The organism is Cesiribacter andamanensis AMV16 (assembly GCF_000348925.1).
In the GTDB taxonomy this organism is placed as follows: Bacteria; Bacteroidota; Bacteroidia; order Cytophagales; family Cyclobacteriaceae; genus Cesiribacter; species Cesiribacter andamanensis.
The window spans coordinates 1-57,671 of the sequence record NZ_AODQ01000008.1; the positions used below are offsets into that span (position 1 = coordinate 1).

Below are 57,671 nucleotides of genomic sequence, written 5' to 3' on the forward strand. Positions count from 1 at the left end.
TTGCCGTTAAAGCTCAGCGCCGACAGCCTGCCCCAGTTGCCCGTATGGGTACCTTTGTAGTACGAGCCCAGGGATTCGGCCGCATCTTCGATCAGCACCAGACCCATGCGCTCGCAGAGGGCCACGGCTGCCTCCAGATTGACCGGGTGGCCAAAGGTGTGCATGGGGACAAAGGCCGCAATGCGCCGTCCGCTGTATTTGTTGTACAGGCCATCCCTTTTTCGCTGACCGATCTCCTGCAGGTAGGCTTCCAGCGCAGCCATATCCACCCCCAGCGAGGCCCGCTCACTGTCCACAAAATGGGGAAGGGCCCCACAGTAGGCCACGGCATTGGCAGTAGCGATAAAGGAAAGGGCCGGCATCAGCACCTCATCGCCCGCCTGTACCCCGGCCAGCAGCAGGCAGATGTGCAGGGCAGCCGTACCATTGACCGTTACCACCGCCCGCTTCACCCCCGTATAGGCCGCCAGGTCCCCCTCCAGCCGGTCAACAAACCTGCCCACCGAGGAGACCCAGCCCGTATCGATGCACTCATTCAGGTATTCCTTTTCCCGCCCCCGGAACATGGGCTCATGCAGCGGCAAAAATTGCGCTTCCGTAGCCGTTACCTGGCGGATGGTCTGGATGATCTGGCTGGGGAGGGTCATGGGGGGGGGTGAGGTATGGGATATGAGGTATGGGGTAGTGGCCTCTACCAAGGCCTATCTATACATCTATGCAGCCGGCGTTTCCAAATTTGAGCGAAGCTACGGTAAAGGTACGATTGCCCCCCTCTGCGAGGGGGCGTAGGGGGAGGCAAGGTACCCACAAAGTACGGCAGCGGCCTTAGCTTATTATTAGCTTAAGATACGTATGCCTTAATATCTGCTCCCGCAATTTTTTTAGGACTGCTGGTCTCCTCCCCTAGCCGGGCGCCCCCTACACTCCTCCAAAGGGGGATAATCGTACCTTGCCGCATACGTTCGAACAACACAAACCATCTCTGGCAACAATTACTTTAACAGCATCACTTTAAATCCCCACCAACTTAGCCCCTCTCTGGAGGAGAGGGGTTGGGGTGAGGTGTTCCTCTAAATAATCATCCCCGCCCCTACCGTTTCATTGGTAAACTGATCGATGAGGATAAGCGAACCGGTGCTGCGGTTGCGGGTGTAGGGATCGAAAAAGAGCGGCTCGGTAGTGCGCAGGCTGATGCGGCCAATCTCGTTCAGGCCCAGCGTAAGATCATCTTCGATCTTGTGCAGGGTGTTGATGTTCACCTTGTAGCGCACTTCCTTCACTATGCACTTGCAGGTTTTGGTGGTGTGCATCAGGATGTACTTGCCCTTGGGCTGCAGCGGCTTCTGGTTCAGCCAGCAGATCATCAGCTCCAGGTCCTGCCCGGACTGAGGCTGGTTGTTGGGCTTCACCAGCATATCGCCCCGGCTGATGTCAATGTCATCTTCCAGGGTAATGGTGACCGACATGGGCGCAAAAGCCTCGTCGATGGGCCCCTCATGGGTATCGATGCGCTGAATTTTGGAGCTGAAGCCGGAGGGCAGGGCCACCACCTCATCGCCTGGCTTGAAAACCCCACCGGCAATGCGGCCGGCATAGCCCCGGTAGTCGTGCCATTTGTCGGACTGCGGCCGGATCACATACTGCACCGGAAAGCGGCTGTCCACATGGTTGTGGTCGTTGCCAATATTCACCGTCTCCAGCGTATAGAGCAGGGTAGCCCCCTTGAACCAGGGCATGTTTTGGGAGGGCTCCACCACATTATCTCCCTTCAGGGCACTGATGGGGATAAAGCGGATATCGGCGATGTTGAGGCGGGAGCTGAACTCGGCAAACTCCTTGCGGATGGCTTCAAAACGCTCTTCGCTCCAGTCCACCAGGTCCATTTTGTTGACGGCCAGCACCAGGTGCTTGATCTGCAGCAGGGAGGCGATGAAGGCATGGCGGCGCGTTTGCTCCACCACCCCATGGCGGGCATCTACCAGCACTATGGCCAGGTTGGCCGTAGAAGCACCCGTTACCATGTTGCGGGTATACTGGATATGGCCGGGGGTATCGGCAATGATGAACTTGCGGCGGGGGGTGGCAAAGTAGCGGTAGGCCACATCAATGGTGATGCCCTGCTCCCGCTCGGCCCGCAGGCCATCGGTGAGCAGCGACAGATCCACATATTCGGTGCCCCGCTGCTTGCTGCTGCGCTCGATGGCTTCGATCTGGTCTTCAAATATGGCCTTGCTGTCGTACAGCAGCCGGCCAATGAGGGTACTTTTGCCATCATCCACACTACCTGCCGTGGTAAAGCGCAGCAGGTCCATGGTCAGGTAGCGGTTGGTATCTATGGGTGAGTCCATGGTAGTTTGAGAAGTTAGTAGATAGAAGTAAGAAGTAAGAGATTAGAAGTTAGAGGTATGAAGTAAGAGAACTTGGGGTATGTCTTACTTCTTACTTCTGACTTCTTGCTTCCTACTCCTAAAAATACCCCTGCCGCTTTCGATCCTCCATGGCGGCTTCGGAGCGGCGGTCGTCGGCGCGGCCGCCACGCTCGGTTATCCGGGCGGAGGCTACCTCCTGGATGATCTTGTCCAGGGTATCAGCCTCGGACTCTACGGCGCCGGTGCAGGAGGCATCGCCCACGGTGCGGAAGCGGATGGTACGCAGCTCGTACTGCTCGCCGTTGACCAGGGTGATATAGGGGTTTTCGGCCAGCAGCACGCCGCCGCGGTTTACCACCCGGCGCTGGTGCGAAAAGTAGATGGAGGGCAGTTCCAGGCCTTCCTGGGCTATGTACTGCCACACGTCCATCTCCGTCCAGTTGCTGATGGGAAACACCCGGAAGTGCTCGCCAGTATGCTTGCGGCCGTTGAAGAGGTTCCAGAGCTCGGGCCGCTGGTTCTTGGGGTCCCACTGGCCAAACTCGTCCCGGTGTGAGAAGAAGCGTTCCTTGGCGCGGGCCTTTTCTTCGTCGCGCCGGGCGCCGCCAAAGGCCGCATCGAAGCCCCGCTCCTCGATCATATCCAGCAGGGTGATGGTCTGCAGGGCGTTGCGGCTGGGGTTGGGTCCTTTTTCTTCCTGGGCCTTGCCCTGGCGAATGCTTTCTTCCACACTGCCCACGATCAGTTCCACGCCCAGGCGGTCGACCAGTTTATCGCGGAATTCAAGCGTTTCGGGGAAATTGTGCCCCGTATCGATGTGCATGAGCGGAAAGGGCATTTTGGCCGGCCAGAAGGCTTTTTCGGCCAGGCGGGTGAGCACAATAGAGTCTTTTCCACCCGAAAACAGCAGCACGGGACGCTCAAACTGGGCGGCAACTTCGCGCATGATGAAGATCGCTTCTGCCTCCAGCTGCTTCAGGTGACTTAAATTATAGGATGCCATGCGTATTAGCTTGGATTTTGGGGGTGTATGCGGTGAATAAGGTGTTGGTAGAGCTGCTCCACGCACTGGGCTTCGGAGGCCGCTTCGGTATCGAGCAGCAGCCAGGGCGCTTCGGGTTCTTCAAAGGGGGCGTCCAGGCCGGTAAAGTTTTTGATCTCGCCCCGGAGGGCTTTGACATAGAGGCCTTTCACATCCCGGCGGGCACACTCGGCAAAAGAGCATTTTACATACACCTCCAGCAGATCGGCCTCCCCTATGATCTCCCGCGTTTTCTGGCGGGCCTCCCGGGTAGGACTGATAAAGGAACAAAGGGTGATGATGCCGCAGTGCAGGAACAGGCGGGCAATTTCGGCGGTGCGGCGCAGGTTTTCCTGCCGGTCGGCCTCACTGAAGCCCAGATCGCCGTTGATGCCGGAGCGCAGGTTGTCGCCATCCAGCAGCTGGGTCAGGTAGCCCTCGGCATGCAGGCGTTTTTCCAGTGCCTGGGCAATGGTGCTTTTGCCGGAGCCCGACAGGCCCACCAGCCAGACCACCACGGCCCGCTGCTGCAGCAGGCGCTCTTTCTGGCTACGGTCCAGGATACGGTCAAAGATAGGATGAATGTGCTCCACCGGATACATTAGTAAGAACCAGCTGCAAAACTACGGCATTTTGGGGAAAATAAACAGGGGATGGGAGTACTGGTTTGTGTTGGCTGAACAAACCACCGCCTCCGGGCCAGGTACCAACCACCCCGCCCTCCGGGCGGGGTGGTCCAGTTCTGCCTCCAGCAGATACCTTCCCCACTTCTAGCAATTATCCCCTATATTTGCCCCTACCGTCATTCGACCCCTACTACATGACCCCAACTCCTACCCTACTCTCCCAGGAAGACATAATCTACCTGCTTGAAACAGCCCGCCTGGCCGGCGCCGAGATCCTGGCCGTCTACCACAATGCTTCCCTCTTCAATGCCGTAGACTACAAAGCCGACGACTCCCCCCTGACCATAGCCGACCAGCGGGCGCACCTGCTCATTGAGAAGCGGCTGCAGCAGCGCTTTCCCCACATCCCTATTCTCTCCGAGGAGGGAAGCCACATCCCCTATGCAGAACGGCAGCACTGGAGCCGCTGCTGGCTGGTGGACCCCCTGGACGGCACCAAGGAATTCATTAAGCGTAATGGGGAATTTACGGTAAACATTGCGCTGATTGAGCAGGGCAAGACCCAATGGGGTGTGATCTATGTGCCCGATGGAGAAGTGCTATACTGGGGGGGCGCTGCGTATGGAGCCTTTAAGCAAGCCGGGGGGGTCGAGGTGCAAAAGCTCCAGGTCAGCAACAAAGAACAAGACCTGATCGCCGTGGGCAGTCGCTCCCATTCCGGGGAGGAAGACGAAGCCATACTAAAGCAGTACCCCATTAAAGACTTTGTCTCCTCGGGCAGCTCCATCAAGTTCTGCCTGGTGGCCGAAGGCGCCGCCGACCTTTACTACCGCGGCAAGCCCACCATGGAATGGGACACCGCCGCCGGCCAGGCCATTGTGGAAGGCGCCGGGGGCCAGGTGCTGATGGGGGATAAACCCATGCGCTATAACCGGGAAAACCTGCGGAACGGGAGTTTTATGTGTAAGGGGTTCTAAAGAAGGCTTTCAGTACTATGTACACTATCATCCAGTCTAAAAAACTATCCAGCGGCCGAAAGTCCCTCTCCCTGGGGAGAGGGATTTAGGGTGAGGTTTCTCCAACCCATGAACATCCTCTTCATCGTCCCCTATCCGGAAGGAGAAGCCCCCTCGCAGCGCTTTCGCTTCGAGCAGTACTTTCCTGCGCTGAAAGAAGCCGGCCATACCTATGCCGTAGCCCCATTTCTGGACAAGCCAACCTGGCAGATCCTGTACCAACCCGGGAGAGGGGTACACAAAGCACTAGGGATCCTCAAAGGACTCCTGCGCCGCCTGGCCCTGCTCCCCTCCCTGCCGGCATACGACTGGGTGTTCATCCACCGCGAAGCCGCTCCCCTGGGCCCTCCCCTCTTTGAGTGGCTGATCACTAAAGTGTTTCGCAAGCGGGTAGTCTATGATTTTGACGATGCCATCTGGCTGCCCAACACCTCGGAGCAGAACCGGATGGCCGCCCGCCTGAAATGGCACCAGAAAGTGGCTGCCATCTGCCGCTGGAGCTACCGGGTAAGCTGCGGCAATGAGTACCTGCGCCAATGGGCCAGCCAGTACAACGCTAATGCCGTGTACATGCCCACCACCCTGGATACCGAGCGGGTACACAACCGCCTAAAAGAGCACAACGAAAAGGAGGAAGTAGTGATTGGCTGGACCGGCACCCACAGTACGCTGAAGTACCTGAAGCCCCTGGAGGGGGTGTTACAGACACTGGCGGCCCGCTATCCCAGGCTGCGCTTCTTGATCATCTCCAACCAGCCCCCTACACTGGACCTGCCCCGCCTGGAGTACCGGCCCTGGAACAAGGAAACCGAAATCGAAGACCTGCTCCGGATGGACATTGGCATCATGCCCCTGACGGAAGACCCCTGGTCGGAAGGGAAATGCGGCTTTAAAGCGCTGCAGTACATGGCGCTGGGCATCCCGGCGGTAGTTTCGCCGGTGGGGGTAAATCGGGAGATGATCCAGGAACATGGAGGGGGTCTCAGTGCCCAACATGAGCAGGAATGGGGGCTGCTGCTGGAAAGGCTTATTCCGGATGGGAAGGCACGCAGCAGAATGGGTGCCAGGGGGCGGAAAACAGTCGAAACCAGCTATTCAGTTTCTGCCTGGGGCTCGCATTTCCTGAGGCTCTTTGAGCTGGAGTGCTAAAAGCAGGCAGTTTACTTCCATTCCAGCCTGTTGTTGGGAAGTACAAAGGATTCCACCTCCTTCGGTTTGCGGATGATGCGCACCCTTTTTCTGACAACTCGCTTAGGTTTGGGATAAAGAATCAGCACCAGGCCGATCACATAAAACGGAAGCATCGGAATTTTATACCGAACCAAGGAGCCAAAGTTGTAGGTTGAAATGCCAATTGCAAAGGCAAAGATCAGTGAATATACCAAAAAAGAGAGAATTGTAGGTTCGCTAATCATCTGGGCAAAAGATCTGGCAATCCCCCTTTTATAAAAGACATAGATTGTAAAGCATAATAAGGCAAAACTCTCAAGCGCTGCCATAAGCATTGTTATATTCTTAACCTCCCACAAGTAAGGCCGAAAAAGTGTTACGTTAACTGCTGGCAGTGCCTTTCTAAGCATGCCTGTTGTGCTGTAGTCGAAATCGCCAAGTGAATAGCCAGACCCTCCATCTACCGCACTCATATAGGATAGCCATCGGGCAGTTGTTTCTGCGGTATAGGCAAGACTTTCCAGGTTGTAGCGCTGACTTTGCTGGCCAAAATAGCTAATGGCATAAAAGCCCCCTCCAAAGGCCATTGCAAAAACAAAAGGACCAATTACAAAGCGTACAAAAGCGTTCTTAAACTTATCCTTGTAAATGAGCAAGACCCAAAGAATCAGGGCAGGAGCAATCGAAAGCAGAATATAGATCTTTACCAGCTGGATTACCAGTACTGCCAGTGCCAGTACGATCCAGGAGAGCACAAACTTTCTGCGGAAAATAGTAATGTTCAGGAAAGCCCAAATCATAAATCCCAGCGCTGCAAACGTAAGGGTATCTTTGAAAATACCGCTCCCCCAGACCACGACAGAGGGTACACAGAATACCCCTAAAAAAAGATATCGCTTAATGTGGGGAAACATTCTGGCCAGCCCCAGCAGCATGCACCAGCTCCCTAAAAAAGAAATGAAAGAGAATAGAAAAGCATTGCCCATGTAGGACCCGAAAGTGATCAGGTTAGTTATGCCTAATACTCTGCACACAAAATACGTAGGTTCGTCGCCCCAGAAATAGATCTTTCGGGCATGGTTAATGTACACATTGGGATCTATATTATCCTTCCCGACAAACACAAGCTCGAACCAGGCAAAAAAAGAATCGCCAAGGGACTCATAGATCGTTTTACCCCCCAGGTGATACATAGTAGTATCCCCTCCTCTGTAATAGTATTCATAGATCAGGGAGATAAAAAGAGCCCCGATCAGCTTTAATCCTATTCCCCACCACCAGTAGCGCTCAGGGAGAATTGATTTTTTAGGTTTTAGAAGGGAGGCAAAAATAAGAATGAGAACTATTATGAATAGCCCCATAAAGAGATCAATTTGCCCTAAAAAGATCGCCAGGAACATTGTATTCATAATAGCTTACCTTTAGACGGCTGCAGCCACTTTATAGCCAGAGGGCACAACAGTAATAACATAAGCACATCGGCCTGCAAAATATAGCGCATTTCCAACTGGCGAATTCCTATGCAAATGAACAGATACATAAAAAGCGGAAAAGCAGCCACCGTCCATGTTTTGTATGTTCTGAAATAAAACAGGCTCCCAAAGGCAAGTATTAAAAGGACTGAACGATAGCCGAATAGAATACGAACCATAGCCGACCCCTCCCCCTTTGTTTCTGATTTAAGAAAAAGCTTCTTAATATTTTTACCCGGAACATACAAGGCTGCCTGCAGAGGCTTCCTGTTTCGGTAGAGCATAGCCAGGGAATCAAACAGTACGGTAGCCTGAGCTGTACACTCCTCTGTGTACACAGGCTCATGGGCTGCAAAAGCTTCTCTGGCCTGATACTGAAAGCCTTTGCTACAGGAAAGGGTCAGTATCAGAGCCCTTCGGGCTATGTTTCTCTCCTCTTCCGTAGCCAGTACCTGCTCGGGAAAAACAGCTATTGTAGAATCCTGAAACACCCTTTCGGTATAATAATCCACATCCGTTTCCCATAGTTGCACCCAGTTACGAAAAGCATTATAATCGGAGGAGTACTCGGGATAGCCCGCAGTAGCTGGTTTGAGTAGGATAACTTCATTAGCCTGCAGATAATTCCGAATGGGCCAGGCTACGTATACCACCAGAAACCCTGCCATACACAGGCTGCCCTGAAGCACCATCGTACGGATTCGAAAACGGGATTCCCACAAAATACCCAAAAAAGGCACAAGCAGTAAGGCTCCAAGATACATTCTGGTGAGAAGACAGGCAGCTGCCAACACCCCTATAGCTACATATCCCCAGCGTTTGGTTCTCCAATACACAAAGGCATAAAAGAAGAGCACTGTTAGAAATGTGGCAAAGAGCTCGGTACCGATAACCGGTATCCATACCACCGTAAAGGGATAGAGCGCATAAACCAAGGCAAGTACAGGAGCCGCAAGAGGATGAAAAAAGCGTTGACTTATTCGATATAACAGAAAAATGGCCACAACATCCAGCAACAGTTGCGATATCACTACCGCCTGCAGACCCAGGCCAGGACCAAAGAGAAAAAAGTGGAGCAGCAGAAAAAACGGATACCCTGGCTCTCTACCAAAGTAGGCCTCGGGATTCTGTGTATCGAAGGTATATTCACCAAGCACAAGCAAGTTTTGGGCAGAGAAAATATACGAATTACTATCCCCATTGTAGGCCGCAAGTCCCTCCAGGTTGGGGTAAAAGGCTTTGCTGGCTACAAATACGAATAAACAGCGAAACAACATTCCCAGCGCCATGATCCAAAAGATCAGTCCTGGCAGGCGCAAAAATTTTCTTAGTAAATACACAGGTGCAGCACTCATTCTGTAGGCAATGGCATGAAGAGGCCAAAGCAAGAAGGAAAGGTATAAAAAAAACTGCTTCCATTCACTACCTGTAAGACAGGAGTTGCCTGAGAACTGGGCGTTTATTCAGCAAACTCCTCTACTCGATCCTAGTGAAGGAACCGAACCTTTTTTACCATAGAAAACTCGTACATAAATTGGTTTTGAAAGTGTCGGAAAGCAAATTTACTCTATGGTAGAAAGCACGGCTCCCCGCTCAGATGTCTATGATTCGCACCCCCGATCCATTCGTTCGTATAACTCGACTATACCTGCAAAAGCATGGTATTGGGGTTTTGGACTATGGCTATTCGTGCTGATCTATTGCTATGGACATGCTTTTAAATCAAGTGCTGTAAATGAAGACGCCGGCTATTACTTAAGCGTAGCCCGCGATCTATATGAAGGGGAAATGTTGTTCCGAGATGTTGCCACGCATTATACACCGCTCGCCTATGCGCTACTTGCTCCTTCCTTTCTGGTAGATAAATATGGCGCACAGCTAGTTGTGTTCTACCTGATTCTCCTGCTATCGGCCTACCTGATTTATAAATTTCTGCAGTTGGTGGCAGGCTCTGGTAAGGCGTCTTACTTTGGCTCTTTCTTTTATCTGTTTGCTGCATTTGCGCTTGGAGGCTATCAAAGCCTTCTAGAGCCTCTGGTGAATGTATGGGCCATATCAGGCCTATATCTGATTTTTCATATGCGCAAACGGTTTAGCATCTGGTTTCTAGTGGGCGCAGGTGTATGCACGGCCTTGTCTTTTTTAAGCAAGCAATTCGGCCTAATGATCATTATTCCAGTGGCACTGGCGATACTACTCCCTGGTGAAAACTATCAAAAAAGTGTTAAGCAGCGGGTGAAAATGTTAATAGTATATGGCCTGGCAGCCTTTTTACCCATTGCTGCTGGTTTACTTGTAGTGCGGAGTATGGAAGTTGATCTTGTAATAATTCTTACTCAATGGAGTGGTGGTGGTTATGGCGACCATAGCCTGTTCCAGTACCTGAAAGCAGAACTATGGTTTCTGCTTAAGACAGCGCCCTTTTTACTACTGATGATAGTAGGCAAAACAGCTTTTCGCACCCATACGAGCAGTATTCTGGTCCTGCTTCTAGCACTCCTTGCCTTTAGCTTGCCACTTTATTTTAAAACCTATCCCCATTATTTTCTGCTGCAGCTTCCATATATATCCATGCTTGCCGGGCTTTTGCTTTTAGTCGGCATAGAAAGCAGGACCAAAAGGGGGCTACCAAAGCTTGTTTATCTACTGATGTTTATACTCCCTTTGGGCTATTACACGTATCGTGCTGTGGCTACCACCCTCCATATTTACGGGCAAGACCGAAGTGCTCAACTGAAAGTTGCCACAAAGGTGAAATCGGCTGTTGGCAGCTCCAATACCCTGGTCCTAGACCATTACTACCTCTATTATCTTGCTAACCTGGAGCCTCCGTTAAAATCTGAGATGGGGTACAGCTATCTGAATTCGTACGAACATAAGCCCAGCACATTGCAGGAATTACTTAATCAAGCCGACTTCTTAGTGGTGAGTGATGCTACTGTTAAAGGCAATGCCCAGATCATGTCCTATATACACCATCAGAGCCAGAAGATTATACAGCTGGAGCCAGGGCTTAGCTTGTATCAGAAAGTAGATGCTCCTACTGCTAAAAAGCAGGACAGTACAGCTCAGGAATGAGCCTCCGCTGAAAGCTGTTGATTTGCCGATCTCCTTCTTCTTTGCATATAGGATTTCATCCCTACATAAAGCTGCCAGAGAAGCCAGGCCAGCGTACAATACAGCAACGGATAGGTCTGCAGCATATACCTGACTTCTACATAGCGTACTCCCCACAAACCAAAACATAGAAAAAGGGCCGTAGATACATAGAAAGTACCAAACAGGATCTTCTGCTGCACCTGCCCTTTCGCAAACAGGAGAAAAAGGAAGATACTGGCATGTAAGAGTACATTTAGTCCATACAAGCCTGTTTTTATCAAGAGCTGCAGCAGGCTGTAGCCGTCTGCTGAAGGTTGGAGCCCCGCATAGCCCGAGCTATAACTATGAAAAATAAATTCTTTGTAAAGCTTAAGGGGTGTGATGACATAATAACGAAATGGGGCGTTCGCTTTAAACTGCTCGGTCAGCTCCAGAAAATGTTGCTTTACCTCCTCTTCGCAGAGAGGAGGAGTTTCGCCCGGCCCGTAGGCTCGGATGCCAATACCCTGCTCAAGCTTAAACCGATAGCAATCCTGCAGAGCCAGTAACCCCCTCCTTACATCCTCCCGGCTATATCCCTGAAGCGCATAGGCGGGAAGTGAGGCTACATAGGCATCAATGGCATAAGTAGTTTCCTCCTCTGCGCCACGTATCAGCTGAAAGCCAAGCAACTCGGCCCTGGGCCTGTCCCATGCCGACCACCAGCCTCGAAAGGCATTCTGCCCTTTTCCCCAGATCATGGGATCTTCGTGGTAAAATTTCTCGAGCACGATCAGATCACCGGTAATGCTATAGTTCCGCACTGTCCATGGCAGCAACAGCAGCAGTAATCCTACCGAAAAATACAGACCAGCGCTGAAATAAGACCAGCCTCTGCGTATTAACAGGTAGAGCACTAGCACTGCAAAAGCCAGGATCAGGAACAGGTTAAGCGGCCTGGTGAGCACCATGGCAGCTGCAGAAAGCCCACAGAGCATCCACCATCCCGTCTGCATTTTCTTCAGGGCTTTGTAAAAAAGGAAAAGTGTGATTACCACCAGACTAGGGTGTAGGGCTTCGGTAATGGTTGAATACAAGCCCACCATAAGAAAAGGAGAGCTTCCATACAGGATGCCTGCAGCATAGCTTATTCGTGAATTCTTAAAAATATCCCAGCTGAGCAGCGTGAGTAAAACAGCTGAAAAAGCGAATAAAAAGCATTGTGTAAACCGGATATAATAATGTGCACCGACTTCACCAAAAAGAAGATAATGAGCACCATAGAATAAGGGGTAGCCAGGTGTACGCCTGACAGCCATATGGGGGTTTCCAGGATCTAATGTAAAGCCCTCCCCCTTCGCATAATGCCTGATCTGCGGCAGGTACCATTCATTATCGACACTGTAGACCGTATACCCATGTACCAGGCTTTGCCCATTCTGTATTTCATTTGTTGGGTTAAGTTGTTTGATATGATATCGATTCAACTCATTGATACCAACAGATAATAACAGACTGAATATGAACAGAAGAAGTAAATAGCGCTTTGAGGGGGGATGGTTGGAAAAACGTAGTGGCATAGCATTACCTTCTAGCGGCTCTGGATGAAATAGAGACCTTCCAGTTCGTCTCTATGAGTGGTCTTCAGCTGAAGTGGTATTTTGTAGGTTTCCTGACAATACCGTTCTAACACCTTTTGTAGACCAGGCTCATCCGTCAGCAGAACGCCCCTTCCGGACTGCAACAGAACAAGAAAGGTGGCCGCCCCTCTCTGCTGAAGAAAATTCTGCGCGGTAGGACTTCCTGAAAACCATCCGCTGATATAGACCCTTGAGAAGTCAGTAACATCCCGGCTCGAACTGCCGGTAATGTAAGTTAGATACGGAAGGGCGGGTGTGCTGAAGCGACCTGCCAGAATCAGGGTTTTGTCTTCCAGTACTGCTAATTGCTGCAGTTGCTGAAATTGTCTCCCATAGATTCTTCTGTTTTCTATCGTCCGGAGGGACGAGTTGCCTAAATAGGTTGTAAGCACAAATAGGTAAAGCCCAATACCCCATACAGGAAGATGAATGGGGAGTTTATTTAGAAAACTTCTAAAGAAAATAAATACAAGGGGCAAATGAAGCAGGAAGAACACTACACGCTCTTTTAGGTTTTTTTCCAGGAGAATAACCAGCAGCAGCAGCAGGCTACTACACAGGCAATACCAGAGGGAAGGACGTAGTGAAGCATTGTATGCAAAGATGAGCAATAGCGGTAAAGCGAGCAGGTACACACTCCAAGGCGTGCTATAGTAAAAAAAATAGTAGATATCCCCTGGTATACGCTTAAGATAGTGTTGAAGGGGCGCTGCCAGCTTTTGCGACCGCTGACAATTCAACACAGCCTGAAGGCGGTCTGGTGCAGTGTAGGGAAGGCTGGCATTCCGGAAAAGCAGAAAGGCAGTTTCCGTAAATCCATTTTCCAGAAAGCAATCCTGCAGCACCTGAGGAGTTGGATTGTCCTGCAACATGCCCCTGATCTGGTTATAGCTATAGAAGTCTGAATATCCGTTTTTTTCGTAATAGGATTTATCAAAAGTATAGAGTATTATAAACTGCAGCAATAACATACCCACAAATACTCCCAAACGTACCAGAGCAATCTTTTTATGATAAAAATGAAAATACAGAAAAAACAACAATAGGAAAGCAGCGACTACCATTGCCACTTCTTTCCGTACTAAAAAGCTAAGACCCAAAAAAAATAGAGCGCCTACAAAAGTGCCCCAACCACTCTGGCTATCACTAATCAGGATAACTACACAACACAAACCGGCCAGGGCCAGGGTATAGGACAGGGTGGTGAATTGCAAAAACAGGACGCTATGAAACAGGATCGGAACCAGGAGAAGATAGGCTTTTGTAAACTGTTCCGGTCCCGCCAATCGCCTGATGGATCTTATAATAGAGAGGTGGCTTAGTAGGGTGGCTATCAAAAAAAACCAGAGATAACTATTATAGGTAGCCAGTAAGGCATTGCTTGCTTTAAACAGCAATCCCAGCAGTACATTTATAAAGACCAGGTATTCACTTGTTTCAGCACCCCAGATCCCCGAGGAGATGAGCATCATGAGTACATCGTCGTTCTCCTCAAAGCGGTATAACCCGCCTAATAGTATAGTTAATAAAAGGAATAAATGAAAACCTAGAATAACTGGAAAAGAAACTAATGTGGTAATTCTTTTCATGGTGATAGAGGCACGCTCTAACTGAATTTTAAAATACTAATTTCAATCTACTCACACACCGGCAACTCAATATGATAGATTGAAATTTCATTACTTCTTAACAACAAGTTATAGTGAGAGAAAATATGTAAGAGGGTATCATTTTTCAAATCAGAAACGTAAATCTTTGGCTGGGCTACCCTTATAAAGTCACATACAATCCCTTGATTGGGTTTCAATAAACGTTGTCTTTGCTTGAATCTATTCAAGGAAGAATTGAAAATATATTTTTTTTCAATACTAATTGCTTGTTCATCAATAGGATGTAGTGGCAAATCCAAAATAATGATTGGCTCAAAGAAGAATCTGTCAGACAGATAAAGGAAATAGTTATACCCCAGATTATAAACGTTTAAATTTTTAGTGAAAATATTAGTCTCCGGCGCAATATTTTTGGAAAATAAAATAGTTTGCGGGTAAGGCGTATCAACAATATCTCCAAAATCAGCTTGCATAACTTCTCTTGAATTCATGAGTGTATCACACTTACTCGCCCATTGCTTATTTATTGGAAATGTATTTATACCGTTCAACAATATAAGGAGTGACAAGACAGGAAGAAGAATGTAATGAAGAGCATACCCTTTCATGAGTGAGAACAGAAAATAGAATAGCATGAAACTAATTATAATAAAGGCGGGTACAGAAAAAAACTGTACTGAGTCCAACATATTATGAAGTAGCGCCCATGTCGAAGAACAAACTATTAGCATACCATATACAAAAAGCAAGACTAGCTTTAAATTCTGTATCCGTTTAGCTACATGCTTAATAGTATAAAAGCGCGTCAGATATACTACTGTAATAAAGAGAATAATAAGTACAGGCACATAAACTATATGGAGCTTTAGGATTGAGCCAACAAATATTCTGCCCATCAGAAGAAATTTAGAAATGCTTAATTCAAAGCTTTCTCCTGAATCTAAATCTGAAAAAGAATATTGACCGAAAAAATCATTAACGACTCCATAGAAGATTAAATAAAAAGCAATACTTGCAGTAATTACTGTAAGCTGCATAGTAATATCTTTTATAGAATTTTTTCCATATAGCTGATATAGAAGGAGTATAGCTACGCCACCAAATGTTACGGGCGCTATAGTTATAGAAACTGTAGAGGCAATTAACAATGCAAGAACAGCCCTGTAAAACGCTCTTTTCGACACGTAGTAAAGCGCCAATCCTAAACCTATATAAGGTGGCATATATTTAATCAGGGTAGGTCCTTGTGCAAATACCGAGAGATCAGATAGAAATCTAAACTCTTTATAGAAATCAAAAACATATCCATGAAGGAAAAGTCCGATCAGAGAGACAAAATAACACATCACATCAGGACCATTATAGAGCTTCTTAGCAAGGATGAAAAAAATATAGCTAATATAAAAGAGCAACACAGCAGGTACAGCGACCTGTAGCACATAGATAACAGGTATTTGTGTAAGGGAAGATATAAAGACTGTGAGATGTAATTCAAAATAATGATAGGGTGCTGCAGAGACTTTATTAACTGAATCCGGAGTGACTGTCTCCACCGAAAAATATTTTATATAAGCAGCTACTTTAGCATAGAAACCATCATCTCCCAACCCAAGATCATTACAGTCTACCCATAACGAACGCATGGAAAAGTACGAAAAGAAGAGAGTGAAAACGATAAACTGCAAAGCATACAGCTTATAACTGTGCTGTATTACCTCACTATTACTATAGCTTACTTTGTTGGTCCCAATTAAATCATATACCAACAATGCAAGTAATCCGAAGGTTAGCAAAAATATCGTATTCCCATTGGTATTGATAATTGCACAAATGCTCACAAGTAGCATAAAGGTTATTACTGGAAATGTATTGGAGATTTGTCGACCAAGGAGTATGTGGAGTATCTGGCCAGCAATTACAGGTATGATAAGAACGCAAATACAGACAAAATATAGCAGGAGTAAATCCAGATAAGAGAGCATGCTTTTATAGTAGTGATGCTGAAAATGGGAGGATGGTGTATCTTAAGGGGGTAGATGCTGAATCCTAGACTTAATCTAAATCCTATCGCTTGTAGAAAAGAAAGATAAAATTTCCCTACTAATAGTAGATAGGTGATCGTCAGCTAACTCATAATAGAGAGGCAGTCTAACCAAACGTTCTGAATAAAAGTCAGACCAGGGCAATATCCGTCCGTCGTGTTTTTCTGTGTAGAACGGACTTTTGTGAAGCGACAAATAATGAAAGACCGCCAGTACTCCCCTTTCCTTCAGATAGGCAATGAGCGCCTCCTGTTCGGCCGGGCTATGGCATACCACATAGAACATATGCGCATTATTGGTGGCAAACTCCGGAATATGCGGTAGCCTCAGCTTGCCAGCCGCTGCCAGGGGGCTTAAAGCAAGCTCGTAGTGTTTCCAGAGTTGGCAGCGCTTTTCCTGTATCTGCTCCAGGTGCTCCAGCTGGGCATAAAGAAAGGCCGCTACCACCTCAGAAGGCAGAAAGGAGCTGCCTACATCTACCCATCCATACTTATCCACTTCTCCTCTGAAGAAAGCGGTACGGTTGGTGCCTTTTTCCCAGATGATCTCCGCCCGTTTTTCAAAGCGGGGATCATTCACCACCAACATCCCCCCCTCTCCGGCAATGATGTTTTTGGTTTCATGAAAGGAAAAAGCGGCCAGATGGCCAATGCCTCCCAGGGGCCGCCCCTTGTAATAGCTGTCGATGGCCTGAGCGGCATCCTCTACAACAAAAAGCCCATACTTGTCTGCCAGGGCCATGATCTTGTCCATGTCGCAGGCAATGCCGGCATAATGTACTGGTACAATTGCTTTTGTTCTGGGGGTGATCAGTTCCTCCAGCCGATCGGCATTCAGGTTCGGATTGTCTGCTGAGCTGTCGGCAAATACAATCCGTGCGCCCCGAAGCACAAACGCATTGGCGGTAGATACAAAGGTATAGGAAGGCATGATCACCTCATCGCCGGGCTGTATATCGAGCAACATGGCGGCCATCTCCAGCGCATCGGTGCAGGAGGTGGTGAGCAGGCATTTTCGGAATCCGTACTTCTCCTGAAAGAATTGCTGACATTTTTTGGTGAACATGCCATTGCCCGACAGTTTTCCTGAATTAACTGCCTGGTAGATATAATGGGTTTCCTTGCCGGTGAGGTAGGGCTTATTGAAAGGAATGTTCATGCCGATTGCCAAAAATGATAAATATTCTGCGCTTCTTTGATCTGATAGCCATTATACTCGTAGAATCGGCACGCCTGCTGATTCTGCTTTTGAGTTGCTACTTCAACTGATGAAAGACCAGCGGCGGCGGCCAGACTTTCTACTCGTCTGATTAATGCTGACCCTATCCCTGTACCTCTAAACGCCGGATTCACAGCTAACAGGCCTATTTCCACATAATCCTCTTTTCGCTTGTCGGTGATAAAGCCCGCTATTTCTGTGCCAACACTATAGGCCCACACATGATCTGCAATGGTCCTATCTAAAGACCGATCGAGCCAGGCAGTATAGAGACGGTGATACTCCTGCTTGACAAAATGGGGGTCTGTTCTAAATCTGGAGTGCTGCCCACTCTGCAGGGCAAGCTGCAGCAGCAATTTGTACTGATAATCTACTCTGCCACAAACATCCTGCAGAGCCAGCCCTGACGTGCAGGCTTGCGCCAGATTCGTTTTTGCGTAAACAAGCTTCGTATCGGCCAGTCTCCCTCCAGCTTCAAGCATATGTGTATTTGACTGCTCATCATCCGGCGAAACAAACGCATACACTAAAGTGAAGGCGCTTTGCAGGAGCTGCCTTCGAAGGCTGGCCGGGTCAGTTGCCGAATTAGACGCTAGTACACCAACCGGATAGCCAAAAAAATCACTATCCCACTGTTTTGAAGTGATCATGACCGTTTACTTTATCCGCTACTATATACACCGGCCTATTTTTCACCGCTTCAAAGATCTTTCCTATATATAGGCCTACCACCCCTATCAGCGCAATGACAATTCCTGCCAACAACCAAATGGATACAATTAAACTGGCGTAGCCCATTACCAGAATAGCTCCCCGCAGGTACTGAATGATGACAATTAGGGCACCAACCAGAGAAAAAAGAGAGATTAGGGTGCCTAGCTTAACGGTAAGCCGCAGGGGTTTATCAGAAAAAGACAAGATGATATCCAGCGCCAGACGAAGCAGCTTGGCAAAGTTATAGGCACTATTTCCTTCGGCACGGGAAGCATGTTTTACATCCAGCGAGGTCTGCGCAAAGCCTACCCAGCTGACCATAGAGGGAAAATACCTGATCTTGTCGCCCATACTGACAATGGCTGTGATCATGCGTGCATGATAAATGCCAAAATTTGCCACCGTATTATCGTAGGGTACGCCGGTCAGATAAGACAGGATTCTGTAGAAGAGCAGAGAGCTAGTACGCTTAAAAAACCCATCCTGCCGCACAGCACGGCGAGCCAACACAGCATCATAGCCCTCTCGTGCCTTTGCATATAAGTGTGGGATCTCTTCGGGCACATCCTGCAGGTCGCAGTCCATTACGACCACCCACTCTCCTCGGGCATGCTCCAAGCCTGCAGTAATGGCATAATGTTGCCCAAAATTACGGCTCAGCCGAACGCCTCTCACAAAAGAATGCTGCCCTGCCAGTGCCGTAATGGTCTCCCAGGCTGGGCCCGGCCCACGATCATCCACCAGAATGATCTCAAACTCGGATGTAAGGGGCTGGAGTGCATGCGAAACCCTGTGGACCAGTTCAGGCAGGGTAGCAACAGCACCATACACCGGGCTAATGACAGAAATATGAACAGGAGAAGGAGAACTCATTTTGACCATAGAAAGGTGCAAAATAGTGTTTCCTTTCGGAGATAACAACCGCTTACATCTCCTTCAGCTTCGCCCGGGCCCGCTCATGCGCACCGTGGCTGCGGCTGCCGTACTTCTTTACCTCCTTGTAGTAGCGCTTGGCCAGCTTTTCGTCGCCGTCTTCCTTGGCCATGTCGCCCAGGGCCAGCAGGCTGTAGAGCATGTAGCCGGAATCCAAGTCGTTGGAGCTTTTGGCAAAGGCTATTACCCGCAGAAAGTAGGTGCGGGCCTCTACGTGGCGGTTGAGCACATCGTACATCTGGCCCAGGTAAAAGGCGGCATAACGGCCGCTGATGGCCTCGTAGCCCGGCATGCGGCTGTCGATCTTGTGCAGGATGTTCTTGGCTACCTCTTCCAGCTTGGTGTACTGCCCGGTGGTATACAGCATGCGGGCATAGTAGCGGTGAAAGTAGGGGTTGTCGGGATAGGTCTTGTGCAGGTACTCCGAAATGCGTAGAGCCTCGTAAGGCTTGTTCTCATCCAGCGCCAGGATGCGCATAAGGTAATACTGGGCCTCGGTGCGGGTATAAAAGGCGTTCTGGGCCACATCTTTCAACTGCTGGATGCCCCGCTTCTGATCGCCGCTGGGAAAGAACATGAGGATGGGCTTCAGCAGGGGGTAGTTCTTGGGCACCCACTCGGCATAGTAGTTATAGAGGCCGTCGCCAAAGAGAAACTCGGAGCCCAGCTCCTGCTTTTCCGTCTTCATGTCCAGGTACTCCAGGGCCTTTTTGCCGGTGACGGCAGCCTTGCGCCAGTTGCTGCGCTCGGAATGCAGACGGCTCTTAAAGGCCCAGGCGCCGGAGAGGAAAAAGCGGGCCTCAGCATTGTCGGCATCTTTGGCCAAGATGCGCTCGGCCAGTACAATGGTAGAGTCCATGTATAGCATAAAGGGGCCGTCGTAGCGCTCCTCCTCAATGTTGGGCATGATCTTCCACCACTGGCTCAGGCCCATGAGGAAGTAGGGAAGGGGGTGATGGGGATATTTCTGACGGATCCAGCGAAACTGCTGCTCGGCCTTGGCAAACTTGAAGTTGTACATATGGTTGATGGCCTCTGCCGTTTCCATCTGCAGGGTCATGTCCATCAGCAGCAGCTTTTTTTCCCGCGCCGAAAGCTCGGGGGCTTCTACAAGCTGGGTTTGCGCAGAAGCAGAAAAACCGCCCACCATCAACAACAGCAACACAAGGTATCTCATAGCGATCGCATCACAAAAGGGTGCTCCATCAAGCGTAATGTAAGTATAATGAAAAAGTGGGCATACTAGTTCGCCCATGTGCCTTTTCCCCTATTTTTAACGCATTGGCGGCTTCATTTTTTATTACGGCGAAATGGAATAATTTTGCAGGGGGCCAATGGGCCCTGATGCGTTTTTAACATTATTTAACAGGGATCTGGGGCGCTACAAGGCACGGAAGTCACACAGCAGCCGTTGGATACCCAATAACTAAAACAGGCCGGGCCGTGTGTGCCCCGCAGGTGAAACTTGAGACTATGCGTACGTTCAAGCGAACAAATGATCTGGTAGGCTGGGGAATTTTTCTTCTGGCTCTTGTGGTGTATGGCCTTACCGTAGAGCCTACGGCCAGCTACTGGGATGTGGGCGAGTTCATTGCCGCCTCCTATAAACTGGAGGTCCCCCACCCCCCCGGCGCCCCCTTCTTCCTGCTGATCGGCCGCATGTTCTCCCTTTTTGCTCCGGATGTGGAAACGGTTGCCCTCTTTGTGAACTGGGTGAGCGTGGTGGCCAGTGCTTTTTCCATCCTGTTCCTGTACTGGAGCATTGTGCTGCTGGCCCGCAAAATGGTACGCGCCCCCCTGGGTGCCGAAACGCCCCGCCAGGCCATGCTCATGATCGGTAGCGGCCTTATTGGCGCCCTGGCCTACACCTTCTCGGATTCGTTCTGGTTCTCGGCCGTAGAGGCAGAGGTGTATGCCATGTCGTCCTTCTTCATGGCCATAGTGGTATGGGCCATGCTTAAATGGGAGCTGATCGACGATGCCCGCATGGCCAACAAATGGCTGATCCTGATCGCCTACATCATGGGCCTTTCCATAGGGGTTCACTTGCTGAACCTGGTGGCCATACCGGCCCTGGCACTTATCTACTACCACAAGCGCTACACCAACTACACCCTCAGCGGCACGCTGCTGGCCATGTTTATGGGCCTGGTAATTGTGGGTGTGATCATGGTGGGCATAATCCCCGGCCTGCCCTCGGTGGCCGGTTCGTTCGAGATCTTTTTTGTGAATGGGCTGGGGCTGCCCTTTGGCTCTGGCATGATCTTCTTTGCCCTGCTGATGCTGGGCCTGCTCATCTGGGGCCTGTTCTACAGCATCAACAAGCGCATGGTAGACCTGAATACGGTGCTGCTGGCGCTAACTTTTATCCTGATCGGCTACTCCAGCTATACACTGGTGGTGATCCGCTCCAATTACAACCCGCCCATCGACGAGAACAATCCCGAAAACCTGATCGCCTTTGTGTCTTACCTGAAACGGGAGCAGTACGGCGACCGCCCCCTTTTGTACGGCCACTACTTCGATGCTCAGCTGGAAAGCTACGATCAGGGCGATCCGGTGTACCGTAAGGGGGAGAATAAGTACGAAATCGCCTCCTACAAGCCCGTGCCCGTATATGCCGAGGGCACCCGCATGACCATACTGCCGCGGGCCTACAGCACCCAGCCGGGCCACCAGCAGCTGTACCGCCAGCGCATGGGCCTTGCTGCCCATGAAACGCCCGGTTTTGGCGATAACCTGGCCTATATGTTCAACTACCAGATGGGCCATATGTACTGGCGCTATTTCCTGTGGAATTTTGTGGGCCGCGAGGGCGATTACAAAGATGCCGGTGTGCTTACCCCCTTCAATGCCGGCGCCGAGCTGCCCGCATCGCTGGCCAATAACAAGGCCCGCAACAACTTCTGGGCCCTGCCCCTTATTCTGGGGCTGGTGGGCGCCTTCTGGCAGTTCAAGCAGGACCAGCGCGGCTTTGGCTTTGTGCTGCTGCTCTTTTTCCTGACGGGCCTTGCACTGATCCTCTACCTGAACTCCCCCCCTATTGAGCCGCGGGAGCGCGATTATATTTACGTAGGCTCCTTCTATGCCTTTGCCATGTGGATCGGCTTTGGGGTAATGGCGCTGGCTGAGCTCTTCAACAAGGCCTTCAGCAAAAACCAGATTGCCGCCCCTGCCCTGGCCACCGCCCTTTGCCTGCTGGTGCCCGGCATTATGGCCGCCGAGGGCTGGGACGACCACGACCGCAGCAACCGCTATTTCTCGGTCGATTCAGCCAAGAACTTCCTGGCCTCCTGCGCCCCCAATGCCATTCTGTTTACCGGAGGTGATAACGATACCTTCCCGCTCTGGTATGTGCAGGAGGTAGAGGGCTTTAGGACCGATGTGCGGGTAATTGTGCTCACCTACTTCAATACCGACTGGTACATCGACCAGATGAAGATGAAGATGAACGACTCGGAGCCCCTGCCCATTAGCCTGAGCAAGGAAACCTACAAGCAGGGCGGCCTCAACGATGTGGTGTACTTCTACGAGAACAAGAACCTGAAAGGGGCCCTGCCGCTGGAGCAGTATATGCAGCTGGTGCGCGATAACCACCCGGCCATTCGCCTGGCTACCCGCACCGACGAGGTAAATACCATCCCCAGCCGCACCCTTTCGCTGAACCTGGACACCACCCGCCTGCTGAATAGTGGCATTGTGCCCCAGGAGATGCGGGAGCTGCTAAGCGACAAGATGATCTTCCGGATGAATGGCAATGCGCTGGAGAAAAAAGAACCTGATGCTGCTAGACCTGCTGGTGACCAACAACTGGGAGCGCCCCATATACTTCAACAACACCTCGCTGCAGAGCATTGGCCTGGATCTGAGCGCCTACATTGCCCATGAAGGCACTACCTACCGCCTGCTGCCCGTGCGCAACCCCAATCCGCAGCAGGAGCTGGTAAACACAGAGGTGATGTGGGAAAATGTAATGAATAACTTCCACTGGCGACAGCTGGACAATCCCGATGTGTACTACAGCGAAGATTACCGCAATTTTATTCTCAATCACCGGGCCGCCTTCAATACCCTGGCCGGCGCCCTTATTGATGAGGGCGATGAGGCGCGCGCCCTGCAGGCCCTGCACAAGAGCCTGGAGGTAATGCCCGATGCCACCTTTGAGTACGACTATGCTACCGCACTAACCGTTCAGCTGCTGATTGAGGCCGGCGATGTGGAGCGCGCCTCGGAGATAGCCTCTGTCATGGCTGCCCGCGCCGATGAGTTCCTGGCCTACCTGAACCGGGAGAACCGGGACATTGGCAACCAGCGCCAGTACCACCTGGTGATCCTGAACCAGCTTTCCAGAGCCCTTGCCGCCGGCGGCCGGGAAGAGGAGGCCATGCGCTACCAGCAGATCCTGGGCAAATATTATCCAGCCGCCCTGCAGCAACGCTAGGAGCCTGGTTGACATTATGAAAAAGCCCCGGGTGCCAGATGGTACTCGGGGCTTTTTTTAACCTGGCCCTGCAGGCCAGGCTGGAAATATGTCGCCCCCTTGGGGCTCGGGACACCAGCCTACGTCACCCCTAAGCCCCAAAGGGGCGGCATAATCAGAGCTTGGCCTGTCAGGGCCATGCGATACATGCAATCATCGGTACCCATGCAATCATCGGTACCCATGCGATCATCGGTGGCCATGCGAATATCGGTGCCCATGCGAATATCGGTTGTCATGTATCGGTGCCCATGCGACAAATGCGTCACATGCGACACATACGATCCGTGCAATCCAGGCGCCCCTCCTACTTCCGCGCCACCAGAAACAGATCCAGGCTCTGGGCCGGCTGCTGGCTGATCAGGTAATCCTCATGGCTCAGCTCCTGCACAAGTCCCTGGTTACGGGTGCGCAGTAAACTACGGTTCAGGCGGTTCATGATCTCGTAGGGCACCTTTAGCAGGCTGGCCGGCAGGCGGTGCTGCAGATCCAGAATGTCCCAGCGGGTCAGGCGCTTTACGGATTGCTTGTTCTCTTCATAATAGCGCATCACCTTTTCATTACCGGTAATGCCCAGCATCTGCACCCCCTTGGGACCAAAGATAGCAGCCGCCAGAAGGGTCAGTTCATCGGCGGCATATTCCCGGATGTGCCAGGGATTGCGGCTCAGGCTGAGGGTACGGTTGGGAGTGGTCAGGTAAAGGGTACCCCCCGGTTTAAGAATACGGTGCAGCTCTTCCAGAAAGGTGGTATCGTTCAGGATATGCTCGATCACCTGAAAGCACAGCACCACATCGTACGTGTTGTCGGGCAGCGGAATGGGCGGCATCATAGTTTCGATAAACTCCACTCCCTTCATGCCCCGGGCCCTGCCCTGGGCAATGGCCGTGCTTTTGTCAAGGGCGGTATAGCCCTCACTTCTGGGGGCCAGCAGCTCCAGGCCCCGGCCATCGCCACAGCCGATTTCTGCAACAAAACCGCCGATTTTATCTTCTACATACAAATAGGGCTTCAGCAGGCGTTGGTGAATAGGATTATCCGATGCCAGGGTTTCTGAGGTAACTTCCGTCTTAAAAAGGGCCATGCGAACAGCTTAGTAGTAACTTTTTAGGTGTAGCCAGACAAAAATAGCCCTTTTTCGCATACCTTGGCAGTACTCCGGGCTGCCAGCCTAGGTTTATGGGGCTAAGTGCGGTATTTTAGTCTGGATTCTTTCACATTCAGAACAAAATACCAGCCCTGGCTGCCTGCAGACAGCCCGATAATTTTTGTGGATCACCTTATATGCCCCCTGCCCGACCGGTGCCGGAGGCTTTTTAGATATGAAGAACCGCTTTATACTCCCCCTGCTGCTGGCCCTGCTGCTGTGTGCCAGCCCCCGGGCCACCGCCCAGAACCTGAGCAGTGCCAACCTGGCCTGGAAGTACCAGCCCGATGCCCCCCTGCAGCTGGCCTGGGAGTTGTACCAGCCCCAGGGGCAACTGCCCCAGCTGGTGATACAGCTGCAGCAGAGCCAGCCCCTGCGCACCCGCTCCCTTACGGGCAGGGTGCATTACCTGGATAGCCTCAGCAGCCCCCGCCCCATGCACCTGGCGCCGCTCTTTGAGGGGGTACCCAAAGGAGAAGCCGCCACCACCGTTCGCCATGCCATTGATACCAGCCGGGGCGCCCAGTGGCTGGTGCTGGAGCTGCAGCATACCTCCGACAGCCTGCGCACCTTCTGGTACCCCCTGCACCTGCGGGACCTGCTGCATTTTGGCGCGGCCCCCTTCTATTTACAGCAGCAGAATGCCCCCACCTTTACCCCCTTTCTGCCGGTACGCGAAACCGTAGTGCCCAGGCTGGAAGCGCAAGGGGTAGACAGCCTGTTTCTCTTTCTGTACCAGCATGATTTTGGCCCGGCCCCTTCGCCCATGACGGTAGCCTCAACCGCCGCCAGCACAAAGATGGACATCAGCCAGCGCCGGCGCATCCCGGCCGGCCAACCCCTGGAGCTTCAGGCCGAAGGCTTTTACTTTCTGCAGGCCGATACGCTAAGCCTGCAGGGCAAGGGGGTACGGGTAGAGAACCGCTTTTTTCCCAGAACCCGCACGCTGGAGGCCTTTGCAGGGCCCATCCGCTACCTGAGCACCAATGAAGAATGGGCCGAGCTGGAGCGGGAGGGCTTCAGCAAGCAGGCCATTGACCGCTACTGGCTGCGCATGACCCAGTCCGAAGACCGGGCCCGGCGCATCATTCGCAGCTATTACCGGCGGGTAACGGCCGCCAACCGCCTCTTCACCTCCTTTAAGGAGGGCTGGAAGACCGACCAGGGCATGATCTATGTGCTCTACGGTCCGCCCGATGTGGTGCAGGCCCGCTACGATGGCGAGCTGTGGATCTACCGGTCAAAGGGGGATATTCCCGAATTAAGCTTTACCTTTGTGCGCACCGTAAACCCCTTTGCGCCGAACTACCACCAGCTGGTGCGGAACAAAGACTATGCACGCACCCACTTTCAGATAGTAAGTAGATGGAGAAGAGGCCAAAATTTACCATAGACCGAAGAAAAGAAGGAGAGCCCGACCTGATCTTTGGCACCCGCGCCGTGCTGGAGGCCCTGCATGCCGGCCGGGAAATAGAAGACCTGCTCATTCAGCGGGACCTGAACAACGACCTGATCCGGGAGCTGAAGGCCGCCGCTGCGGCCATCGACCTGCCCTACCAGAAGGTGCCGGCCGAGAAGCTCAACCGCATCACCAAAAAAATCATCAGGGGGTGGTCTGTTTCCTCTCCCCCATCCGCTATGCGCCAGTGCAGGAGATTCTGGCCGCCACCTTCGAGCAGGGCAAGATGCCCCTGCTGGTGGTGCTGGACCGCATTACCGATGTACGAAACTTTGGCGCCATAGCCCGCACAGCCGAGTGCCTGGGGGCCGATGCCATAGTAGTGCCCAGCCGGGGCAGCGCCCGCATCAATGCCGATGCCATGAAAACCTCTGCCGGCGCCCTCAACTTCCTGCCCATATGCCGGGAGCCTAACCTGAAGGATACCCTGCGTTTCCTGAAAGACAGCGGCCTGCAAATTGTGGCCTGCACCGAAAAAGCCGAAAAGACCCTGGCCGAAAACGACCTGACCGGGCCTATTGCCATTCTGATGGGCTCCGAAGAGGATGGGATCTCACCTGAATACATGAAATTTGCCGACACCCAGGCCCTGATTCCCATGGCGGGCCAGGTAGAGTCCCTGAACGTTTCCGTAGCCGCCGCCATCTGCTTGTATGAGGTGGTGCGGCAGCGGGGGTAGCGCAAAGCGTGAATGCCAAAAAACAAAAAACCAGCGGTGGAAAATAACTACTTCCTGCCGCTGGTTTTTTTTAGTAAAAAAATACGCTTTTACAAAAACCGCTCCCCCTTCTGGGCCTTTACTTCGTTCACATACTCCCGGAAGCGGGCCTCATCGTCTTTGTCGCAGATGATGATCACATCATCACACTGGGCTACCAGATAGCCCTGCAGGCCCTGCACCACCAAAAGGTGATCCTTGTCGGATTTGATCATGCAGTCCTGCACATCAAAGAGCACGGCATTGCCGTCTACGGCATTGTTGCTTCCGTCCTTCTGCCGGATCTCGTGTAGCGAGGCCCAGGAGCCCAGGTCGGACCAGCCAAAATCGGCCAGCACCACATACACATTCTCGGCCTTCTCCATAATGCCGTAATCAATGGAGATGTTCTTGCTTTGCGAGTAGGCCGAGCGAATAAATTCTTCTTCCCGCGGGCTGTAATAGCAGTCGGGGCAATCCTCAAAGATCTCGGCCAGCTCGGGCAGGTGCTTGTCAAAGGCGCTGGTAATGGCGCTTACATGCCAGATGAAAATACCGGCGTTCCAGACAAAATCCCCGCTATCCAGAAAGGTCTTGGCCAGCTCCAGCTGGGGCTTCTCGGTAAAGGTCTTTACCTTCTTAAAGGTAGCGCCCGGCTCCCGCACATACTGGATATAGCCATAGCCGGTTTCGGGGCGGTTGGGGCGTATGCCCAGCGTTATAAGCTTATCCCCTTTGGCGGCCTCCTGCATGGCAGCCTGTATGGTTTGCACAAACTCCGTTTCGTGAAAGATGGCATGGTCGGAAGGGGCCACTACCATGGTGGCATCGGGATTCTTCTGCCGGATCTTGTAGGCGGCGTAGGCCACACAGGGAGCCGTATTGCGGCGCACCGGCTCGGCCAGGATCTGCTCATCTCCCAGGTAGGGCAGCTGCTCCTTTACCAGCCCTACATAGGTGCTGTTGGTCACAATATAGATATTTTCCGGCGGGCAGATGCTGCGAAAGCGGTTGGCCGTCATCTGCAGCAGGGTCTGGCCGGTGTTGAGCACATCCAGAAACTGTTTGGGCCGGTCGTTGCGGCTATAGGGCCAGAAACGGCTGCCAATGCCGCCGGCCATGATCACTACATAAAAATTCGGATCCATAGGTTAGATAATCCCTTCTTTGATGAGGTTGTGAATGTGTACAAAACCCAGCACCTCCTGCCGCTCGTCTTCGCTTACTACCACCAACTGGCTGATATTGTTTTCCTGCATCAGCTGCAGGGCCTTGGCGGCATAATCGGTAGGGCACACGGTTTTGGGCCGGGGCGACATCACATCGGCGGCGGTAAGGCCCCGCAGGTCGTCGAAGCGCTGCAGCATGCGCCGCAGGTCGCCGTCGGTAATAATGCCGATGAGCTCCTGGTTGGAGGATAATACGGCCGCAGCGCCCAAACGTTTGCCGGAAATTTCCAGAATGGTGTCCTTGAGGTTATCATCTTCAAACACCACCGGCAGCTCATTGTCCTTGTAAATATCCCCCACCTTCAGGTAAAGCTGCTTGCCCAGGGAGCCGCCCGGGTGCAGGCGGGCAAAGTCCTGGCTGGTAAAGCCGCGGGCCTCTACCAGGCATACGGCCAGGGCATCGCCCAGGGCCATGTGTACGGTGGTGCTGGTGGTGGGGGCCAGGTTGTTTGGGCAGGCCTCCTGATCAATAGTGCCATTGAGGATAAAATCAGCCTGCCGGGCCAGGTACGAGTCGGTATTGCTTACCAGGGCCGTCAGCAGCGCGCCGGTGCGCTTTAAGAGGGGTACCAGCACCTTGATCTCCGGGGTATTTCCACTCTTGGAAATACAGATCACCAGATCGTCCTTTTGCACCATGCCCAAATCGCCATGAATGGCATCGGCGGCATGCATAAACAGGGCCGGCGTACCGGTAGAGTTAAGGGTAGCCACAATTTTATTGGCCACAATAGCACTTTTGCCAATGCCTGTTACCACTACCCTGCCGCTGAGCGATAGAATTGCCTCTACACAGGCTTCGAAACTACTATCAATACCGGCGCTTACACGCTGTAAAGCAGCGGCTTCCTGCTGCAATACTTTTTGTGCAATCTGCGTTAAATTCTTAGCTTTTAGCAAAGCGGATGCATTTTTCTTTTAAATTGCAAATATAGAAAAAAACGTGGCTTAACCTTAGAAGAGAAGCACAACGATGTTAGTGGAGAATAAAGATGTCTTGAGAGAAAGGTTAAAAGAGATATTCGGGTACGATCAGTTCAGGGGAAATCAGGAAGCGATCATGCAGAACGTGCTGGAAGGCCGGAACACCTTTGTGATCATGCCCACCGGTGCCGGCAAATCGCTTTGCTATCAGCTACCGGCCCTGGTACAACAGGGAACCGCCATTGTCATCTCTCCCCTTATTGCCCTGATGAAAAATCAGGTAGATCAGCTCAATGCCCATGGCGTACAGGCGCATTTTCTGAACTCTACCCTGAGCAAGACCGAGATCAACCGGGTAAAAAAAGAAACCCTTGCCGGCAAGACCAAGCTGCTTTATGTAGCCCCAGAGTCACTGACAAAGGACGAAAACATCGAATTTCTTACAAAGGCCGATATTTCCTTTGTGGCCATTGATGAGGCGCACTGTATCTCGGAGTGGGGCCATGATTTTCGGCCCGAGTACCGCCGCATCCGCAGCATCATCAGCCGGCTGGGCAATCTGCCCGTCATCGCCCTTACCGCCACCGCCACCCCCAAGGTGCAGCAGGATATTCAGAAAAACCTGCAGATGGAAGATGCCGACCTGTTCAAATCTTCCTTTAACCGCAAAAACCTCTACTATGAGGTACGGCCCAAGAAACACACCAAAAAGCAGCTGGTACGCTTTGCCAGCCAGCACAAGGGCAAATCGGGCATTGTGTACTGCCTGAGCCGCAAAAAGGTAGAAGAAATAGCCGAGCTGCTGCGGGTAAACGGCTTTAAGGCCGCTCCCTACCATGCCGGCCTGGACCCCCAGGTGCGCATGCAGAACCAGGATGCCTTCCTCAACGAAGAGGTAGACATTATTGTGGCCACCATTGCCTTTGGCATGGGCATCGACAAGCCCGATGTGCGCTTTGTGGTGCATTATGACACCCCCAAATCGCTGGAGGGCTACTACCAGGAGACCGGCCGTGGCGGCCGCGATGGGCTGGAAGGCCACTGCCTGATGTTCTACAGCTACAACGACATCCTGAAGCTGGAGAAGTTCAACAAGGATAAGCCCGTAACCGAGCGCGACAATTCCAAGGTACTGTTGCAGGAGATGGCCTCCTATGCCGAATCATCCGTATGCCGCCGCCGCCAGCTGCTGCACTACTTTGGCGAATCCTACGAGAAAGACTGTGGCTTCTGCGACAACTGCCTGAACCCGCGGGAGAAATACGAGGCCCGCGAGGTGCTCTCTACCGTACTGCAGGCTGTAGACCAGACCGACCAGCGCTTTGGCCTGCAACACCTGGCCGAGCTCATCCACGGCACCGAAAACCAGTATATCCTGAGTTATAGCCACAACCAGCTGCCCGTATGGGCCACAGGAAGTGATGAACCGCTGGACTATTGGAAATCGGCCATCCGCCAAGCGCTGCTCTACGAGTTTCTGGAAAAAGACATCGAAAACATTGGCGTACTCAAGCTCACCCCCAAGGGCGATGCCTTCCTGATTGCCCCCCATAGCCTTAGCTTTACGCTGGACCACGACTACAGCACCGATGAGGTAGAGGAGGAAAACGAAAAGGAAATGCCCGTGGTGCAGCGCTCCTATGATGAGGCCCTCTTTGCCCTGCTCAAAGACCTGCGCAAGAAACTGGCCAAGCAAAAGGGGCTCCCCCCCTATGTGCTGTTCCAGGACCCCTCGCTGGAAGAAATGGCCACCGTTTACCCCACCTCTACCGAAGCCCTGGCCCAGATCCAGGGCGTAGGCATGGGCAAGGTGAGCAAGTTTGGCAAGCCCTTTATTGAGGCTATCAGGAAATTTGTAGAGGACAATGATATTGTACCGGCAACCGATGTGGTGGTAAAAAGCGCCGGCACCCGCTCCAAGACCAAGATCTTTGTGATTCAGCAGATCGACCGCAAGATTGCCCTGGAGGAAATAGCCGGTTCGCTCAACATGAGCATGGATGAGCTGCTATCCGAGATCGAGCACATCTGCTACTCGGGCACCAAGCTGAACCTGGATTATTACCTGGAGGATTATATGGACGAAGAGCGCCAGGATGAGATCTACGACTATTTTATGAGCGCCGAGACCGATAGCCTGCGGGCCGCCCTGGAAGAGCTTGGTCCGGAAGACTTTAGCGAAGACGAACTGCGGCTGATGCGGGTAAAATTCCTGTCGGAACACGCCCTCTAAGGCCGCCCTCCTATCCCCTTTCTCAGGCTCTCCCTTTCAAGAGAGCCTGTTTTGGTTTAACTTTTGGCAAATTTTATGGCTAGTCCCCAATTTTTATGAATATTTTGATTCTTGGCGGCGGCGGACGGGAGCATGCATTTGCCTGGAAACTCAGCCAGAGCCCCCTCTGCCAGCAGCTTTATGTAGCCCCGGGCAATGCCGGCACCGCCCAGCTGGCCCAAAACCTGCCCCTTGATCCGGAAAACTTTGAGGCTGTAAAAGAGGCTGTGCTCCGGCACCAGATTGGCCTGGTGGTGGTAGGCCCCGAAGCGCCCCTGGTAGCAGGCATCCGCGATTTCTTTGAGCAGGATGCGCAGCTGCGCCCCATTCCCCTGATAGGCCCGGGCCGCCTGGGTGCTCAGCTGGAGGGCAGCAAAGACTTTTCCAAGGCCTTTATGCTGCGCCACCGCATCCCTACGGCTGCGGCCCGCACCTTTACCAAAGACTACCTGCAGGAAGGCCTGGCCTACCTGACCGATGAGCCCATGCCCATTGTGCTGAAGGCCGATGGCCTGGCCGCCGGCAAGGGGGTGGTGATCTGCCAGACCGAAGAAGAAGCCCGGCAGGTACTGCAGCAAATGCTGGTAGAGGATAAATTTGGCAAAGCCGGGGCAAAAGTGCTGGTAGAACAGTTTCTGGACGGCACCGAACTGTCTGTTTTTGTGTTGACCGATGGAAAGGACTACCTGATCCTGCCCGAAGCCAAGGACTATAAGCGCATTGGCGAAGGCGATACCGGCCCCAATACGGGCGGCATGGGAGCTGTTTCGCCTGTCTCTATAGCCGATAAGGCATTCATGGATAAAGTAGAGGAGCAGGTGGTTAAGCGCACCATTGCCGGCCTGCAGCAGGATGGTATCCCCTTTCAGGGCTTTCTCTTTATAGGCCTGATGAAGGTTAAGGGAGAACCCTTTGTGATCGAGTACAATGTGCGCATGGGCGATCCCGAAACACAGGCTGTGCTGCCCCGCGTGGGCAACGACCTGGCCGAGCTGTTTCTGGCCACCGCTCAGGGCCGCCTGGGCAATCAGCAGATCCATACCCTACCCGGAGCTACGGCTACCGTAGTGATGGCTGCGGGCGGCTATCCTGAGGGCTATGAAAAAGGCAACCCCATCAGCGGCCTGGGCCCTGTGCAGGAAGGCGCGCTGGTGTTTCACGCCGGCACCCGGGAAGAGGAGGGGCAGGTAGTAAGCAATGGCGGGCGGGTACTGGCCGTAACCGGGCAGGGCCCCAACCTGCAGCAGGCCCTGGAGCGTGCCTATGCGCAGGTAAATGGGATCCGGTGGGCAAATAGCTACCACCGCCGCGATATTGGGCAGGATGTATTGGCATAATCGGCCAAAAATGCTTAATATCGCTAGAATGCTAAAACTGTGGACCTGCCAGTGGGCAGGTTAATCTAACGTAGGGAAGAGTATTATGGGATGTTCATCATGTAGCACTGGAAGCAGCAACGGCAGCACAACGGCAGGATGCCAGAACAATGGCGCCTGCAGCACCGGAGGCTGTAATAAAATGAATGTATTTGACTGGCTCTCCAATATGGACATGCCAGTAGTCGATAAATTTGATATTGCCGAAGTACGCTTTAAGAACGGACGCAAGGAATTTTTCCGCAACATCAATGGCGTGGAGCTTACCACCGGCGATGCCGTAGTGGTAGACGTGCCCAACGGCCATCACATTGGCCATGTATCGCTGCAGGGCGAGCTGGTGCGGCTGCAAATGCAGAAAAAGAAGATCCGCAACGATGATAACATACGGGCCGTGTACCGCATTGCCACGCAGAAAGACCTGGAAAAATACCAGGAGCTGCAAAACAAGGAAATGCCCATCATGTACCGTACCCGCGAGATCATCCGGGAGCTGAACCTGCAAATGAAGCTTACCGATGTGGAGTACCAGGCCGATGGCACCAAGGCCACCTTCTACTACTCGGCCGAAGACCGGGTGGATTTTCGCCAGCTCATCAAAGTGCTGGCCTCGGAGTTCCGGCTGCGGGTAGAGATGCGGCAGATCAGCCTGCGGCAGGAAGCGGGCCGCCTGGGGGGTATAGGCTCCTGCGGGCGGGAGCTCTGCTGTGCCACCTGGCTCTCAGACTTCAAGAGCGTAAGCACCACGGCCGCCCGCTACCAAAACCTCTCGCTAAACCCCAGCAAGCTCAGCGGCCAGTGCGGCCGTCTGAAGTGCTGCCTCAACTACGAGCTGGAAACCTATATGGAAGCCCTGGAGGATATACCAGCCGTAAACCAGCCCCTGATTACCGAAAGAGGCGAGGCATATCTGCAAAAAACCGATATCTTTCGGAAAATGATGTGGTTTGGCTTTGGCGGCGACGACCAGTGGCACCCTGTACCGGCCAGCCGGGTGCAGCACATTCTGGAAATGAATACCAAGGGGCTTACCCCGGCTACCCTGCTGGAAGACAAGCTGCCCGAGCTGGACGAAGGGCCTAAAGTACTAAACCAGGACCTGGCCCTGATGGACAAGCGCTTCGAGAAAAAAGCCGCCACCACCAAAAAGAAACGTCGCAAAAAACCAAAGCCTAAAAAAGGAGATGACACACGTTCTTAAGCTGGCCGGAATTGGCCTGTTGCTGTTCCTGATGCTCAGTGCCTGCGACGAGCGCAGGGTATTTGAACAGAACGTAGATATTAAGGAGTATGCCTGGCATAAAGATTCGGTGATCCACTTTCAGGTGCCTATCCAGCAGCCGGAGCTGGGGTATAACATCTACTACAACCTGCGCAACGCGCTCTCCTACCCCGCCCAGAACCTCTATCTGCAGATTGAAATTGCCGATTCGGCCGGGCGGCCGCTGGCAACCGACCTCAACAACATTGAGCTGTTCGATAGGGCCACGGGCAAGCCCTATGGCGATGGGCTGGGCGATATCTTTGATCATCAGGTACCGGTCTACCAGAATTTCCGCTTTCCCCATGCGGGCACCTTTGACATCCGCATTCAGCACCGCATGCGGGAGAGCGACAAACGCATCATGAAGGACAATCACCTGCCCTTTATCATGTCTGTAGGGATACGGGTAGAAAAAGCTGCCAGTGAGGAAGAGGGGTAGCCAATAAGCCCTTCATTTTCAGGGAGAACATGAATATAAAAAGCGCTGGAGATATGTCTTCAGCGCTTTTTTGTTTTAAGCGATGAGGGTAAGCAGGAACACAGGCGGTATCTGGTGCTATCCTATTTGTTAGCATCAGCCACAAACACGATCCCTTTGCCATTAAGTTACGACAAAATGGGTTCAGAGAACCTATTACATGTATATCACAGGTTCGGGGAACCTGCGATAGCAGGGCGAGGGGGGGTAAGCAGAAGAAAGCGTAAGTGGAGCGCTATTCTAAGAAAACTGCCCGTTTCGCTGGTTCGAGCCTGTGGCTCGGATCCTCATCCAGTGTAATATGGTCCCAGTATAGTAAAGTCCGAGCCACAGGCTCGAACCAGCGAAATATGCTCCCCTGGATCTGGCTATCATCAAGCGCCTGGCGGGAACCGAGCCCTTAGACGGCCACCCGCTGCACTACTTTTGGCGCAGGCTGGCTGGCCTTGGGGAGCCGTACGGTAAAACAAGTACCCTTCTCTTCTTCGGAACTGATCTCCAGGCTTCCCTGGTGGCGCTCGATGAATTCCTTGCAGAGCATCAGGCCCAGGCCACTGCCTTTTTCATTTTCGGTACCCCAGCTGGAGCGCAGGCTTTTATCTTCCAGCAGCCTGCCTAAGAGTTCGGGCCGGATGCCGATTCCGGTATCTTCTACCTGTATGAGGGTATGTGTTTCAGTTTCCCGGGTGCGCAGATATACGTTGCCTCCCCTGCGGGTAAACTTAAGGGCATTGCCCAGCAAGTTGCGCAGCACCAGGTTCAGCATGTGCCGGTCGGCGGTTACCTGCTGCGCCTGACAATCGGTCTGCAGCCGGATCTCTTTGGCCAGGGCGGTGCTCTCCAGCAGCAGCAGGTTTTCATCCACCACCTTTTGCAGGTCAAGCGTACGGGGGGCAAAGGTGATGAGACCGCTCTGGGCAGAAGACCACTGCAGGAGGTTGTCCAGCAGGCTGGTGAGCCCCTGCAGGGAGCGCTCGATGCGGCCGGTGAGCCGGTGCATTTCCGCTTCGCTAAACTTGCTGTGCCCGCTATGCAGCAGGCTTACAAAACTTTTAAGGGTAACCAGCGGGCTGCGCAGGTCATGAGCCAGGATGCTGAAAAACTTGTCCTTGGTTTCGTTAAGCTCCTTTAGCTCCCGCTGGGAGGCCAGCAGCTTCTGATTCATTTCTTCCAGCAGCAGGTTTTTCTGAATGATCTCCTGATTCTGATCGGCCAGCTGCCGGTTTTGCCGGCGCTTGGTCTGGTAGCTCTTGTAGAGAATAAAGGAGATGCCCATGGCCGTAGATACCAGCAGCACAAACACAATCACCAGGTTATTTTTACGATAAAGCTCCAGCTGGCTGATCTCAAACTCCTTGCTGAGCAGCTCCATTTCCTTGCCCTGGATCAATTCTGAAAAAGCCCGTTCCTTGCGCTCCAGTTCCAGTTTTTTGGCCATTTCGGCCATTTGCGCCTGGGCCTCCTGGCGGTAAAGGGTGTCTTTATAGGCTGCATACTCCTTTTTGTAACGATAGGCCTTTGCAAAGTCCTCTCCCTCGGCATAGAAATCGGCCAGGTACTGGTAGGCCTCTACCTGGCGCTGCACATTCTGTACCCGTTGGGCGGCCTTCAGCGCCTTCAGAAAGTTTTGCTCGGCCTCATCTACCAGCCCCATCTTTTGCTGTGCTTCGCCAATGTTCATGAGCACCACGCTCAGGTCCCGCACGCTCTGCTGCTGCTCCAGCAGGGTATAGGCCTGCTTTAAGTAGGCAAGCGCAGCCGGATACTTTTTCTGGGCCTTGTTCACTACGCCCAGATTATTGAGCACTGCGGCATAGCTGGCGGGATCTTCTTCTTTATTGATGTAGTGCAGGCTTCGCTCAAAATACACAATGGCCGCCGGGTACTCCCGCAGAAAGTAGGATAGTCCGCCCAGGTCTTTGAGCGACCTGCCGATCACAAGGCGGTAGTTTTTGCGCAGGGCAATGCTCAGGGCCTCCTGATAGTAGTGCTCTGCTTCGGCATAGAGGGCCCGCTGCTGGTACAGGCCGCCCAACTGACGGATGGTGCGGGCCATCATGAGCGTATCCTGCAGCTCTCCATAGAGCTTGCGGGCATCGGTAATGTACTGAAGGGCGGTGGCATATTTCGCCTGATCCTGGTAATAGACCCCCAGGCTGCGCATGGCTTCGGCCATGCCGGGCTTGTAGCCAATTTGCTGTGATAGCTCCAGCGCCTGCCTGCCCAGCGTATAGGCCTGATCAGGGGCACGGTCCAGCTGCCGGCGCGCCAGCACATTCAGGCTTTTAATGCTGTCGGTCAAGGCCTGCTGGTTTTTGAAAGCTGCCGGGGGTGCTGACTGGCCCAGCACCGGCAAGCTGCAAAACAGCAAAAGCAAACCCAAAAAAATGATACTTCTACCTCCCATTCCTCATAATCAATAAACGAAAATAGCCAGATCTGTCCATATATACCGGACAACAATAGTACTTTCCTTACATGGGGATTTGTTCTACAGCTGCAGATAGTGCATTCTTCCAAGTTCATTTCCCACCAAAAGGGAGGAATTGCTCAGGAACAAAATGGCTTCCGCTTGGCCCGTCCAGGGCAGGCGAAGGCAGCTGATAGGCTGCTGCAGCATGTGTTCAGGCCCCTGCACCGCAAAGAGGTAAACCTTGCCATAGGTAAGCAGTGCCAGGGTGCGGCCATCAGGACTAATGTCTGCCCCAGTCACCAGGTCATTCACATAGGCCGACTCCAGGGGCTGGGCTGCATAGCTGCCGGCCGTATCGGGCAGGCTGTAGTGCTGCACCCGCTTATCGCCGCGGGCCTTGGTAAAGAGGTGCAGACGCCCCTGGTACCAGAAAAAGGCTTCACAATCGTAGTTCATGCCCTTTTTGGAGGGCGGAAAAGCCTGCTGGTCGGCCCAGTAAAAGGAGATGGTATCGATCTGCTGGCTAAGGGGGTCTACTTTAAAAATACGCAGGTTGCGCCGCTGGTTTAGATTATTGCCAAAATCACCTATGTAAAGAGTGCCATCGGGGCTACGGGTGAGCGATTCCCAGTCCTGGTTGTGCAGGGGCAGCGGCAGGCGTTCCAGCAGCTGTCCGTTGGAGGCGATCTTGAAGAGAGCCGCCTCCCCACCCCCATCGACCAGCGTCCAGAAAGCGCCACCGCCGGCATGGGCCAGGCCGGAGCTCTCCCGAAGCTCCCGGGGCATGCGGGCATAGCGCTCAAGCTGGTAGCCCGGCAGCGCCTGCCGATCGGCCGGCGGACAGCAGCCCAGAAATAGGGCCCTGAAGCTCAGCATCAGGGCAATGAGCTTGGCGCTAAGCATCCAGGTGGTTTAAGAAGCGGCTGACCTTTTCCAGAAACTTTTGCCTGTGCAGCCAGAAATCCCGGCTGTAGAAGCGTTGCCAGGGCCAGTTGGCCCCTTCCAGCAGCTTGTACTGGTACACATGGCTTTCCTTGAGGGTCTGGGCATGGTAGTAGTGCAGGTCGTCGGTCAGCAGCAGGCCCAGGTACTTGTGGTGGTGCATGGCCGTAAGATCGGCAAAGGGCTGCCGCTCGCCTACCTGGTACTCGGGATGATCCAGCGTCTGCACAATGCGCTCTTTAAGCAGCCACTGCAGCTTCTGGCGGGGCAGCTGGCGGGGTTGCGGCCAGAAGCCCCCCTCCGATACCCGTTTGGCAAAGGCCAGGTACTCCCTGAAGAGCTTGGGGCCCTCATGTTTGGCATCGGCTACCTCCAGCTGCTCGGGCCAGATGCTGCTCACCACATAAATGGTTTCGCGGGCGCGGGTTACGGCCACATTCAGGCGGTTTTCGCCCCCGGCCTGGCTCAGGCTGCCAAACTGCATGAGCATACGCCCCCGGGCATCGGGCGCATAGCCTACGGAAAAGACAATGATGTCCCGCTCATCGCCCTGCACATTTTCAATGTTCTTGACAAAAAGGCTATCGGGCAGGCGCACCCCCTGCCGGGCAGCCGTTTCTTCCAGCATGTCCTGGATGAGCCCCTGCTGGCGGGCATTAAAGGTAACCACGCCAATGGTCTGCGGCTCGTACCAGGGCACCCCATCGCCGGAAAGGGATTCTTTCTGCTTCTCGTTGCTGATCAGGCCCAGCACCAGCTTTACTACCTCGGCGGCTTCCTGCCGGTTCTGCTGCTCTTCCCATACCCCTTCGGTCTTAAAAAAGCGAATGGCCGGCTCGCCCGCATTCATGCGGCGGCGGTCGGGCACCAGCTCCAGCGTATGTTTGTAAAAATGCTTGTTGGAGAAGTAAATAAGCTCGGGCGAACGGCTGCGGTAGTGACCCATCAGCTGCACCTGGGGCAGGTAGCGCTGGGCCAGGTCCAGCAGGGATTCTACTTCGGTATCGGGCTGATCTTCTTCCTGCCCATCCTCCCAGCGCACCTGGTACAGGTCATTGGGCTGCAGCTGCTTGCTATCGCCACTGATGAGCACCTGACGCCCGCGGTACACGGCCGGCAGACCCTTCTCCACAAAACACTGCGAGGCCTCATCAAAGATCACCAGATCAAAGAGCGGCTCCATGGGAAATACGGCCGATACAGCTTCGGGCGAGGCCATCCAGCAGGGCAGCAGGCGAAACACCTCATCGCCATGCTGGGCCAGCAGCTTGCGAATGGGCCAGATCTTGCGCTTTTTGCTTACCTGGTGGCGCAAATCGCGGTACGTCACCTGGTTGTTGAGTCGGTTGTACTCCAGCTGCTGGTAGGTTTGCTCCCGCACGCGCATGTGCAGGATCTCCTGGCTGAGCTGGGCCTTTTCCTGCAGACAGGCCTGTAACTCCTGCTCCAGCTGCTGCAGCTGGCCGGTAGAAGGCGCCCGCAGCTGGGGGTATTTGGCCTCCAGGTGGCTGATCCAGGTCATGCGCAGGCTGTTGAGAAAGTAGGCTACAATTTGCTCTTCCCCAGATCCGGGGGGGGATTCTACCACCACTTTTTCCATCAGCTGCAGCTCCGGGTCGGGCAGGGCCTCCCGCAGGCGGTCAAATTCGGCGATGAGGTCAAAATCTTCCTCCAGCGAGGCCATCATCTGGCGGGCCTTGCTTTCGGAGCCCAGCAGCTTTTCAATCTGCACCGGGCTCAGGTACTGCTGCCATTCCTCCCGCTTTTGCTTAATGCTGCCCAGCAGCTTCAGCATTTCCTCCACCCCTTCTTTGAGCTCGGCATAGGTGAGTTTGCGCAGGTTGAAGTAATGATCAAAGTTGCGAATGCCCCAGAGTTGCTCCAGTGCTTTGAGCGACTTGCGCTGCAGCCGGAACCACTGCTGAAAGTCCAGTTTTTGCCGGGGCGCGGGGATATCCTGCAGCCACTCGGCCTCCCGCAGCTGGCTAAGGTTATGCTCCAGGTTCAGGCGATTGTCCAGCTTGCGCATGAGCAGCTGCACATCCTCACTCCTATTGCTCAGGCCGTTGGCCTGCATCACGGCCATGATCTCGCCATTCTGGGGCGTAAAGTACTTCCACTGCAGAAATTTTACCAGGTTGCGTTGCGCCTCCCGCCGCTCCAGCAGCACTTCCTGAAAGGGAATGAGCTTTTCGGTGGGCAGGCTAAGCTCGGGGCCGTCGCCCTCCCAGCAAACCATCAGCTGTTTTTCCAGCTGCTGCAGCCACGCGCCATCAATGCTGGCCCGCCGCATGCCCAGCATGTGCTGCACATTGGCATACACGGCCGGGTTGCTGAGCATCTCCAGCAGCTTTTCCATTTCAGGCTCGCGCAGCAACAGGTACTCGGCCGTCTCGTAGGTAATATCATGGCGCAGGTGGCTGCTCAGCTGCTGGGAGAGCTGCTGGCGAAAGGCCTGGATCTGCTGCAGGTAGGTGAGCATCTGCTGCTGATCGGCCGGGCCCAGGCCGGCAAAGGACTTGCGCTCCAGCCAGGGGTGATTGCCCCGCCGGAAGAGGGCCGAGAGGTGCATGTATTGGCGGAAGCGGCGCACAAAATCATCGGCCCTGCCTTCGCTAAAGGGGTAGTACCGGAAGGACTGCTTCAGGTCCAGCCAGGGGGCATCCTTTTCGGTGGTGAGGTAGAGCTCCTTTGGCGATACGCCGCATTCGCTATCATCAAAAAGGGCTTCTTTAAAAGCGGCCAGCTCGTCTTTGATCTGCTCGGCCCGGCGGCTGAGCTGCTGAAAGCGGCGCTCCAGCTGAATGGTGTCCAGGCCGTAATTGTTGTTGCGGTACTCCCCTACCCGGTCTATCTGGCTGCTGAGCTGCTCATAGATCTTTTTGCGGTCCCAGCGAAAGTCATGCACCAGGGCCACAAAATCGGTTACCCCCTTGCTCTCCAGGCGCTGATGCACCACATCAAGGGCGGCCTTTTTTTGTGAGACCAGCAGCACCCGTTTGCCTTTGGCAATAAAATCGGCAATAAGGTTGGCAATGAGCTGGCTCTTGCCTGTGCCGGGAGGGCCCTGCACCACCAGCGACGCACCAGCCTTTACAGCCCTTATGGCGGTTTCCTGGCTGGCATCCATTTCAAAGGGCGTATTGAGGCTTTCTTCCTTAACCTGCCGGCCCAGGGCCACCATGGGGTGCAGCGCCTCGGTAGGGTTGGGCAGCTGGGCCTGCATGCGCTGCTGCATGAGGTCTTCCAGGCTATCAAAGGGCTGCTGATCGATCAGGAAATTATAGTCGGGCACAATGTAGGAGCCCGCCTGCGGAAAGATGCCCAGCACAGCCTGCTGCTGCACCTGCAGCTCCCCGGGCTTGATGGCAGCCTGCAGGGCTGCGGCCGAGAGGTTCTCGAAGGGCTGCAGCTGATCGGCAAAGAAGGTTTCGGTAAACTGCAGGGCCAGGGGCGGTTCTTTAAAGAGCTTGTAGAGCTTGGTGCGAAACAGGCGGCTGTCGGCATCCCATTCACTGAAATTTTTCTCGAAGAGCTTTTCGGGTATCTTGTGCTGGTTGTAATGCGCATAAGCCAGCAAAAAGCTCTTATTAAGCGTAACAGGCAGCTCGGGCCGCTGCACCAGCCGCCACTCGGCCCCTTCTTCTACAATATCAACCGGAAAAAAGAGCAGCGGGCAGCGCACGGGCGTACCATCGGAAAAGCTGCCCATGATAAACGGCCAGCCTATATAAAGATCCTGGGCGCCTCGCTCCTCCACTATAAAGCGGGTGGTGCGCTGCAGCTGGCGGATGCGGCGGCTGATGGTGTTTACACTTTCATCGCGCGGATCGGCCAGGGGCGATAAGGGGGCCTGTCTGCGGGCTATCAGCCCCTCAATCACCCCAAAAGCGGAGGTATTGGGGTAGAGATAGTTGGCATCCCACAGATCCAGGAAATGCCCGGCCACCAGCCTGCGCAGCAGCAGGGAGCGGTTGCTCCCCGTAAGGTTGGTCAGGCGACGCAGGTAAAGCTTCAGCAGCGTTTGCATAGAAGAATATAACCGGTTAAGGAAGGGACACAGGCAGCGCTAAAGATAACAATTACCGAAAACATACGCCCTACTTTTCTGCTCAGGGGGTAGTGAACGTAAGGTACGGGGCAATTTTCCGGATAAATTCCGCATCCAGCTGGTGGATCATCAGCAGGTCTTCTGCCTGCTGATAGGGCCCATGCTGCCGGCGATAGGCCACAATCCAGCCGGCCTGCCTGCGGCTGATATACGGATGGCTGGCCAGCTGGGATTCATCGGCCTGGTTAATGGCCAGCAGCCGGAGCTGAGGCGAAGGAGGCAGATAAGCTTTTTCCAGCAGGGCATCTGCCACTTCTGGCGGAATGCCGTAGACATCGCGTACCTGCTCGGCCGCTACAAATCCGCCCAGGGCCTCCCGAAACTTAATGATGCGGGCACTGAGCACCGGGCCTATGCCCCGGATGGCCTGCAGCTGCAGGCTGTCGGCCTCATTGAGGTTAAAGGGGGCCACCTCTTTGCGCTCCGGCCAGGCGGGCCTTGGTTCGGGCCGGGTACGCTCCCCTTCCCTGGCGGTGGTATAGGTAGCCTGGCGGGGAGCCGGCGGGGGAATCTGAATGTAGGGCTCCAGCTGCAGGTAGAGTGCTTCGGGCAGGCCATAGAGCTTGCGCAGGTCTTCCTTCTTGCGGAAAACGCCCCCCTTGCTGCGGTAGTTGAGCAGGCGCTGGGCCAGCGGCTGGGGAACCCCCAGCGCCAGCAGCGAATCAAGCGAAACCCGGTTGGGATCAAAAACAAAGCGCTGGTGCTCCGCTTCGCCCAGATCGGGCTGGGCCAGGGCCGCCGCCGGTGGCACCTCTATACTCTTTTGTGCGTCCAGCAGGGCCATGAGGCTATCGAGCTGCTGCTGATCGGCCTGGGGCTGGTAGGGACTGGCCGGCAGCAGGCGGTACACCAGCAGCGCCAGCATGAGCAACACTACGCCAGCGGCCACTACAATAAAACTGCGGGCCTCCATACGGCTAAATCCAAAAAAATTGCGGACAAAGCGCTCAATGCCGTGCCTCATAGGGGAGTTGAAAAATAGAAAAAGGCGACACTACGCCGCCTTTTGGGTATATCTCATCTATATCTCATCATCATTTTCAGAAAAGCTATCGGGCTCTGGCCGCTTGGGCGCCCGCAGCACTTTCAGGAAAAAGTAGCCTGTGATAATGGTTACCGATAGCTGAACCACAATCATGGTGATTAGTGCACTTGTAGTCATACCTTAGATCCTCCCGGTTAATCTGCGCATGCGCGTAGCTTTGTTTACCAATAAACTTACAAAAACGAATAACAGGATCAGCAGGATGCGCGACATATCAATATAAAAGATATTGTTGATAAAATCGCCGCTGGCCAGGGCCGTTCCTTTTTCTACCGTGGCACCCTGGGCTACCAGCAGTTGCTTATCATCGCCAAACTGGTAGGTTTTTACCACCATTAGCGAGTCAAAGGTGGTAACATCGCCCAGGCGGCTTTCGGTGATGGAGAGTGGCAGGGCTTCTCCGGCATCGTTGCGGTAGTATTGCTCCCGTTTCAGGATATCCACCACCTGCCGGCCCCGATCATCGGTGCGCAGGGGACCTACTTCACCGGCTACTTCAGACTGGTACTCGTCAGCAAAATACTCCCGGTTTACCTCTACCCCCTTGTTCTGGATCTTGCCAATGATGCTGCTGGCATCCAGCTCCCAGTTGCCGGCCAGGGCCGCCGACCAGTCGTTATTCTTGGGGGTGATCAGCGCTCCCAGAAACACCACCAGGATGATCAGGGGGGTAACGTATTTAATAATGGGCTTGAAGAAGAGGGGTACCTTGATGTCGGCCCCGCTGGTAAGCTCGTTCCAGGCCTTGTCGATGCCAAAACGCCAGCTGAAGATAATGCTTTCGGCCAGGGCAAAGATCACCAGCGATACGGTACCGGCCCAGTAATCATACTCATCAAACACACCCTGGTTAAAGAAAAAGACGGTGGGCAGGCCCATGAGCAGTACCAGCCCACCAAAGGACCAGGCCGCCTTGTTGCGTCCCCAGTTAAATTCATCCTCCATAAAGCCCATCCAGGGGGTACCCATGGCCAGCGAAGAAGTAATGCCCGCAAAGAAGAGCAGGCCAAACCAGAACAGACCCGCCAGGGTAGACAGCAGCGGCCCCCACTGGTCAAAGAGGTAGGGCATGGTCTGGAAGGCCATGGCAAAACCGGCATTTTCTTTTACCCAGTCCAGGCCCAGATAACCAACTGCAATGGGAATAACGATGGAAGCACCCAGCACTACTTCCACAAAGCCGTTCATCCAGCCGGCGCTCATGGCATTGAGGGCAATATCATCCTTGGGCCGTACGTAGGAGGCATAGCAGTGAATGGTACCCATGCCCACCGAAAGAGTAAAGAAGATTTGTCCGGCAGCGGCCAGCCATACCTTCGGATCGGTAAGGGAAGTGAACTGCGGCTCCCACAGAAAGTTCAGGCCCAGGGCCGAATCGCAGTCCTCACAGCCTTCGGGTGCGCCGCTGGCCCCCAGGGTAAAGCCCCGGAACGCCAGGAACGCTCCGAATAGCAGGAGCATGGGAACGCCAATTTTGGCCACCTTCTCTACCCCGCCCTGCAGGCCTCGGGAGAGAATGTAGGTATTCAGCAGCAGACACAGAATATAGAATACCACCGCCTCATAGGGGATGCCGGTGGTGCTAAAGCCAATGTTGACATAATCGCCGAAAAACTGGGCCACCTGGCTCTGGCTAAGGCCTGAGAAAGTCTGGGCCAGCGAGTGGTATACATAGGAGAGGGTCCAGGACTCAATGTAGCAGTAGTAGGCCGCTACGGCAATGTTGGTGAAAATGCCAAACACCCCAAAGTACTTCCAGAACCGCAGGCGGGTCATGTTATCCAGAATAAAGGGGGTAGAGTGGTTATTGAAACGGCCGCCATACCGGCCCATGGTCCACTCGATCCACAACAGGGGAATGCCCATTAAAAGAAAGCACACCAGGTAGGGGATGATAAAAGCGCCCCCGCCATTTTGTACTGCCTGTACCGGAAATCTCAAAAAGTTACCCAGACCAACAGCATTACCGGCCATGGCCAGAATAAGCCCCACCCGGGTACCCCACGATTCTTTGTTTGTGCTCATGCAGCTTGAATTTGCGCAGAAATTTGTAGAAAGCCACTGTGCGCCGAAAGGCCGGCGGCTACAGAAAGGCCGAAAATAAAGGCTTCATGCCCATATATCAAAGCTTTCTGCCCTAATCTTCTGCACAGCGGGCCGAGAATGGCTGAACAATAGCACAAAAGGGCCTGTTAAAATTCAATAAAAGCCGTATCTTCCCTGTAGATTATGCACTGCAGGCACCTGCCTGATTTTTTACTATAGCCGAACCGGGAATACCCCTTTGCTTGTTAGCCTGGCGGAGATGACAAAGCTCATTATTTAAACCTGTTCTAAATAAGGAGATACTGATCTAGGTCATTTAATTTCTTCGCTTTCTGAGTTAATTTTGCAGCTGGTAACTGAAAATGATGCAAATCGGATTTAAAGCACTAAGTCTCTCATTTAAAAAGGCTCCCCTGGAAATCAGGGAGCTGGTTTCACTTTCAGAAGAGAATTGCCAGGCGCTTTTACAGCACCTGCGCGATGTGCTGGGCCTTGCCGAAGCGCTGGTCATCAGCACCTGCAACCGCACCGAAATCTACTATGCTGCCGAGCAGGACCTGAGCCGGGAGCTGATAGGCCTGATTGGGGTTCAGAAGGGCATTTTGCGCACTGAAACCATTCAGCATTACTTTGAGTCGTTTACCGAGACCGAAGCCGCTGTTCGCCAGCTGTTCCGGGTAGCCCTGGGCCTGGAGTCACAGGTGGTGGGCGACCTGCAGATCAGCCACCAGATCAAGCGGGCCTATCAGTGGACCGCCGATGCCAACATGGCCGGTCCTTTTCTGCACCGCCTGCTGCATGCCATCTTCTTTACCAACAAAAAGGTAGTACAGCAAACCAGCTTCCGCGATGGTGCCGCCTCAGTATCCTATGCCGCGGCCGAGCTGGTAGAAGAGCTTACCGCCAACCTGCTCAATCCGCAGGTGCTGCTGGTAGGCCTGGGTGAGATTGGCGCCGATGTGTGCCGTCACCTGAGCAAGCAACCCCACCTGCACCTCACCATCAGCAACCGTACCCTGGCCAAAGCCGAGGCCATGGCTGCCGAGTGTGGCGCCCGTGTGATTCCCTTTGAAGAGGTACAGGCCGCCATTTGTGATGCCAACGTGGTGATCTCATCCGTGGCCATGGAGCAGCCCTTCATTACCCGCGCGGCCCTGGAGCAAAGTCCCCGCCTGGGCTATCAGATCTATGTAGACCTATCGGTACCCCGCAGCATTGATGCCCACGTAGAGGAGCTGCCCGGCGTACTGCTCTATAATGTCGATAACATCAACAACCTGGCCTCTGCCGCCCTGGAGCGTCGCAAAGAGGCTATTCCGCAGGTAGAACTGCTGGCCGAAGAAGCGATTGTTGAGTTTTTTGACTGGACACGCGATATGATGGTATCCCCTACCATCCAGAAACTAAAAAATGCCCTGGAGCAAATACGCCAGGAAGAAATTACCCGTTACCTGAAAACCTGCAGCGAGCAGGAAGCCCAACTGGTAGACCGGATCACCAAAAGCATGATGCAGAAGATCATTAAACTGCCCGTGCTTCAACTCAAAGCCGCCTGCAAGCGCGGCGAAGCCGAAACCCTCATTGATGTGCTCAACGACCTCTTTAACCTGGAGGCCAGCACCCAGCCGCACAAGGACTAAGCTTTTTCCCGGCAACCGGAACTCTCTCGTCAGCAATACCCTTAAGGAACGGTATGCCCCATTTAGTTGTACGTACTCTTGCATTTATGTGCCTGCTGCTGGCTGCCGCAGGCGCCCCTGCGGCAGGCGCCCCTGTGGCAGGCACCCCTGCGGCAGGCGACCCTGCGGCAGGCACCTCCGCTTATGCCACCAATTCACCCGTTCCCTCGGCGGGGCCGCTGGTCATTAAAAAAGAAGGCAACAAATTTGGCCTGGTCAATGAACGGGGCAAACAAGTGCTTCCCCCCCGCTACGACAGTCTGCAGTATACCCGCCACAACGAGCACTACATTGCGTACATGCGGCAAGCCGGCAGCAAGCAACAGGCCGGCCTTATCAATGCCAAAGGCAAGGAACTGATCCCCATTCGCTTTGCCCGGGTAAGCCCCATCTCTCCCAGCCGCTATGCGGTAACCGACCATCAGAAAAAGGTAGCCCTCTTCAACGAGTTTGGCGAGGCCAAGACCCCCTTTGCCTTTGATGAGATCACCGCCTTTTTTGGCAAACTGGCCCGCTTTTATCAAAATGGACGGGCCGGTGTGCTGGATACCGACGGCACCATTCGCCTGGAGGCCCAGTACCAGGATGTGATCATTCACAGCGACCAGACGGTAGATGCCCTGCCCCTGCGTAAATGGGCCATTACCGATGGCAACAACAAACTGCTCTATACCCTGCAGTACGACAGCATCCGCCCCCTGGGAGAAGACCGCTGGGCAGCTACCACCCGCTTTTATGATTCGGTAGGCCGCCCCACTACCATGACCGCCCTTACCGATGCCAGCGGCAGCATGCTCATCCCCTACCGGGCCATGAAGCTGGATGCCTACCAGGAGGGCGTGGCCCGGGTTGAAGAAAAGGGGCGCTTTGGCCTGCTGGACCTGAAGGGAAATTACGTACTACCTGCCGAATGGGACTCCCTGGGCGTAGCGCAGGGCACGGTAGTGGCCGGCATGCGCATAGGCGGCAACTGGTACTGGCACCTCTTTGATCTGAAGGGCAACAAGCTCAGCCGCCACACCTATCAGAACATTATACCCCTGGCCGAGGGCCTGCTGCCCGCCAAACGCGAGGGCCGCTGGGGCTATATAGATGCCAGCGGTCAGGAAACGCTGCTTTGCCGCTACGATACCACCTTTGCCTTCACCGGCGAGCTGGCCCGCGTGCGCTACAATGGCCTGGAAGGGGTCATCAACAAAGAAGGCCTCTGGCAGATCCGCCCCTTTGCCGAGCATATCACCATTATAGACCCCTATCGCTTTGTAGCCCGCCTGAAGCAGGAATACCAGCTACTGAACGAAAAGGGTGAGGTACTGTACAGCACCCCCTATGTGCTCAAGCCCATTTTGGGCGGCATTGCCGAGATCAACCCTTCCCGCCAGTGGGGCCTGCTGGACCTGAACGGCAAGCGCCTCACCCCTACCGAATACGACTGGATCTCGGATGTGCAGGAAGCCACCATGTTTTTTGCCGTTAAAGAAGGGAAAAAGGAATTCTGAGCCGGGACGGGCGTCGCTTTATTGCGGCAGGGCCCACTACCTGGGAGCGTCTCTATGCGATTCACGAAGGTTTTATGGGCGCCCAGATAGGCCGCCAGCAGGGCTTTGTAGATACCAATGGCAAGCTGCGCATCGCCAACCGATACGATACCGTTACCTACTTTTCCGAAAGCATGGCTGCCGTAGCCATCCGCGGAAAGTGGGGCTATGTAGATAAGATCGAGCGCCTGCGGGTGCAACCTCTCTACGATGCTGCCTCTCCCTTTCAGGAGGGGGCCGCCATTGTATCGCTGGGGGGCAAGCAGGGGGTCATTACCACCAGCGGCCAGCGCATTCTGCCCCTGGAATATGACAAGATCAGCCGCCTGAGCAACGGACGCCTGCTGCTGCAGCAGGGCCCGCTGCTGGGCCTGGCCGATGCGAAGGGCAACCGCATTGTGAGCCCCAAGTACGATGCCATACAGGACCTGCAGAACGGCTACCTGCTGGTAAGCCGCGGGGGTAAAAAAGGGCTGATCAGTACCTCTGGCGTCAGCACCATTCCCCTGATGTGGGATGTGCTGGTCTACGATGCAAAAAACGGCCTCTACCTCTGCACCCAAAACCGGGAAGCTGCCCGCCGCATCAACCTGCAACGCTAAGGCGGAGCATAAAAACTAAGCCCCTTAACAGGACTTGAGGCACAATTTTGTAGGTTCGGGCGTTATACGTTCCTAAAGCTGATCTACTGCATGAAACACCTTGTTCTGCTGCTGGCACTGCTGGCAGGTACTGCCTTCTTTGGGACTGCCGTTGCCCAGGAGCGCATCATGACCTACCATGATTCTGCCCGCACCCTCATCAAATCGGTCTACTTTATCAAAGGGGGCGACAGCACCCGCATCCACGGCCCTTTTCGTGGATTCCATACCGATGGCTCGCTGGCCACCAAAGGGGAATTTAAGGAAGGACAGAAAATAGGCATATTTGAACAGTACTATCCCGATGGCAGCCTGCAGCGGGCCATTCCCTTTGAAGGGGGCCTGCGCCATGGCGAGCTCATTATCTATGATCCACAGGGCAAGGTGATGCAGCGGGCCCAGTACCGGCGCGATACGCTGGAGGGCGAGCTGACCCAGTACTATCCCGGGGGCGGCATTCACAGCAAGACCGAGTTTAAACGCGGCAAGCCCGATGGGCTGGTGCAGGAATACTACGAAAGCGGAACGCTTAAGGAAGAGATCCAGTATAAAGGGGGGCAGCCCAATGGCGTAAGCAAAAGCTATTATCCCAATGGCACTCTGCGCTCAGAAGCCCTCTACCGCAACGGACAGCAACATGGCTACTTTCGCACCTACCACACCAATGGCCAGCTGGATACCGAAAGCACCAACGAAGGGGGCAAGCGCATGGGCAGCTTTAAGCAATACTCGCCCGAGGGCCAGTTGCTGGTAGAAGGCCAGTACCTGGAGGGGCTGTTGCACGGCCGCAACCGCAGCTGGTACGACAATGGGCAGATCCGCCACATCTTCCAGTATGAAAAAGGGAAAAAGACCGGTACCAACTGGACCTTTTACCCCGACAGCATTGTGGAGAGCAAACAGCAGCTTACCAAAGACGGCAAGCTGCAGGAAGAAATATTCTGGCCCAGCAGCAAGCGCAAAGCCCTGAAAAGCTATGTGGGTGAGCAGCCCAGCGGTACCTGGACCTATTATGATGAACAGGGCACCCTTACCAAAGAAGAGCCTTATGTAGCCGGTAAGCTAAACGGCCAGCTCACCACCTACCACCCCAATGGCAAGATCCAAAGCACCCTTTTGTACCAAAACGGGCAGCCCCAGGGCGAAGAGAAAGAATACTACCCCAGCGGCCAGCAAAAAAAACTGTATACCTACAAGAGCGGCAAGCGTTTTGGCGCCTTCAAGGAGTGGAGCGAAACCGGTGTTTTAGTGGCCGAGGGGCAGCTAAAGGGCGATTTGCGCATCGGCAAGTGGACCTTCTATGACCAAAAGGGCAAGCCGATCAAAAAGGCTGAGTACCTAAATGGCGAGCTGGTGAAGGAAAACTAAAAATAACCGCTCATCCCCCCAAATTACCTGGCGTATATACTCCCTTCGTATATACGCTTTTTTATGCGCAGCTTGCCGCAGGTTTTGGATAGGGAGCAGAAGCGCTGCTCCTATCCCTCCCGGCACCTCTCTCCATTTTACTGCCCATGAAAACGCTTCTTGCTCCCCTGGCAGCGGCCATGCTGCTGTTTATTTCCTGCCAGAAAGAGACCTGTGCAGACGATCAGCTCAGCTGCCAGAATGGTACGATGCAGCAGGGCGCCTGCAGCTGCCAGCCTGGCTATGAGGGCACCCATTGCGATCAGGAAAAGCTGCCGGTCAGTGTACAGCTTACCCACATAGCAATACAGGGGTACCCCACCGGCGCCTGCACCAATTACGATGCCGACGATGAGCCCCTCTACCGCGATGCCGACCTGTACATGGCCCTTTACCACAACCAGGTGCTGCTGGCCCACAACCGCCCCCTGGCCGTAGAGAACTATGATGCCGCCCCCCTGATCGTTAACCTGGAAAACTGGCAGCTGCTCCTCCCCCACGATGGGTATGAACTGCGCCTGTACGACCGGGATGAGGGCCTGCAGGAAGAGGATCAGTTGATTACCAGCTTCCATTTCTTTCCCTATAGCCGGGGCAAGGGATTTCCGGACACGTATAGCCTGGAGGGCCACTACTATTGCGAAGCTGGCCACTATAGCTACAACCTGCCTTATAGCCTGCAGCTGCACCTGCAGTATAGCTTCTCAGACTAAACCAGGGGCACCCATCCTGCCCAAAGCGGCCGGCAGCAGAGGCCGCTTAGGCCAGGCCAACCTTTTTGAGGTGCAGCAGGTGGGAGCGCAGCGCGCTGAACATGCTGGGAAACTCGTGGTACACCACCCCATACTCGGCGCAGGTGGCCCGCACAATCTTGTTGATCTGCGGATAGTGTACATGGCTGATGCGGGGAAAAAGGTGATGCTCTACCTGAAAATTGAGGCCGCCCAGCACCCAGTTGAGCGCCCGGCTGCCAGTGCCAAAATTAGCCGTGCTATTGAGCTGGTGAATGGCCCAGTTGTTTTCCAGCTGCAGGGTTTCACCTTCAGGGGGTGCCACAAACTGGGTTTCTTCCACCACATGGGCCAGCTGAAAGGTTACGGCTATGACCAGGCCTGTTACCAGCGCCATCACCAGATAGCCGGCAATGGTGGCCAGCACCCCTACCATGAAGAAGGGGATGAACAGGAAAACGGTATAGTGGATCAGCTTGGAAAGCCAGAAGGTAAAATGCTCCTTCATGTCCATTTTGGGCAGAGGGGTGCTTTCGGTGGTCTTGCCGGTAAAGTATTTCTGAAAATCTACGATAAAGATCCAGGACAGGTAGGTAAGGCCATACAGCAGCAGGGCGTAGATGTGCTGAAAGCGGTGTACCCACAGCTTTTTCTGCTCAGGGTGCATGCGCATAAAGGGCTTAACGTCGATATCGTCGTCGATGCCCTCTACATTGGTGTAGGTATGGTGGTTTACATTGTGCTTCTGCTTCCAGAGAAAGGAGTTGCCCCCCATAAAATTAAGGGTAAGCGCCATAAGCTCATTCACCCGCTTGGAGCGGGAGTAGCTGCCATGGGCGCCATCGTGCATGATATTAAAGCCCATGACCGCCAGGCAAAAGCCCAGCAGCATGCACAGGCTCAGGCTCACCAGCACCGAGGCAGGGGTAAAAAACACCAGAATGGTGTAGCAGACCAGAAAAACACAAAACAGAATAATGGTCTTGGAATAAAGCTCGGCATTGCCGGTGGGGCTGATCTGGTTATCCTTAAAGTAGGCATCGGTACGGGTGCGCAGGGTGCGAAAAAAACCCGAATGGCTGGAATTGAATTTTACGTTTGTTGACATGGATATGAAATTGTGGGCTGCTCAGGAAGATTCAGCCAGACTAGTCCGGCCTTCTGCCCCCCCACGTTCAGGAAAATTTACGAGTATAAACTACTTATAAGACAGTTTAGCGCCCCATTTGTGACAGCTGCTGCTGCATATTCTCTAACGGCAACTGCTTGCTCTGCGTTCCACCATTAATTTATTAGACCTCCAGGCGCCGCCGGCGGGCCAGCACCTCCCATCGGGCTGTGGCCTTCCCCTCTTCCACCACATAGGCCTCATCATACAGGTTCACCGTTGGGCAGATATGGTAGGGCACCCCATAGAGCACATCCCCTACCTGAAGCGCATCCCAGCCCTGCACCCGCAGCACCCCATGCTCTTCGCTCTGGCTCAGCAACTCCCAGTCCTGCAGGTTCAGAAAGCGCACCCGCTTGTCAATGGGGTTTTCGGCGGCCACTCCCTTGTGGCCAAGGTCGATTGTAACGATACCAGGGGCCGGTTTGGAGATAATGCGGGTCAGCAGCAGGGCGGCGTACTGAAAGGGCTGCTCCCTGAGGGCATCGCCATAGCCCCAATCCCAGAGCACACAGGTACCAGGGCTGCAGAACGTATCTTCCCGCAGCCGGTGGGTGGTAAAGGCGGGGGTTCCGCCCGCTATCAGCATAGGGCTGGGCAGGCCGGCTGCAGCAATCTGTTCCATAAGCATTTCCACCCTCTTAAAGTCCTGCTCGATGCTCTTTTTGCGTGCCTCAAAATCGGGGGTGCGCCAGTGGCCATCGTATACATGCAGGCCGTGGCAGTGCAGGTTGGGCTGCTGATGCAGGTACTGGTACAGGGGAAAGATGTCCCCATCCAGGGGGTGGCCCGAGCGGTTCATGCCATTATTCACATCCAGCAGCACATGGCCCACCAGGCCGGCCCGGGCAAAGGCCTGCTGGTGGGCATCGGCGGCGGAGCGGCAATCCAGCAGGGAGGCCATAAACACCTGCGGATAGCGCTGCCGCAGCCGGATAAAGCGGTCCACCTTGGGCCCTACCAACTGATGGGCCAGCACCAGGTAGTTGCCTCCTGCCTGGCAAACCATTTCGGCTTCGGCAATGGTGGCACACTTAAAGCGGCTGATGCCGGCAGCCAGTAACATTTTCACCACTTCGGGCATCTTGGTGGTCTTTACATGCACCATCAGCCGGTCACAGCTGCCGGCAAGGGCAATCATTTGCCCGATGTTGTGCTGAATACGGTCTTTGTAGAGTAACAATGAGGGGGAGTCCAGCTCGGCCACATTTGCCAGGGTATACCAGGGAGGGGTCATCTTAAAAAAAGTGTGTCAGGTGCCTAAGGTAAGGGTTTAGCGCATAGGGGGCAAATGGGGAGCGGCAATCGTACAGGCCCGCCCCGCTTGCCCGCAGGTCTCCCGTTGAATTAGCCCGCTGCAGCATTAGCACATTAGCGCATTAATAAATACCTTTGCCCGCATGCAGGCCTTAAAAGAAACCAACTTTACGTTTCCCGCACAGACGGGCTTTTACCGGGGCAAGGTACGGGATGTGTACTCCTTTGGCCAGCAGATGGCCGTAATTACCACCGACCGCATCTCAGCCTTTGATGTGGTGCTGCCGCGTGCCATTCCCTACAAGGGGGCGGTGCTCAACAGCATTGCCGCACATTTTCTGCGGGCCACGGCCGATCTGGTGCCCAACTGGCTGCAAAGCACCCCCCACCCTATGCTCAGCATTGGCCGGCGCTGCCAGCCCTACCCGGTAGAGATGGTGGTGCGCGGCTACCTGGCCGGGCATGCCTGGCGCCAGTACCGGGAAGGACACCGCATGCTGTGTGGTGTAGCCCTGCCAGAGGGCCTGCAGGAGAATGACAAGCTGCCCCAGCCCATCATCACCCCCACTACCAAAGCGCATGAGGGGCATGACGAGGACATCAGCCGGGAGGAGATCATAGGCCGGGGGCTGGTGCCGGAAGCCGAGTACCGGCAACTGGAACAGTATGCCCTTCAGCTCTTTAGCCGCGGCACCGAGATGGCCGCAAAAAAAGAGTTGATCCTGGTTGACACAAAATATGAATTTGGCCGTACAGAAGAGGGTACAATTCTGCTCATTGATGAAGTGCATACCCCAGACAGCAGCCGGTATTTTTATAGCGAAGGGTATGGGGAACGTCAGCGCAAGAAAGAGCCCCAGCGGCAGCTCAGCAAAGAGTTTGTGCGGCAGTGGCTGATCAGCGAAGGGTTTCAGGGTAAAGAAGGGCAGCAGATCCCCGAGATGACCGACGAGCTAGTGCAGCATATATCTGCCCGTTACCTCGAACTTTATGAAAAGATAACCGGTTTACCTTTTACAAAGCCCGGCGGAGAAGACTCCCTGGAGGCGCAGCTGGACGCTGCCATCCGCCAAAACATAATCCCACAATAATTGTTACTTTTTACTAACTTTGCGATAAACTTTTTTTGGAGAATGAAATACTCTATTGACAAGCAGGAGCGCTACAGCCTAGTTATTTTGCATGAAGAAAAACTGGACACTACATTGGCGCCCAAACTCAAGTCGGAATTGATCACCCTGCACGCAGAGGGTGTCAAAAATATTGTGCTGGATGTGTCGGAGGTGAAGTACATTGACTCCAGCGGGCTTAGCTCACTGCTGGTTGGCAACCGCATCCTGACTGAAGACGGCGGTATCTTTGTGATTGCCTCCCCTACCGAGCATGTGCAGAAACTGATCAAGATCTCCCAGCTGGACAATGTGCTGAGCATACTCCCCTCCCGGGAAGAAGCAATTGATGCGGTGTTTATGAACGAGATCGAAAACGACCTCAACAGCGGAGATAATCTGAACTAATTGGCCTTTCAGGTAAAAATACTGGGGTCTAACTCCGCCACCCCTGCCCATAACAGGAACCAGACCTCACAACTGCTCATCGCCGACAATGAGTACTACCTTATAGACTGTGGGGAAGGTACCCAGCTGCAGCTGATCCGCTACCGCATACGCTTTCATCGTATCAACCACATCTTCATAAGCCACCTGCACGGCGATCATTACCTCGGGCTGATGGGCCTGCTGCTGACCATGAACCTGCAGGGCCGCCAGGAAGATCTGCACGTGTATGGACCGGCAGGCCTGGATGAGATCCTCAGCCTGCAGATGAAGTACAGCGGCACCATTCTTCAATACAAACTGCACTTTACGGCCGTGGAGCAGAGCGCTCCCGGCCTTCTTTTTGAAAGCAAGCTGCTTACGGTAGAAAGCCTGCCCCTGGTGCACCGCATTCCTTGCACCGGCTTTCTCTTCCGGGAAAAGCCCAAGAGCCGCCGCTTTAACCGTGCCAAAATGCAGCCCGGGATGACGGGCGATGAGATTGCCCGCCTGAAAAGCGGACAGGACATTTACACCCCAGAGGGGGAGCTCAAATACCGCAGCCTGGACTATACCCTGCCCCCACGCCGCTCCCGCTCCTATGCCTACTGCTCCGATACCCGCTACGAGCCTGCACTGGTACCCCTGCTGCAGAATGTGGATGTGCTTTATCACGAGGCCACCTTTACCAGCGAGTTTGAGAGCCGGGCGGCCGAAACCTTTCATTCTACGGCACGCCAGGCAGGCCTGATCGCTCAGGCCGCCAATGCCCATATGCTGCTGCTGGGGCACTACTCGGTTCGCTACAAAGAGCTTACCCCCCTGCTGCTGGAGGCCCGGGAGGTATTTTACAACAGCTATCTTGCAGTAGAGGGCGAAACCATCGATATTGGGGCAGATTGACCCCTGCTAGCCTTGAGCCCCTTTAGACTGGAAAAACGCCACCTGCTGTATCTGTTTCTTTCGGCCCTGTTTCTGACCAATGCCCTGCTGGCCGAGCTGCTGGGGGTAAAGATCTTTTCGCTGGAAGCCAGCCTGGGCCTGCCCCCGGCCCAACTGCCGCTGCTGCCTGGCTACATCCTGGATTTTAACCTTACGGCCGGGGTCATGATCTGGCCCGTGGTCTTTATCACCACCGACCTGATCAATGAGTACTTTGGCAGGGAGGGGGTGCGGCGCATCAGTTTTATTACCGCCGGCCTCATTGTGTATGCCTTTGCCGTCATCTGGGCCGTAACCCGCCTGGAGCCGGCCGCCTTCTGGCTGGAGCTCAACAGCCGCGATCCCGAGGGGCAGCCTTTTAACATCAACTGGGCCTATACGCTTATTTACCAACAGGGGCTGGGCATTATTGTAGGCTCCATTACAGCCTTTTTGCTGGGGCAGCTGCTGGATGCCTGGGTGTTCCAGAAGCTGCGCCGGGCCACCGGGGGGCGCTTTCTGTGGCTGCGGGCCACGGGCTCTACGGTGGTGTCGCAGCTGGTAGATAGCCTTGTGGTGATCTACATTGCCTTTTATGTGTTTGGCAACTGGCCCCTGCAGCAAATCCTGAGCGTGGCGCTGCTCAACTACATCTACAAATTTTTTGTGGCCGTGCTGCTTACCCCCCTGCTCTACCCGGCCCACCGGGCCATAGACCGCTACCTTGCAGGCACTGCACCCGAACAGCAGCCCAGGATCAGGGCCTGATGGGCTGGCTGCGCCTGAGGTTATCGCAGATGATAGCGGTGGCAATGGCCACATTCAGCGACTCGGCCTGCCCGTAGGCCGGGATGGTGAGGCGCCCGCTCAGTTTTGCAGCTACTAGCGGAGAGATGCCATGCGCTTCGCTGCCCATAAGCAGGTAGCCCCCTTCCGGAAAGGCGAAGCTGTGCACCGGCTCGCCCTGCAGATCGGCCCCATAGACCGGCAGCCGTTGTTGCTCCAGAAAAGGTAAGAGCTCGGTATAGTAGGCCTGCACCCGGGTAAAGGAGCCCTTGCTGCTGGTGACTACCTTGGGGTTGTAAAAATCAACGGTGCCGGGGGAGCAGATCAGCTTGCGGATGCCGTACCAGTCGGCTATGCGGATAATGGTGCCCAGGTTGCCGGGGTCGCCCACCTCTTCCAGCAGCAGGGCCCACTCGCCGGGGCCCGCCTGCAGGGGCAGGTTGGGCTGCATTTCTACTACGGCCAGAGCGGTATGGTTGGTTTGCAGTGTACCCAGGGCATCCAACTCGGTCGGGCTGGCCTCCTGCAGCTGTAGCGGCTTCTGGCTCAGGATATCCGCATGTTCTTCCAAAAACATTGGAGTAGCCAATAGCGTTTTGACACTATAGCGGGATTGTATAACTTCCAGCACGCTTTTTGCGCCTTCCACTAAAAACAGATTTTCCGTTTTCCTGTACTTTTTTTGATGCAGGGAGCGAACAAGGCGGCTTAGATTTTTGGATACCATGACACGAAAATATTGTTTCTTGCCGGCTTTTGGCCGTTTGCTGCTCATTTTCTTCTCACTTACCCTTTTACAGGCCTGCCTTGGCATTAAACATCTGGAAGAAAACGAATACCTGCTCTATCAGCAATCCATCGAGGGAAACAACACCATAGCCGATGATGAGCTGGACGATTTTTACCGGCAGGAGGCCAATGTGCGCACCCCCCTGATCCCCTGGGCGCCTTATGTTTCCATCTACTACCTGGGAGAGAACTTCTATAATCCCGACAAGCTGCGCCGCAAACGGGAAGAAACCATCCAGAAATTTGACGAACGCATAGCCGAAGCTGCTGCCGAAGGCAAAGAGCGCCGCCGGGACCGCCTGCAGGCCAAAAAAGAGTCGAAGCTTGAAAAAATAAACCGCAACCTGGAGGAGGGCAATATGCTCATGCGCATTGGCGAGCCCGTGACGGTCTATGACAGCACCCTGGCCTCCCAAAGTGCCGACCA

The 57,671-nt window shown here is 53.9% G+C and carries 48 protein-coding genes (1 of these 48 running past the window's edge); 22 read left to right on the forward strand and 26 right to left on the reverse strand.

Annotated elements, in window-relative coordinates:
• From ADICEAN_RS02540 to cysC, 4 genes are all read right to left on the reverse strand, one after another.
• Positions 1-647, reverse strand: a 647-nt coding sequence (locus tag ADICEAN_RS02540) for an aminotransferase class I/II-fold pyridoxal phosphate-dependent enzyme (RefSeq protein WP_040396028.1), incomplete at its 3' end; no start/stop codon positions are given.
• A 423-nt stretch (positions 648-1,070) separates the two neighbouring features.
• Positions 1,071-2,348 carry a sulfate adenylyltransferase subunit CysN gene (gene cysN / locus ADICEAN_RS02545; RefSeq protein WP_009193947.1) on the reverse strand — a complete coding sequence of 426 codons (1,278 nt, stop codon included), beginning with the start codon at positions 2,346-2,348 and terminating at the stop codon, positions 1,071-1,073.
• Between the two features lie 118 nt (positions 2,349-2,466).
• Positions 2,467-3,372: a sulfate adenylyltransferase subunit CysD gene (gene cysD, locus ADICEAN_RS02550; protein WP_009193948.1), complete on the reverse strand. Its 906-nt coding sequence runs from the start codon at positions 3,370-3,372 to the stop codon at positions 2,467-2,469.
• Positions 3,373-3,377: 5 nt separating this feature from the next.
• Positions 3,378-3,992, reverse strand: a complete 615-nt coding sequence (gene cysC, locus ADICEAN_RS02555) for an adenylyl-sulfate kinase (protein WP_009193949.1) — start codon at positions 3,990-3,992, stop codon at positions 3,378-3,380.
• Between the two features lie 218 nt (positions 3,993-4,210).
• Between cysC and cysQ the strand changes: the two genes are divergently transcribed.
• Together cysQ and ADICEAN_RS02565 are read left to right on the forward strand one after the other, a co-directional pair.
• Complete coding sequence (gene cysQ / locus ADICEAN_RS02560) at positions 4,211-4,993, forward strand: 3'(2'),5'-bisphosphate nucleotidase CysQ (RefSeq protein WP_009193950.1); 783 nt, start codon at positions 4,211-4,213, stop codon at positions 4,991-4,993.
• A gap of 108 nt (positions 4,994-5,101) precedes the next feature.
• Positions 5,102-6,181 carry a glycosyltransferase family 4 protein gene (locus ADICEAN_RS02565; RefSeq protein WP_009193951.1) on the forward strand — a complete coding sequence of 360 codons (1,080 nt, stop codon included), beginning with the start codon at positions 5,102-5,104 and terminating at the stop codon, positions 6,179-6,181.
• An 11-nt stretch (positions 6,182-6,192) separates the two neighbouring features.
• Here ADICEAN_RS02565 and ADICEAN_RS02570 read toward each other — a convergent pair whose 3' ends face one another.
• Complete coding sequence (locus ADICEAN_RS02570; protein WP_009193952.1) at positions 6,193-7,611, reverse strand: hypothetical protein; 1,419 nt, start codon at positions 7,609-7,611, stop codon at positions 6,193-6,195.
• A complete protein-coding gene (locus ADICEAN_RS02575; protein WP_009193953.1) occupies positions 7,608-9,029 on the reverse strand; it encodes an ArnT family glycosyltransferase in 1,422 nt (473 codons plus the stop codon). Before ADICEAN_RS02575 ends, ADICEAN_RS02570 begins: the two co-directional genes overlap by 4 nt.
• A gap of 214 nt (positions 9,030-9,243) precedes the next feature.
• Between ADICEAN_RS02575 and ADICEAN_RS02580 the strand changes: the two genes are divergently transcribed.
• The gene (locus ADICEAN_RS02580) at positions 9,244-10,752 is read left to right on the forward strand and encodes an ArnT family glycosyltransferase (RefSeq protein WP_009193954.1); all 1,509 of its coding nucleotides are present in this window, start codon (positions 9,244-9,246) and stop codon (positions 10,750-10,752) included.
• Here the strand turns inward: ADICEAN_RS02580 and ADICEAN_RS02585 are convergent.
• The 7 genes from ADICEAN_RS02585 to ADICEAN_RS02615 form a co-directional block, all read right to left on the reverse strand.
• Positions 10,743-12,332, reverse strand: a complete 1,590-nt coding sequence (locus tag ADICEAN_RS02585; protein ID WP_083879655.1) for an ArnT family glycosyltransferase — start codon at positions 12,330-12,332, stop codon at positions 10,743-10,745. The genes ADICEAN_RS02580 and ADICEAN_RS02585 overlap by 10 nt on opposite strands.
• An 11-nt stretch (positions 12,333-12,343) precedes the next feature.
• Positions 12,344-13,981: a hypothetical protein gene (locus ADICEAN_RS02590; protein WP_009193957.1), complete on the reverse strand. Its 1,638-nt coding sequence runs from the start codon at positions 13,979-13,981 to the stop codon at positions 12,344-12,346.
• Positions 13,982-14,028: 47 nt separating this feature from the next.
• Complete coding sequence (locus tag ADICEAN_RS02595) at positions 14,029-15,984, reverse strand: hypothetical protein (RefSeq protein ID WP_009193958.1); 1,956 nt, start codon at positions 15,982-15,984, stop codon at positions 14,029-14,031.
• Positions 15,985-16,059: 75 nt separating this feature from the next.
• Positions 16,060-17,202: a dTDP-4-amino-4,6-dideoxygalactose transaminase gene (gene rffA, locus ADICEAN_RS02600; protein ID WP_009193959.1), complete on the reverse strand. Its 1,143-nt coding sequence runs from the start codon at positions 17,200-17,202 to the stop codon at positions 16,060-16,062.
• Positions 17,199-17,912, reverse strand: a complete 714-nt coding sequence (locus ADICEAN_RS02605; RefSeq protein WP_009193960.1) for a GNAT family N-acetyltransferase — start codon at positions 17,910-17,912, stop codon at positions 17,199-17,201. Before ADICEAN_RS02605 ends, rffA begins: the two co-directional genes overlap by 4 nt.
• Positions 17,887-18,858, reverse strand: coding sequence for a glycosyltransferase family 2 protein (locus ADICEAN_RS02610; RefSeq protein WP_009193961.1), 972 nt, complete (start codon positions 18,856-18,858; stop codon positions 17,887-17,889). The genes ADICEAN_RS02605 and ADICEAN_RS02610 overlap by 26 nt, the downstream gene beginning before the upstream one ends.
• A 43-nt stretch (positions 18,859-18,901) precedes the next feature.
• Positions 18,902-20,086: a tetratricopeptide repeat protein gene (locus tag ADICEAN_RS02615; RefSeq protein WP_009193962.1), complete on the reverse strand. Its 1,185-nt coding sequence runs from the start codon at positions 20,084-20,086 to the stop codon at positions 18,902-18,904.
• Positions 20,087-20,382: 296 nt separating this feature from the next.
• Between ADICEAN_RS02615 and ADICEAN_RS02620 the strand changes: the two genes are divergently transcribed.
• Both ADICEAN_RS02620 and ADICEAN_RS23120 read left to right on the forward strand, forming a co-directional pair.
• A complete protein-coding gene (locus ADICEAN_RS02620; protein ID WP_009193963.1) occupies positions 20,383-22,797 on the forward strand; it encodes a glycosyltransferase family 117 protein in 2,415 nt (804 codons plus the stop codon).
• Entirely contained in the window at positions 22,691-23,350 is a 660-nt protein-coding gene (locus ADICEAN_RS23120) for a hypothetical protein (protein ID WP_083879656.1), read from the forward strand. Before ADICEAN_RS02620 ends, ADICEAN_RS23120 begins: the two co-directional genes overlap by 107 nt.
• Positions 23,351-23,469: 119 nt before the next feature.
• Here the strand turns inward: ADICEAN_RS23120 and ADICEAN_RS22520 are convergent, their stop codons facing one another.
• Both ADICEAN_RS22520 and ADICEAN_RS02625 read right to left on the reverse strand, forming a co-directional pair.
• Positions 23,470-23,628, reverse strand: a complete 159-nt coding sequence (locus tag ADICEAN_RS22520) for a hypothetical protein (protein WP_009193965.1) — start codon at positions 23,626-23,628, stop codon at positions 23,470-23,472.
• A gap of 68 nt (positions 23,629-23,696) precedes the next feature.
• Positions 23,697-24,473 (reverse strand): class I SAM-dependent methyltransferase, encoded by a 777-nt coding sequence (locus ADICEAN_RS02625; RefSeq protein ID WP_009193966.1) that lies wholly within the window; start codon positions 24,471-24,473, stop codon positions 23,697-23,699.
• Between the two features lie 238 nt (positions 24,474-24,711).
• On the opposite strand from ADICEAN_RS02625, the gene ADICEAN_RS02630 reads away from it, so the two are divergent.
• From ADICEAN_RS02630 to rlmB, 3 genes are read left to right on the forward strand one after another with little or no spacing between them, the layout of a single operon-like run.
• Positions 24,712-25,929 (forward strand): GWxTD domain-containing protein, encoded by a 1,218-nt coding sequence (locus tag ADICEAN_RS02630; protein ID WP_009193967.1) that lies wholly within the window; start codon positions 24,712-24,714, stop codon positions 25,927-25,929.
• The gene (locus ADICEAN_RS23810; RefSeq protein ID WP_009193968.1) at positions 25,902-26,279 is read left to right on the forward strand and encodes an RNA methyltransferase substrate-binding domain-containing protein; all 378 of its coding nucleotides are present in this window, start codon (positions 25,902-25,904) and stop codon (positions 26,277-26,279) included. The genes ADICEAN_RS02630 and ADICEAN_RS23810 overlap by 28 nt, the downstream gene beginning before the upstream one ends.
• Positions 26,183-26,674 carry a 23S rRNA (guanosine(2251)-2'-O)-methyltransferase RlmB gene (rlmB, locus tag ADICEAN_RS23815; RefSeq protein WP_394330739.1) on the forward strand — a complete coding sequence of 164 codons (492 nt, stop codon included), beginning with the start codon at positions 26,183-26,185 and terminating at the stop codon, positions 26,672-26,674. Before ADICEAN_RS23810 ends, rlmB begins: the two co-directional genes overlap by 97 nt.
• An 89-nt stretch (positions 26,675-26,763) precedes the next feature.
• Here rlmB and ADICEAN_RS02640 read toward each other — a convergent pair whose 3' ends face one another.
• Both ADICEAN_RS02640 and ADICEAN_RS02645 read right to left on the reverse strand, forming a co-directional pair.
• Entirely contained in the window at positions 26,764-27,840 is a 1,077-nt protein-coding gene (locus ADICEAN_RS02640; protein ID WP_009193970.1) for a mannose-1-phosphate guanylyltransferase, read from the reverse strand.
• Positions 27,841-27,843: 3 nt separating this feature from the next.
• The gene (locus ADICEAN_RS02645; RefSeq protein WP_009193971.1) at positions 27,844-28,821 is read right to left on the reverse strand and encodes a KpsF/GutQ family sugar-phosphate isomerase; all 978 of its coding nucleotides are present in this window, start codon (positions 28,819-28,821) and stop codon (positions 27,844-27,846) included.
• A 73-nt stretch (positions 28,822-28,894) separates the two neighbouring features.
• Between ADICEAN_RS02645 and recQ the strand changes: the two genes are divergently transcribed.
• From recQ to ADICEAN_RS02665, 4 genes are all read left to right on the forward strand, one after another.
• Entirely contained in the window at positions 28,895-31,078 is a 2,184-nt protein-coding gene (recQ, locus tag ADICEAN_RS02650; RefSeq protein WP_009193972.1) for a DNA helicase RecQ, read from the forward strand.
• A gap of 95 nt (positions 31,079-31,173) precedes the next feature.
• Entirely contained in the window at positions 31,174-32,454 is a 1,281-nt protein-coding gene (gene purD / locus ADICEAN_RS02655) for a phosphoribosylamine--glycine ligase (protein ID WP_009193973.1), read from the forward strand.
• A gap of 181 nt (positions 32,455-32,635) precedes the next feature.
• A complete protein-coding gene (locus tag ADICEAN_RS02660; protein WP_009193974.1) occupies positions 32,636-33,694 on the forward strand; it encodes a PSP1 domain-containing protein in 1,059 nt (352 codons plus the stop codon).
• Entirely contained in the window at positions 33,678-34,196 is a 519-nt protein-coding gene (locus ADICEAN_RS02665; protein WP_009193975.1) for a gliding motility lipoprotein GldH, read from the forward strand. The genes ADICEAN_RS02660 and ADICEAN_RS02665 overlap by 17 nt, the downstream gene beginning before the upstream one ends.
• Before the next feature lie 439 nt (positions 34,197-34,635).
• Here the strand turns inward: ADICEAN_RS02665 and ADICEAN_RS02670 are convergent, their stop codons facing one another.
• From ADICEAN_RS02670 to ADICEAN_RS02690, 6 genes are all read right to left on the reverse strand, one after another.
• Positions 34,636-36,537 carry an ATP-binding protein gene (locus ADICEAN_RS02670; RefSeq protein ID WP_161622652.1) on the reverse strand — a complete coding sequence of 634 codons (1,902 nt, stop codon included), beginning with the start codon at positions 36,535-36,537 and terminating at the stop codon, positions 34,636-34,638.
• A gap of 189 nt (positions 36,538-36,726) precedes the next feature.
• Positions 36,727-37,551: an esterase-like activity of phytase family protein gene (locus ADICEAN_RS02675; protein ID WP_009193977.1), complete on the reverse strand. Its 825-nt coding sequence runs from the start codon at positions 37,549-37,551 to the stop codon at positions 36,727-36,729.
• Entirely contained in the window at positions 37,544-41,620 is a 4,077-nt protein-coding gene (locus ADICEAN_RS02680) for an AAA domain-containing protein (protein ID WP_009193978.1), read from the reverse strand. The genes ADICEAN_RS02675 and ADICEAN_RS02680 overlap by 8 nt, the downstream gene beginning before the upstream one ends.
• A gap of 82 nt (positions 41,621-41,702) precedes the next feature.
• A complete protein-coding gene (locus ADICEAN_RS02685) occupies positions 41,703-42,665 on the reverse strand; it encodes a ComEA family DNA-binding protein (protein ID WP_009193979.1) in 963 nt (320 codons plus the stop codon).
• Positions 42,666-42,722: 57 nt separating this feature from the next.
• The gene (locus tag ADICEAN_RS22890) at positions 42,723-42,863 is read right to left on the reverse strand and encodes a hypothetical protein (RefSeq protein WP_162831702.1); all 141 of its coding nucleotides are present in this window, start codon (positions 42,861-42,863) and stop codon (positions 42,723-42,725) included.
• A gap of 3 nt (positions 42,864-42,866) precedes the next feature.
• The gene (locus tag ADICEAN_RS02690; RefSeq protein ID WP_009193981.1) at positions 42,867-44,771 is read right to left on the reverse strand and encodes a sodium-dependent transporter; all 1,905 of its coding nucleotides are present in this window, start codon (positions 44,769-44,771) and stop codon (positions 42,867-42,869) included.
• A 383-nt stretch (positions 44,772-45,154) separates the two neighbouring features.
• Here ADICEAN_RS02690 and hemA point away from each other — a divergent pair, with 383 nt between their 5' ends.
• From hemA to ADICEAN_RS02715, 5 genes are all read left to right on the forward strand, one after another.
• Complete coding sequence (gene hemA, locus ADICEAN_RS02695; RefSeq protein WP_009193982.1) at positions 45,155-46,432, forward strand: glutamyl-tRNA reductase; 1,278 nt, start codon at positions 45,155-45,157, stop codon at positions 46,430-46,432.
• A gap of 86 nt (positions 46,433-46,518) precedes the next feature.
• Entirely contained in the window at positions 46,519-47,970 is a 1,452-nt protein-coding gene (locus ADICEAN_RS02700) for a WG repeat-containing protein (protein ID WP_009193983.1), read from the forward strand.
• A 74-nt stretch (positions 47,971-48,044) separates the two neighbouring features.
• Positions 48,045-48,611, forward strand: a complete 567-nt coding sequence (locus tag ADICEAN_RS02705) for a WG repeat-containing protein (RefSeq protein ID WP_009193984.1) — start codon at positions 48,045-48,047, stop codon at positions 48,609-48,611.
• Positions 48,612-48,701: 90 nt separating this feature from the next.
• The gene (locus ADICEAN_RS02710; RefSeq protein ID WP_009193985.1) at positions 48,702-50,018 is read left to right on the forward strand and encodes a toxin-antitoxin system YwqK family antitoxin; all 1,317 of its coding nucleotides are present in this window, start codon (positions 48,702-48,704) and stop codon (positions 50,016-50,018) included.
• A 146-nt stretch (positions 50,019-50,164) separates the two neighbouring features.
• Positions 50,165-50,770, forward strand: coding sequence for a calcium-binding EGF-like domain-containing protein (locus ADICEAN_RS02715; protein ID WP_009193986.1), 606 nt, complete (start codon positions 50,165-50,167; stop codon positions 50,768-50,770).
• A 46-nt stretch (positions 50,771-50,816) separates the two neighbouring features.
• On the opposite strand, the gene ADICEAN_RS02720 is transcribed toward ADICEAN_RS02715, so the two are convergent.
• The gene (locus ADICEAN_RS02720) at positions 50,817-51,896 is read right to left on the reverse strand and encodes a fatty acid desaturase family protein (protein ID WP_009193987.1); all 1,080 of its coding nucleotides are present in this window, start codon (positions 51,894-51,896) and stop codon (positions 50,817-50,819) included.
• Between the two features lie 184 nt (positions 51,897-52,080).
• Complete coding sequence (locus ADICEAN_RS02725) at positions 52,081-53,193, reverse strand: D-TA family PLP-dependent enzyme (protein ID WP_009193988.1); 1,113 nt, start codon at positions 53,191-53,193, stop codon at positions 52,081-52,083.
• A gap of 163 nt (positions 53,194-53,356) precedes the next feature.
• Here ADICEAN_RS02725 and ADICEAN_RS02730 point away from each other — a divergent pair, with 163 nt between their 5' ends.
• The 4 genes from ADICEAN_RS02730 to ADICEAN_RS02745 are packed head-to-tail and all read left to right on the forward strand — an operon-like array spanning position 53,357 to position 56,437.
• Entirely contained in the window at positions 53,357-54,304 is a 948-nt protein-coding gene (locus ADICEAN_RS02730; RefSeq protein WP_009193989.1) for a phosphoribosylaminoimidazolesuccinocarboxamide synthase, read from the forward strand.
• A 42-nt stretch (positions 54,305-54,346) separates the two neighbouring features.
• Positions 54,347-54,730: an STAS domain-containing protein gene (locus ADICEAN_RS02735; RefSeq protein ID WP_009193990.1), complete on the forward strand. Its 384-nt coding sequence runs from the start codon at positions 54,347-54,349 to the stop codon at positions 54,728-54,730.
• A complete protein-coding gene (locus tag ADICEAN_RS02740) occupies positions 54,731-55,651 on the forward strand; it encodes a ribonuclease Z (protein ID WP_009193991.1) in 921 nt (306 codons plus the stop codon).
• A gap of 12 nt (positions 55,652-55,663) precedes the next feature.
• On the forward strand, positions 55,664-56,437 hold the full coding sequence (locus ADICEAN_RS02745) for a queuosine precursor transporter (protein WP_009193992.1): 774 nt from the start codon (positions 55,664-55,666) through the stop codon (positions 56,435-56,437).
• Here the strand turns inward: ADICEAN_RS02745 and ADICEAN_RS02750 are convergent.
• Positions 56,427-57,230 carry an RNA methyltransferase gene (locus ADICEAN_RS02750; protein ID WP_394330740.1) on the reverse strand — a complete coding sequence of 268 codons (804 nt, stop codon included), beginning with the start codon at positions 57,228-57,230 and terminating at the stop codon, positions 56,427-56,429. The two genes, ADICEAN_RS02745 and ADICEAN_RS02750, sit on opposite strands and share 11 nt — an antisense overlap.
• Between ADICEAN_RS02750 and tamL the strand changes: the two genes are divergently transcribed.
• A protein-coding gene (gene tamL / locus ADICEAN_RS02755; RefSeq protein ID WP_009193994.1) for a translocation and assembly module lipoprotein TamL crosses the window boundary here: on the forward strand, positions 57,181-57,671 show its start. It continues 2,074 nt past the right edge of the window; the window shows 491 of its 2,565 coding nt (coding positions 1-491); its start codon is at positions 57,181-57,183; the stop codon falls past the right edge of the window. The two genes, ADICEAN_RS02750 and tamL, sit on opposite strands and share 50 nt — an antisense overlap.

Excerpts from the sequence above, each read along its gene's own strand:
- ADICEAN_RS02705 (WP_009193984.1), top strand. The coding sequence starts at position 48,045 with ATGGGCGCCCAGATAGGCCGCCAGCAGGGCTTTGTAGATACCAATGGC.
- ADICEAN_RS02750 (WP_394330740.1), bottom strand. The coding sequence starts at position 57,230 with ATGAGCAGCAAACGGCCAAAAGCCGGCAAGAAACAATATTTTCGTGTC.
- ADICEAN_RS02700 (WP_009193983.1), top strand. The coding sequence starts at position 46,519 with ATGTGCCTGCTGCTGGCTGCCGCAGGCGCCCCTGCGGCAGGCGCCCCT.
- ADICEAN_RS02735 (WP_009193990.1), top strand. The coding sequence starts at position 54,347 with ATGAAATACTCTATTGACAAGCAGGAGCGCTACAGCCTAGTTATTTTG.
- ADICEAN_RS02570 (WP_009193952.1), bottom strand. The coding sequence starts at position 7,611 with ATGAATACAATGTTCCTGGCGATCTTTTTAGGGCAAATTGATCTCTTT.
- ADICEAN_RS22520 (WP_009193965.1), bottom strand. The coding sequence starts at position 23,628 with ATGACAACCGATATTCGCATGGGCACCGATATTCGCATGGCCACCGAT.
- ADICEAN_RS02575 (WP_009193953.1), bottom strand. The coding sequence starts at position 9,029 with ATGAGTGCTGCACCTGTGTATTTACTAAGAAAATTTTTGCGCCTGCCA.
- ADICEAN_RS02630 (WP_009193967.1), top strand. The coding sequence starts at position 24,712 with ATGAAGAACCGCTTTATACTCCCCCTGCTGCTGGCCCTGCTGCTGTGT.
- ADICEAN_RS02685 (WP_009193979.1), bottom strand. The coding sequence starts at position 42,665 with ATGAGGCACGGCATTGAGCGCTTTGTCCGCAATTTTTTTGGATTTAGC.
- purD (WP_009193973.1), top strand. The coding sequence starts at position 31,174 with ATGAATATTTTGATTCTTGGCGGCGGCGGACGGGAGCATGCATTTGCC.
- ADICEAN_RS02615 (WP_009193962.1), bottom strand. The coding sequence starts at position 20,086 with ATGAGATACCTTGTGTTGCTGTTGTTGATGGTGGGCGGTTTTTCTGCT.
- ADICEAN_RS02620 (WP_009193963.1), top strand. The coding sequence starts at position 20,383 with ATGCGTACGTTCAAGCGAACAAATGATCTGGTAGGCTGGGGAATTTTT.
- ADICEAN_RS02710 (WP_009193985.1), top strand. The coding sequence starts at position 48,702 with ATGAAACACCTTGTTCTGCTGCTGGCACTGCTGGCAGGTACTGCCTTC.
- ADICEAN_RS02680 (WP_009193978.1), bottom strand. The coding sequence starts at position 41,620 with ATGCAAACGCTGCTGAAGCTTTACCTGCGTCGCCTGACCAACCTTACG.
- ADICEAN_RS02565 (WP_009193951.1), top strand. The coding sequence starts at position 5,102 with ATGAACATCCTCTTCATCGTCCCCTATCCGGAAGGAGAAGCCCCCTCG.
- ADICEAN_RS02730 (WP_009193989.1), top strand. The coding sequence starts at position 53,357 with ATGCAGGCCTTAAAAGAAACCAACTTTACGTTTCCCGCACAGACGGGC.
- ADICEAN_RS02715 (WP_009193986.1), top strand. The coding sequence starts at position 50,165 with ATGAAAACGCTTCTTGCTCCCCTGGCAGCGGCCATGCTGCTGTTTATT.
- ADICEAN_RS02725 (WP_009193988.1), bottom strand. The coding sequence starts at position 53,193 with ATGACCCCTCCCTGGTATACCCTGGCAAATGTGGCCGAGCTGGACTCC.
- cysQ (WP_009193950.1), top strand. The coding sequence starts at position 4,211 with ATGACCCCAACTCCTACCCTACTCTCCCAGGAAGACATAATCTACCTG.
- ADICEAN_RS02720 (WP_009193987.1), bottom strand. The coding sequence starts at position 51,896 with ATGTCAACAAACGTAAAATTCAATTCCAGCCATTCGGGTTTTTTTCGC.
- ADICEAN_RS23810 (WP_009193968.1), top strand. The coding sequence starts at position 25,902 with ATGGAGAAGAGGCCAAAATTTACCATAGACCGAAGAAAAGAAGGAGAG.
- recQ (WP_009193972.1), top strand. The coding sequence starts at position 28,895 with ATGTTAGTGGAGAATAAAGATGTCTTGAGAGAAAGGTTAAAAGAGATA.
- ADICEAN_RS02585 (WP_083879655.1), bottom strand. The coding sequence starts at position 12,332 with ATGCCACTACGTTTTTCCAACCATCCCCCCTCAAAGCGCTATTTACTT.
- ADICEAN_RS23120 (WP_083879656.1), top strand. The coding sequence starts at position 22,691 with ATGCTGCTAGACCTGCTGGTGACCAACAACTGGGAGCGCCCCATATAC.
- ADICEAN_RS02690 (WP_009193981.1), bottom strand. The coding sequence starts at position 44,771 with ATGAGCACAAACAAAGAATCGTGGGGTACCCGGGTGGGGCTTATTCTG.
- ADICEAN_RS02640 (WP_009193970.1), bottom strand. The coding sequence starts at position 27,840 with ATGGATCCGAATTTTTATGTAGTGATCATGGCCGGCGGCATTGGCAGC.
- ADICEAN_RS22890 (WP_162831702.1), bottom strand. The coding sequence starts at position 42,863 with ATGACTACAAGTGCACTAATCACCATGATTGTGGTTCAGCTATCGGTA.
- hemA (WP_009193982.1), top strand. The coding sequence starts at position 45,155 with ATGATGCAAATCGGATTTAAAGCACTAAGTCTCTCATTTAAAAAGGCT.
- ADICEAN_RS02580 (WP_009193954.1), top strand. The coding sequence starts at position 9,244 with ATGGTAGAAAGCACGGCTCCCCGCTCAGATGTCTATGATTCGCACCCC.
- ADICEAN_RS02590 (WP_009193957.1), bottom strand. The coding sequence starts at position 13,981 with ATGAAAAGAATTACCACATTAGTTTCTTTTCCAGTTATTCTAGGTTTT.
- ADICEAN_RS02665 (WP_009193975.1), top strand. The coding sequence starts at position 33,678 with ATGACACACGTTCTTAAGCTGGCCGGAATTGGCCTGTTGCTGTTCCTG.
- ADICEAN_RS02595 (WP_009193958.1), bottom strand. The coding sequence starts at position 15,984 with ATGCTCTCTTATCTGGATTTACTCCTGCTATATTTTGTCTGTATTTGC.
- cysD (WP_009193948.1), bottom strand. The coding sequence starts at position 3,372 with ATGGCATCCTATAATTTAAGTCACCTGAAGCAGCTGGAGGCAGAAGCG.
- cysC (WP_009193949.1), bottom strand. The coding sequence starts at position 3,992 with ATGTATCCGGTGGAGCACATTCATCCTATCTTTGACCGTATCCTGGAC.
- ADICEAN_RS02610 (WP_009193961.1), bottom strand. The coding sequence starts at position 18,858 with ATGGTCAAAATGAGTTCTCCTTCTCCTGTTCATATTTCTGTCATTAGC.
- cysN (WP_009193947.1), bottom strand. The coding sequence starts at position 2,348 with ATGGACTCACCCATAGATACCAACCGCTACCTGACCATGGACCTGCTG.
- ADICEAN_RS02625 (WP_009193966.1), bottom strand. The coding sequence starts at position 24,473 with ATGGCCCTTTTTAAGACGGAAGTTACCTCAGAAACCCTGGCATCGGAT.
- rffA (WP_009193959.1), bottom strand. The coding sequence starts at position 17,202 with ATGAACATTCCTTTCAATAAGCCCTACCTCACCGGCAAGGAAACCCAT.
- ADICEAN_RS02605 (WP_009193960.1), bottom strand. The coding sequence starts at position 17,912 with ATGATCACTTCAAAACAGTGGGATAGTGATTTTTTTGGCTATCCGGTT.
- ADICEAN_RS02660 (WP_009193974.1), top strand. The coding sequence starts at position 32,636 with ATGAATGTATTTGACTGGCTCTCCAATATGGACATGCCAGTAGTCGAT.
- ADICEAN_RS02675 (WP_009193977.1), bottom strand. The coding sequence starts at position 37,551 with ATGCTTAGCGCCAAGCTCATTGCCCTGATGCTGAGCTTCAGGGCCCTA.